Origin of the sequence: Pedobacter cryoconitis, from assembly GCF_014207135.1 — a bacterium.
Lineage (GTDB): Bacteria > Bacteroidota > Bacteroidia > Sphingobacteriales > Sphingobacteriaceae > Pedobacter > Pedobacter cryoconitis_D.
Window position 1 is genome coordinate 57672 of sequence record NZ_JACHCC010000012.1, and the last position, 57671, is coordinate 115342.

At 38.5% G+C, this 57671-nt stretch carries 57 protein-coding genes and 1 tRNA gene (2 of these 58 cut by a window edge); 24 read left to right on the forward strand and 34 right to left on the reverse strand.

Annotation, left to right across the window (positions count from 1 at the left end):
* The 3 genes from HDF25_RS20805 to HDF25_RS20815 form a co-directional block, all read left to right on the forward strand.
* Positions 1-599, forward strand: partial view of an HlyD family secretion protein gene (locus HDF25_RS20805; RefSeq protein ID WP_184628330.1) — the 3' portion only. It extends 460 nt beyond the left edge of the window; only the last 599 of its 1059 coding nucleotides appear in the window; the start codon falls outside the window, past its left edge; its stop codon occupies positions 597-599.
* The gene (locus tag HDF25_RS20810; protein WP_184628331.1) at positions 599-2194 is read left to right on the forward strand and encodes an MFS transporter; all 1596 of its coding nucleotides are present in this window, start codon (positions 599-601) and stop codon (positions 2192-2194) included. Before HDF25_RS20805 ends, HDF25_RS20810 begins: the two co-directional genes overlap by 1 nt.
* Positions 2195-2703: 509 nt before the next feature.
* Positions 2704-2883, forward strand: coding sequence for a hypothetical protein (locus tag HDF25_RS20815; protein ID WP_041886923.1), 180 nt, complete (start codon positions 2704-2706; stop codon positions 2881-2883).
* A gap of 75 nt (positions 2884-2958) precedes the next feature.
* Here HDF25_RS20815 and HDF25_RS20820 read toward each other — a convergent pair whose 3' ends face one another.
* The 3 genes from HDF25_RS20820 to HDF25_RS20830 form a co-directional block, all read right to left on the reverse strand.
* Positions 2959-4230, reverse strand: coding sequence for a cation:dicarboxylate symporter family transporter (locus tag HDF25_RS20820; RefSeq protein WP_184628332.1), 1272 nt, complete (start codon positions 4228-4230; stop codon positions 2959-2961).
* A 125-nt stretch (positions 4231-4355) separates the two neighbouring features.
* Positions 4356-4805, reverse strand: coding sequence for a DoxX family membrane protein (locus HDF25_RS20825; protein ID WP_184628333.1), 450 nt, complete (start codon positions 4803-4805; stop codon positions 4356-4358).
* A 117-nt stretch (positions 4806-4922) separates the two neighbouring features.
* Positions 4923-7052 carry an ATP-binding protein gene (locus tag HDF25_RS20830; protein WP_184628334.1) on the reverse strand — a complete coding sequence of 710 codons (2130 nt, stop codon included), beginning with the start codon at positions 7050-7052 and terminating at the stop codon, positions 4923-4925.
* A gap of 326 nt (positions 7053-7378) precedes the next feature.
* On the opposite strand from HDF25_RS20830, the gene HDF25_RS20835 reads away from it, so the two are divergent.
* From HDF25_RS20835 to HDF25_RS20845, 3 genes are all read left to right on the forward strand, one after another.
* Positions 7379-8275 carry a LysR family transcriptional regulator gene (locus tag HDF25_RS20835; protein ID WP_184628335.1) on the forward strand — a complete coding sequence of 299 codons (897 nt, stop codon included), beginning with the start codon at positions 7379-7381 and terminating at the stop codon, positions 8273-8275.
* A gap of 72 nt (positions 8276-8347) precedes the next feature.
* On the forward strand, positions 8348-9280 hold the full coding sequence (locus HDF25_RS20840) for a YeiH family protein (protein WP_184628336.1): 933 nt from the start codon (positions 8348-8350) through the stop codon (positions 9278-9280).
* Positions 9281-9562: 282 nt separating this feature from the next.
* Positions 9563-11152, forward strand: coding sequence for a discoidin domain-containing protein (locus HDF25_RS20845; RefSeq protein WP_184628337.1), 1590 nt, complete (start codon positions 9563-9565; stop codon positions 11150-11152).
* A gap of 255 nt (positions 11153-11407) precedes the next feature.
* On the opposite strand, the gene HDF25_RS20850 is transcribed toward HDF25_RS20845, so the two are convergent.
* The gene (locus HDF25_RS20850; RefSeq protein WP_184628338.1) at positions 11408-12583 is read right to left on the reverse strand and encodes a cupin domain-containing protein; all 1176 of its coding nucleotides are present in this window, start codon (positions 12581-12583) and stop codon (positions 11408-11410) included.
* A 226-nt stretch (positions 12584-12809) separates the two neighbouring features.
* Between HDF25_RS20850 and HDF25_RS20855 the strand changes: the two genes are divergently transcribed.
* The gene (locus HDF25_RS20855) at positions 12810-13463 is read left to right on the forward strand and encodes a FadR/GntR family transcriptional regulator (RefSeq protein WP_184628339.1); all 654 of its coding nucleotides are present in this window, start codon (positions 12810-12812) and stop codon (positions 13461-13463) included.
* A gap of 52 nt (positions 13464-13515) precedes the next feature.
* Here HDF25_RS20855 and HDF25_RS20860 read toward each other — a convergent pair whose 3' ends face one another.
* From HDF25_RS20860 to HDF25_RS20870, 3 genes are all read right to left on the reverse strand, one after another.
* Positions 13516-14292, reverse strand: coding sequence for a polysaccharide lyase (locus HDF25_RS20860; RefSeq protein WP_260409428.1), 777 nt, complete (start codon positions 14290-14292; stop codon positions 13516-13518).
* Positions 14293-14419: 127 nt separating this feature from the next.
* A complete protein-coding gene (locus HDF25_RS20865) occupies positions 14420-15682 on the reverse strand; it encodes a phosphatidylserine decarboxylase family protein (protein ID WP_184628340.1) in 1263 nt (420 codons plus the stop codon).
* Between the two features lie 88 nt (positions 15683-15770).
* The gene (locus HDF25_RS20870; protein ID WP_184628341.1) at positions 15771-17045 is read right to left on the reverse strand and encodes an Hsp70 family protein; all 1275 of its coding nucleotides are present in this window, start codon (positions 17043-17045) and stop codon (positions 15771-15773) included.
* A gap of 271 nt (positions 17046-17316) precedes the next feature.
* On the opposite strand from HDF25_RS20870, the gene HDF25_RS20875 reads away from it, so the two are divergent.
* Complete coding sequence (locus HDF25_RS20875) at positions 17317-18075, forward strand: GNAT family N-acetyltransferase (protein ID WP_184628342.1); 759 nt, start codon at positions 17317-17319, stop codon at positions 18073-18075.
* Here HDF25_RS20875 and HDF25_RS20880 read toward each other — a convergent pair.
* The 5 genes from HDF25_RS20880 to HDF25_RS20900 form a co-directional block, all read right to left on the reverse strand.
* Entirely contained in the window at positions 18057-18200 is a 144-nt protein-coding gene (locus HDF25_RS20880) for a hypothetical protein (RefSeq protein WP_184628343.1), read from the reverse strand. The genes HDF25_RS20875 and HDF25_RS20880 overlap by 19 nt on opposite strands.
* Positions 18190-18996 carry a phytanoyl-CoA dioxygenase family protein gene (locus HDF25_RS20885; RefSeq protein WP_184628344.1) on the reverse strand — a complete coding sequence of 269 codons (807 nt, stop codon included), beginning with the start codon at positions 18994-18996 and terminating at the stop codon, positions 18190-18192. The genes HDF25_RS20880 and HDF25_RS20885 overlap by 11 nt, the downstream gene beginning before the upstream one ends.
* Before the next feature lie 263 nt (positions 18997-19259).
* Entirely contained in the window at positions 19260-20036 is a 777-nt protein-coding gene (locus tag HDF25_RS20890) for an SDR family NAD(P)-dependent oxidoreductase (protein ID WP_184628345.1), read from the reverse strand.
* A gap of 59 nt (positions 20037-20095) precedes the next feature.
* The gene (locus tag HDF25_RS20895) at positions 20096-20542 is read right to left on the reverse strand and encodes a S24 family peptidase (protein ID WP_184628346.1); all 447 of its coding nucleotides are present in this window, start codon (positions 20540-20542) and stop codon (positions 20096-20098) included.
* 107 nt (positions 20543-20649) lie between these two features.
* Entirely contained in the window at positions 20650-21018 is a 369-nt protein-coding gene (locus HDF25_RS20900) for a YccF domain-containing protein (protein ID WP_184628347.1), read from the reverse strand.
* Positions 21019-21139: 121 nt separating this feature from the next.
* On the opposite strand from HDF25_RS20900, the gene HDF25_RS20905 reads away from it, so the two are divergent.
* The gene (locus HDF25_RS20905) at positions 21140-21832 is read left to right on the forward strand and encodes a DUF2461 domain-containing protein (RefSeq protein WP_184628348.1); all 693 of its coding nucleotides are present in this window, start codon (positions 21140-21142) and stop codon (positions 21830-21832) included.
* A 133-nt stretch (positions 21833-21965) separates the two neighbouring features.
* Entirely contained in the window at positions 21966-23825 is a 1860-nt protein-coding gene (locus HDF25_RS20910; protein ID WP_184628349.1) for a peptidase M61, read from the forward strand.
* Positions 23826-23894: 69 nt separating this feature from the next.
* Here HDF25_RS20910 and HDF25_RS20915 read toward each other — a convergent pair whose 3' ends face one another.
* Together HDF25_RS20915 and HDF25_RS20920 are read right to left on the reverse strand one after the other, a co-directional pair.
* Positions 23895-24764 carry a helix-turn-helix domain-containing protein gene (locus HDF25_RS20915; RefSeq protein ID WP_184628350.1) on the reverse strand — a complete coding sequence of 290 codons (870 nt, stop codon included), beginning with the start codon at positions 24762-24764 and terminating at the stop codon, positions 23895-23897.
* 33 nt (positions 24765-24797) lie between these two features.
* A complete protein-coding gene (locus HDF25_RS20920) occupies positions 24798-25784 on the reverse strand; it encodes an amidohydrolase family protein (protein WP_184628351.1) in 987 nt (328 codons plus the stop codon).
* Between the two features lie 158 nt (positions 25785-25942).
* Here HDF25_RS20920 and HDF25_RS20925 point away from each other — a divergent pair, with 158 nt between their 5' ends.
* Both HDF25_RS20925 and HDF25_RS20930 read left to right on the forward strand, forming a co-directional pair.
* Positions 25943-26512 carry a Crp/Fnr family transcriptional regulator gene (locus HDF25_RS20925; RefSeq protein WP_184628352.1) on the forward strand — a complete coding sequence of 190 codons (570 nt, stop codon included), beginning with the start codon at positions 25943-25945 and terminating at the stop codon, positions 26510-26512.
* Between the two features lie 124 nt (positions 26513-26636).
* Positions 26637-27026 carry a RidA family protein gene (locus HDF25_RS20930; RefSeq protein ID WP_184628353.1) on the forward strand — a complete coding sequence of 130 codons (390 nt, stop codon included), beginning with the start codon at positions 26637-26639 and terminating at the stop codon, positions 27024-27026.
* 41 nt (positions 27027-27067) lie between these two features.
* On the opposite strand, the gene HDF25_RS20935 is transcribed toward HDF25_RS20930, so the two are convergent.
* Together HDF25_RS20935 and HDF25_RS20940 are read right to left on the reverse strand one after the other, a co-directional pair.
* Positions 27068-27232, reverse strand: a complete 165-nt coding sequence (locus HDF25_RS20935; RefSeq protein ID WP_184628354.1) for a hypothetical protein — start codon at positions 27230-27232, stop codon at positions 27068-27070.
* Between the two features lie 89 nt (positions 27233-27321).
* Positions 27322-27675 carry a winged helix-turn-helix transcriptional regulator gene (locus HDF25_RS20940; protein WP_184628355.1) on the reverse strand — a complete coding sequence of 118 codons (354 nt, stop codon included), beginning with the start codon at positions 27673-27675 and terminating at the stop codon, positions 27322-27324.
* Between the two features lie 104 nt (positions 27676-27779).
* Here HDF25_RS20940 and HDF25_RS20945 point away from each other — a divergent pair, with 104 nt between their 5' ends.
* A complete protein-coding gene (locus tag HDF25_RS20945; protein ID WP_184628356.1) occupies positions 27780-28412 on the forward strand; it encodes a nitroreductase family protein in 633 nt (210 codons plus the stop codon).
* An 82-nt stretch (positions 28413-28494) separates the two neighbouring features.
* On the opposite strand, the gene HDF25_RS20950 is transcribed toward HDF25_RS20945, so the two are convergent.
* Positions 28495-28568 (reverse strand) — tRNA-Arg (locus HDF25_RS20950).
* A 75-nt stretch (positions 28569-28643) separates the two neighbouring features.
* Positions 28644-30029, reverse strand: a complete 1386-nt coding sequence (locus HDF25_RS20955) for an exonuclease domain-containing protein (protein ID WP_184628357.1) — start codon at positions 30027-30029, stop codon at positions 28644-28646.
* 115 nt (positions 30030-30144) lie between these two features.
* On the opposite strand from HDF25_RS20955, the gene HDF25_RS20960 reads away from it, so the two are divergent.
* Positions 30145-30513 carry a PleD family two-component system response regulator gene (locus tag HDF25_RS20960; protein ID WP_260409429.1) on the forward strand — a complete coding sequence of 123 codons (369 nt, stop codon included), beginning with the start codon at positions 30145-30147 and terminating at the stop codon, positions 30511-30513.
* A 48-nt stretch (positions 30514-30561) separates the two neighbouring features.
* On the opposite strand, the gene HDF25_RS20965 is transcribed toward HDF25_RS20960, so the two are convergent.
* On the reverse strand, positions 30562-30969 hold the full coding sequence (locus HDF25_RS20965) for an OsmC family protein (RefSeq protein WP_184628358.1): 408 nt from the start codon (positions 30967-30969) through the stop codon (positions 30562-30564).
* A gap of 47 nt (positions 30970-31016) precedes the next feature.
* Between HDF25_RS20965 and HDF25_RS20970 the strand changes: the two genes are divergently transcribed.
* Together HDF25_RS20970 and HDF25_RS20975 are read left to right on the forward strand one after the other, a co-directional pair.
* The gene (locus HDF25_RS20970) at positions 31017-31457 is read left to right on the forward strand and encodes a PaaI family thioesterase (RefSeq protein WP_184628359.1); all 441 of its coding nucleotides are present in this window, start codon (positions 31017-31019) and stop codon (positions 31455-31457) included.
* A 90-nt stretch (positions 31458-31547) separates the two neighbouring features.
* Positions 31548-31787: a hypothetical protein gene (locus HDF25_RS20975; protein WP_184628360.1), complete on the forward strand. Its 240-nt coding sequence runs from the start codon at positions 31548-31550 to the stop codon at positions 31785-31787.
* Between the two features lie 64 nt (positions 31788-31851).
* On the opposite strand, the gene HDF25_RS20980 is transcribed toward HDF25_RS20975, so the two are convergent.
* The 8 genes from HDF25_RS20980 to trpS form a co-directional block, all read right to left on the reverse strand.
* A complete protein-coding gene (locus HDF25_RS20980) occupies positions 31852-33090 on the reverse strand; it encodes a nucleoside recognition domain-containing protein (RefSeq protein WP_184628361.1) in 1239 nt (412 codons plus the stop codon).
* 92 nt (positions 33091-33182) lie between these two features.
* A complete protein-coding gene (locus tag HDF25_RS20985) occupies positions 33183-36020 on the reverse strand; it encodes an alpha/beta hydrolase family protein (RefSeq protein ID WP_184628362.1) in 2838 nt (945 codons plus the stop codon).
* A gap of 189 nt (positions 36021-36209) precedes the next feature.
* On the reverse strand, positions 36210-38012 hold the full coding sequence (yidC, locus tag HDF25_RS20990; protein ID WP_184628363.1) for a membrane protein insertase YidC: 1803 nt from the start codon (positions 38010-38012) through the stop codon (positions 36210-36212).
* A 20-nt stretch (positions 38013-38032) separates the two neighbouring features.
* Complete coding sequence (locus HDF25_RS20995; RefSeq protein ID WP_184628364.1) at positions 38033-39649, reverse strand: CTP synthase; 1617 nt, start codon at positions 39647-39649, stop codon at positions 38033-38035.
* A gap of 462 nt (positions 39650-40111) precedes the next feature.
* Complete coding sequence (locus tag HDF25_RS21000; protein WP_184628365.1) at positions 40112-40651, reverse strand: hypothetical protein; 540 nt, start codon at positions 40649-40651, stop codon at positions 40112-40114.
* Between the two features lie 29 nt (positions 40652-40680).
* Positions 40681-41421 carry a 3-deoxy-manno-octulosonate cytidylyltransferase gene (kdsB, locus tag HDF25_RS21005; protein ID WP_184628366.1) on the reverse strand — a complete coding sequence of 247 codons (741 nt, stop codon included), beginning with the start codon at positions 41419-41421 and terminating at the stop codon, positions 40681-40683.
* Position 41422: 1 nt separating this feature from the next.
* Complete coding sequence (locus tag HDF25_RS21010; RefSeq protein ID WP_184628367.1) at positions 41423-42037, reverse strand: deoxynucleoside kinase; 615 nt, start codon at positions 42035-42037, stop codon at positions 41423-41425.
* Positions 42038-42090: 53 nt separating this feature from the next.
* Positions 42091-43089, reverse strand: a complete 999-nt coding sequence (gene trpS / locus HDF25_RS21015; RefSeq protein ID WP_184628368.1) for a tryptophan--tRNA ligase — start codon at positions 43087-43089, stop codon at positions 42091-42093.
* A gap of 239 nt (positions 43090-43328) precedes the next feature.
* On the opposite strand from trpS, the gene gatC reads away from it, so the two are divergent.
* From gatC to HDF25_RS21040, 5 genes are all read left to right on the forward strand, one after another.
* Complete coding sequence (gatC, locus tag HDF25_RS21020) at positions 43329-43619, forward strand: Asp-tRNA(Asn)/Glu-tRNA(Gln) amidotransferase subunit GatC (RefSeq protein ID WP_184628369.1); 291 nt, start codon at positions 43329-43331, stop codon at positions 43617-43619.
* An 83-nt stretch (positions 43620-43702) separates the two neighbouring features.
* Positions 43703-44467 (forward strand): ABC transporter ATP-binding protein, encoded by a 765-nt coding sequence (locus tag HDF25_RS21025; RefSeq protein ID WP_184628370.1) that lies wholly within the window; start codon positions 43703-43705, stop codon positions 44465-44467.
* Positions 44467-45015, forward strand: coding sequence for a cob(I)yrinic acid a,c-diamide adenosyltransferase (locus HDF25_RS21030; protein ID WP_184628371.1), 549 nt, complete (start codon positions 44467-44469; stop codon positions 45013-45015). Before HDF25_RS21025 ends, HDF25_RS21030 begins: the two co-directional genes overlap by 1 nt.
* Before the next feature lie 84 nt (positions 45016-45099).
* Positions 45100-45321 carry a DUF2795 domain-containing protein gene (locus tag HDF25_RS21035; protein ID WP_008240955.1) on the forward strand — a complete coding sequence of 74 codons (222 nt, stop codon included), beginning with the start codon at positions 45100-45102 and terminating at the stop codon, positions 45319-45321.
* 124 nt (positions 45322-45445) lie between these two features.
* A complete protein-coding gene (locus tag HDF25_RS21040; RefSeq protein WP_184628372.1) occupies positions 45446-45604 on the forward strand; it encodes a lmo0937 family membrane protein in 159 nt (52 codons plus the stop codon).
* 38 nt (positions 45605-45642) lie between these two features.
* On the opposite strand, the gene HDF25_RS21045 is transcribed toward HDF25_RS21040, so the two are convergent.
* Positions 45643-46320 (reverse strand): 2-C-methyl-D-erythritol 4-phosphate cytidylyltransferase, encoded by a 678-nt coding sequence (locus HDF25_RS21045; protein WP_184628373.1) that lies wholly within the window; start codon positions 46318-46320, stop codon positions 45643-45645.
* 116 nt (positions 46321-46436) lie between these two features.
* Complete coding sequence (gene queA / locus HDF25_RS21050; protein ID WP_184628374.1) at positions 46437-47486, reverse strand: tRNA preQ1(34) S-adenosylmethionine ribosyltransferase-isomerase QueA; 1050 nt, start codon at positions 47484-47486, stop codon at positions 46437-46439.
* A gap of 186 nt (positions 47487-47672) precedes the next feature.
* Here queA and HDF25_RS21055 point away from each other — a divergent pair, with 186 nt between their 5' ends.
* Positions 47673-48914 (forward strand): ABC transporter permease, encoded by a 1242-nt coding sequence (locus tag HDF25_RS21055; protein ID WP_184628375.1) that lies wholly within the window; start codon positions 47673-47675, stop codon positions 48912-48914.
* A 244-nt stretch (positions 48915-49158) separates the two neighbouring features.
* Here HDF25_RS21055 and HDF25_RS21060 read toward each other — a convergent pair whose 3' ends face one another.
* Both HDF25_RS21060 and HDF25_RS21065 read right to left on the reverse strand, forming a co-directional pair.
* Positions 49159-50355, reverse strand: a complete 1197-nt coding sequence (locus HDF25_RS21060; RefSeq protein ID WP_184628376.1) for a hypothetical protein — start codon at positions 50353-50355, stop codon at positions 49159-49161.
* Between the two features lie 192 nt (positions 50356-50547).
* Positions 50548-51741, reverse strand: a complete 1194-nt coding sequence (locus HDF25_RS21065; RefSeq protein WP_184628377.1) for a pyridoxal phosphate-dependent aminotransferase — start codon at positions 51739-51741, stop codon at positions 50548-50550.
* Between the two features lie 114 nt (positions 51742-51855).
* On the opposite strand from HDF25_RS21065, the gene HDF25_RS21070 reads away from it, so the two are divergent.
* Positions 51856-52833 (forward strand): cation diffusion facilitator family transporter, encoded by a 978-nt coding sequence (locus tag HDF25_RS21070; RefSeq protein WP_184628473.1) that lies wholly within the window; start codon positions 51856-51858, stop codon positions 52831-52833.
* Complete coding sequence (locus tag HDF25_RS21075) at positions 52830-53279, forward strand: NUDIX domain-containing protein (protein WP_184628378.1); 450 nt, start codon at positions 52830-52832, stop codon at positions 53277-53279. The genes HDF25_RS21070 and HDF25_RS21075 overlap by 4 nt, the downstream gene beginning before the upstream one ends.
* Here the strand turns inward: HDF25_RS21075 and pdeM are convergent.
* The 3 genes in view from pdeM to HDF25_RS21090 are tightly spaced (each overlapping or abutting the next) and all read right to left on the reverse strand, a layout consistent with a single transcriptional unit that may run on beyond the window.
* Positions 53276-53911: a ligase-associated DNA damage response endonuclease PdeM gene (gene pdeM / locus HDF25_RS21080; RefSeq protein WP_184628379.1), complete on the reverse strand. Its 636-nt coding sequence runs from the start codon at positions 53909-53911 to the stop codon at positions 53276-53278. The two genes, HDF25_RS21075 and pdeM, sit on opposite strands and share 4 nt — an antisense overlap.
* Positions 53901-56435, reverse strand: a complete 2535-nt coding sequence (locus tag HDF25_RS21085) for a ligase-associated DNA damage response DEXH box helicase (RefSeq protein WP_184628380.1) — start codon at positions 56433-56435, stop codon at positions 53901-53903. Before HDF25_RS21085 ends, pdeM begins: the two co-directional genes overlap by 11 nt.
* Positions 56416-57671 carry the 3' portion of an ATP-dependent DNA ligase gene (locus HDF25_RS21090; protein WP_184628381.1) on the reverse strand. The gene runs 352 nt beyond the window's last position, so the window shows 1256 of its 1608 coding nt (coding positions 353-1608); its start codon lies beyond the right edge, outside the window — the gene reads right to left on this strand; the stop codon is at positions 56416-56418. The genes HDF25_RS21085 and HDF25_RS21090 overlap by 20 nt, the downstream gene beginning before the upstream one ends.

The window sequence follows — 57671 nt, forward strand, 5'->3', positions numbered from 1 at the left end:
AATCTGCAACACAGCAACAATTGGAAAATAGTAAGGCAGCTTTGGATGTAGCTACTTCTGAATACCGTTCGGCTGTAGAAAATTATCAGGCATCTTTATCAAAAGTAAATGATATCAAATCACAGAAAGGTGTTTATGAAGCAGAGATCAAACGTCGCAAGGCTTTGTTAAACAGAGGAAAACTGGATGTGAGTTATACTGTAATCCGTGCTCCTTACAACGGAAAAATGGGTAGGAGAACGATTCAGGAAGGACAACAGATCCAGGTTGGTCAGACATTAGCTTATATTGTTGATCAGGAAGCTGGTAAATGGGTGATTGCTAATTTTAAAGAAACACAGATCGGAAATATGAAGATTGACGGAGAAGCAGAAATTACAGCAGATGCTTTTCCTGGTAAAACTTTTAAGGGAAAGATTGTATCCCTGTCTCCGGCAACAGGAGCAAGGTTTTCTTTACTTCCTCCCGATAATTCAACAGGTAATTTTGTGAAAATTGTACAGCGTATACCCGTTAAAATCAAACTGACAGAAAGCAAGGAGATCGTAGATCAGTTGCGTGCCGGTATGAATGCAAACGTAAAAGTGAGAAAAAACTAATGAATTTAGCTTTGCCGGTATTTAGATCCTGGGTGCCTGTGTGGCTGATCAGGGCTACAATCTTCCTGGTTATCTTTCCTGGTTTGTTATTGTTTGGTCTGTCAACTGCAAGCGGGCCGGGCGCTGCAGGTTATTATGGAATTGAACCAGCTGATGTGCAATATTCGATGGTTATTTTTTATGCGGCAGTAGCTGGGTTTTTTGCACTGGAAAGGCGGTTTTTTATTTTTATAGCAACAAGAGAGTATTTTATACTCAGTATACTTATCCAGATGGGGACAGCTTATATCTGTTTTCATACCCGCAACCTGTCTGTTTTATTCCTTTTCAGGTTTATCCAGGGAATGTCTAACTGTATGTCAACGAGTATCTGTATTACCCTGATTTTTGGAAGTTTGCATAATGAAAGGGCCAGAGAAATCGGCTATTCCATTTTTTACTGTCTGTTACTTTGTATCACGCCAATTTCGACGATTATTACTGCCCCGATTTTAGATGCTTTTGATTACAATGTCCTTTATAAATTTATCATTTTCGCCTATATCCCAGGTGGGATATTATTACTGGTCATTATGAATAATGTAAGGCTTAATAAGAAAATGCCGCTTTATCAGCTGGATTTCTATAGTTTCATTATTTATTCTGCTATCCTTTGTTTATTAGGTTATACTTTGGTTTATGGCCAGCAATATTACTGGCTGCACGATCCCAGGATTGTCTGGAGTTTATCCGGAACATTGGTTTTAACCGGATTACATATTTTCAGACAACTTCATCTAAAAAGGCCTTACCTGAGCCTGGAAGTATTTAAGTACAGAAATTTTAGCGTGGGTATGGGGATGATTTTCATCCTCTATATCATCCGGGGTGCTTTAGGAATTACTTCTATTTATTTTGCTGTTATTTTAGGAATGGATCCTATACATATAGGTTATATTATGATAGCGAATATTGTGGGTATTGTACTCAGCGTACTGATATCTTCACGTTTGATTATTATGAAGAGGCCTATAAGACTGGTTTGGTTATATGGTTTTGTCTTATTGTTGATTTTTCATGCCTGGATGTGGTTTCTTTTCAGTACACAGGCAGATTCTTCGACATTTGTCATTCCATTGATTATACAGGGAATGGGGGCAGGGATGCTGATGACACCTATTATTGTTTTTGCGATCTCATCAGTACCTGAACGCCTGGGTAGTTCGGCCTCAGCAACTGGTGTCTTTTTCCGCTTCTCAGGTTTTTGTGCAAGTATTGCACTGATCAATTATTTCCAGCTTCAGCAAAAGAACAATCATATCAACAGATTTCAGGAACATTTAAGTGGATTGAATACGATGGTTTCAGAAAGGTTGAATCTATATGCCGGAGCGATGACTAATAAAGGTATGGCCCCCGACCAGGCAGCGAAAGCAGCCAGAGGTTTACTCAATAGGGCGGTGGATAATCAGGCACAATTAAGAGCAATGATGGATTATTATCTGTTGATCAGTATTGTCCTGATTATCGTGTTACTGGTGGTCGCTTTATTCCCTAAATTGAACAGGACAAAAATAGATTTGAAATCTAATCAGCCAGCTCCTGCTTCTTATTAGAGAGGGTGACAGACTGGGGGGGATCTGGTACGGATAATCTCCTCTTTTTTGTTCCTGTTACCCGGCTTCTGACCTCTGCTAAGGTCTGTTTTGGCGCTTAAGGCCTATAGCAATGTTTTGTTTTTTGTCATTGTATTGTCAGAATCTTTGTTTTTGGGCTTCTTTAGCAGATCTTTTAATTCCTCTTGCTGATTTAGATTTTCGATGGTATAGCGCTCATATCCTTCCCTGTGTGTTGTAGCGCTAATACGTGCTTGTGTGACTTGTTTTTGTGTGTTTTTTGGGTTATAGTTCTGTTAGTCAGTAGTTTAGTTGTTTGTGTGTTTGAGGCTGGTTTTCAAGACTTAATGTTTTGTTAACCAGGAACAATTCTGACAATACCTTGCAGAAATGGTTTTAAATAATGATTCGCTTATATTAAAACCCGATTGTCGTTCGTTAATGATTTGGAAGAAAACCAATAATTATTAACTTTAAGCCCAGAAATCAAATTTAATTAACAAAATATCATGGAAAAATTCGCAAAATTAAAAGAATTAATCGCCGGAGTTGAGGCAGATGCAGACAAGTTTTACAATGCAGGTAACGGTGCTGCCGGTACTAGAGTTCGTAAAGCAATGCAAGATTTAAAAACATTAGCTCAGGAAATTCGTACTGAAGTAACTGAAAAGAAAAACAGCGATAAATAATAATATTCAGGTCTGCCCTTAGCAGAAAGAGTATAAAAGAAGGCGTTTCATCATTTGATGAAACGCCTTCTTTTGTTAGCGGCCAATCTTCTTTTTGAGGGCAAGAATATTTGTTTCTCCTGGATGGAATTCGTTTTCTGTATTGGCGATGACGATAGTGGCCACTCCGTTCCCGATAATATTAGTAATGGCACGGGCCTCGCTCATAAACTTATCTACACCGAGCAGGAAAGCAAGCCCCTCTACCGGGATTTTATGAAGAGCGGTCAATGTAGAAGCCAGTACGATAAATCCACTTCCTGTCACACCTGCCGCCCCTTTAGAGGTCAGCATCAGTATCCCTATGATACTTAACATCTCTGGCAAGGATAAATGAATGTTATAGAGCTGTGCTAAAAAGATAACGGCCATAGAGAGGTAAATAGAAGTACCATCCAGATTAAAGGAATAGCCGGTCGGAACTACCAGACCTACAACGGATTTACTGCAACCTAGCTGCTCTAGTTTTTTCATCACTGAAGGTAATGCCGATTCGGATGAGGATGTTCCTAAAACCAGCAATAGTTCTTCTTCAATGTATTTAAGAAAACTAAGGATACTCAGGTTAAAATACCGCATAATTGATCCCAGGATAATAAAGACAAACAGGGCCATAGTCAGGTAGACAGTCCCCATCAATTTACCAAGGGGAATAAGTGTTTGTAAGCCAAACTTACCAATCGTATATGCCATTCCTCCAAAAGCCCCCAGGGGTGCCAGGTACATGACATATTTTAGTCCCCCGAAGACTAACTTTGAGGCTTTGCTCAGTACACCTATAACCTGCTGACGCCTGGAATAGAAGTTAAGTGCAATACCAGTCAGGATAGCAACGGCCAGTACCTGCAGGGTCAGATTGTCCATAAAGAACTTCCCCCAGTCAAAGGCCGCGCCGGATGCCGCTGCTTTTGTGTATTTGGAAGGGTCTTGTATGTTCAGACCAGTCCTGTCTATGTGACCTGGTCTGATCACATAAGCAGCCAGTATACCTATAGCGAGGGCAAAAGTTGTGACGATTTCAAAGTATAACAGAGATTTTATACCTATCCGTCCTACTTTTTTCAGATCACCCATGGTACTTATACCAAGGACGATCGTAAGAAATATAATCGGAGCAATGAAGAGTTTGATAATATCGACAAATGTCTTACCTACAATTTCCATTTTTATGGCCAGTGCGGGATTTACAGTTCCAAGTATTATACCTGCTACTATGGCAATCAGTACCCAAAAGGTAAGATTGGTAAATAGTCTTCTGATAAAGCTCTTCTTTTGTGGTTTAGGTGGTTGGGCTGAAGTAATTTCCATATATAAGCGTTAAAAATAGCAAATTTAGATGACTGATTTTTAACTCTTAAGGGGGAGAAAGACCAAACCCTTCATAATTACCAGGATGGTAATTATGAAGGGTTTGGTTTATGTTTGATCTGTTGTTATTTCGGACGGTGTGCTTTCATCCAGTTATCTACTGAAAATGGACCAGAACCAACTATCCAGAATAAAACGAGTAGCAGCAGTACAATAATAGACAGCCATAGCTCTGAATTAAGGAAGGAGAAACCTTTAGAGATATTGACAAAGAAAATCGCTCCTAAAAGGATTGGAATCTGGATCACTGAAGCAAAACGTGTAAGCAGTCCCATCAGGATGAGTAATCCGCCTACCAGGTGTGCGAATGCGACAATATGGAGGACAGCAATGGCCATTAACCCCGAAAATCCCAGGGTATTATGTTGTAAGATCCATTCCTGCTGTACGCCTGTGTCACTGATAAACGCAATTCCCTTGCTTAGAATGAGTAGTCCAAGAACAATGCGGATTACGTCGAGCCATTTGGTCTGATGTATATCTCCCCAATGCTCTATTTTTTGAACCATATTCATATAACCTCCTTTTTAAGATACTATTGATTTGGTTATATTAAGTTAAGCATAAATTATATTTAAAACACAAATAATTGGATATTAATTATTTGTGTTTTAAAGTTCTTTGCCTTGATTTTAAGGGAGATAGTCGATTATTTTTTCAATCAACTCGCTTTCTTTATAAGGTTTGATCAGGTAGTCGTTCAGACCTGAGGCTATGTAGTTCTGATGTGATTCCGGGGAGATCTGACCCGTTATCGCTATAATAGGTGTTCTGCATTTTTTAGCATCATGATGTGTGCGGATCTTTTGAGTTAGTTCAATCCCGTCCATACCTGGCATTTCTATGTCGGTCAGTACCAGGTCGTAATTGTTTTTTTCAAATGCTGCCAGGGCTTCTATTCCATTGGTAGCCGTATCGAAACTAATATCCAGTTTATTAAAGATCATTTTAATAACCAGCAGATTCATGTTTGCATCATCAACAACCAGTAGATGAACATTCCTGAAGACATCTGTTGGCAGTGCTGAATTTTCCTCAGCTGTTAAATTCTCTTGTTCTGCAATAGCATAAGGGATTTCCAGCTGGAAGGTTGTGCCTTTTCCCGGTTCACTGGTTACGGCTATTTTTCCATGATGAAGGTCTATCAGTTTTTTACAAATCGGCAGGCCTAATCCCGAACCTTTCTGCCAGTCCATCCGCTTGTTATTAATTACCTGTGAGAATTCATCAAAAATATAAGGTAACTCTTTCTCAGAGATTCCAATACCGGTATCGATAACCTGTATTAATAATTGAATGTGGCCTGGAGTATTTCTCCTGGTACTGACCTCAACAGTGATTTTTCCCCGATCCGTAAATTTAACGGCATTGGCAATGAGGTTAACCATAATCTGTTTAAGCCTGTAAGGATCACCTGTCAGCAACAGGTCAGGTGTGTCTTCCTGGTTCAGTATAAGTTCAAGGCCTTTCTGGCTGGCCAATACTTTTGTGGCTGCTACGATATCTGCCAAGGTACTTTTATAGTAAAAAGGGGTTTTGGAAAGGGACAATTTTCCAGTTTCCATCCTCGAAAAATCAAGAATTTCATTTACTGCAGCTAACAACATCGAGGAAGAGGTATCCAGCAGATTTGCCATGGCGGCCTGTTCCGTATTCAGAGGTGTAGATTTTAACTGCTCAGTGGTGCCCAGAATAGCATTCAGCGGGGTTCTCATCTCATGGCTTATACTGGTGAAAAACCTCGATTTAACGATGACCTGTTCGGCTGCGAGTTTATTTGCTTTGACTATTTTATGGTAAGCCCTGTATAATCTGATCATTAATAAGATGATAATGATCAGGGAGATTATATTAATCAGGAAATTAATCTTTCCGGAGGTACCGATTACTTGCAGCGAATGCCGCGCTCTGTCTTTCAGCGCTGTTTTACGGGCTTGCTGAAGCTGATATTCACGCGCAGAGAATTCGCGGAAAAGCAATTTAATGTTTTGCAGGATCTGTTCGTTCAGTTTGAGAATAGCGCGCTCGTTTTCATTCAGAAGTTTGTGGTTCCCACGTTGTTTTTCCAGGAGGTTTCTGTAGAAATTTTCGACATCGTCCAACTGCTTCTTAGTATAAAGGTGCTTGTCATCTGTGCCCCGTATATAAATAGTTTCTACATTATTAGTCCTGACTGTATCTTTTTTATCCTCCTTATTTAATATAGCACTCTTTAAACGTTGGAAAAACTTTGTTTTTTTTACTTCAGGAGCACTTTTAACAACCTCCGTTTTAACTGTTTTTTCGATAGTCACTTTTGGCCGTGGGACTACCAGGGCGGCAGGGGGGGTGATATGATCGGTATTGACCTTCAGACTAACTGACATCAATGAATCTGTCATTTTTTTAATACTGGCGTAAAGCAGAATTTGTTTATTTTTTTTGGCGATATCAGTAGAAATATCAGAGGTGACATTTTTGATGTCCTCTTTAGAAAATTTTTCCAGTAGAGAAGAGATGTGCTGTATGCCTTGACCATACTTTATATAGTATTCCTTTTCCCAAAGGGAGGTATACAGTCTGAAGTTGTTCTCTGTTTCCTGTATGGTCAGGTTAATATTATCCAGTTCGTGTATTTGTTCATTATTGACCTCACTCTGGAGGCTTGTATCCTGAAGTGCTTTTTGCTCAGTATATTGATTAAAGGATACTCTTAACAGGATAATGATAAATAAGACAATAATAATCAGAATGACTATAAAGGAGAACTGCTTGTTTTTCATTAGTATAATTTTTTGGTGTGTATGTTATCCATACTTAGAGAGCTTGCTAAAGCTCTGCCTGATCTGGTTTAGCAGATCTGGCAATACGGAATTTGATTTGGTTCAGGTTTATTTAATATTCTTCTTCGCAGGTGATGAAGCTGCTGATGAGACGAAAAATATTATCATTTATTGTATTTGAGCGTAATTTGTAACTGTAGGGGGAATTCATTTTTTTTATGATTTTATAGGGAATAATCAGATTTGAAAAACAGGATATTTCATTTATTGCTGTTTTATTGAGATCTTGGCAGGATTATCCTTTATGTTTTAATTTACACATTCAGATGTCAGATTTTCGTTTAGAAGTTTTTTATACCGTGGCCAAACGATTAAGTTTCACCAAAGCAGCATCTGCCTTGTTCATTACACAGCCGGCTGTGACTAAACATATCCATGAACTTGAGCAGCAGTATGATAATAAATTATTTGAACGTAAAGGTAATAAAATCCAGCTAACAGGTGCCGGAGAACTTTTATTAAAACATACTGAGCTTTTATTTGATATCTACCGGAATATTGATTTCGATATGAACGCATTGGTGCAGAAAAAGGAAGGTATTTTGCATTTAGGTGCAAGTACAACAGTTTCCCAATATGTAATAGCGCCAATGCTGGCTGGATTCAGAAATAAATTCCGCGGTATAGAGCTCAATCTGATTACTGGTAATACTGAACAGGTTGAAAAGGCATTACTGGATAAGGAAATACAGTTGGGTATCATAGAAGGTAGGTCCAGACATCAGGAAATCAGTTATATTGAATTTATCAGGGATGAGATTGTATTGGTTTGTGGCAAAGATCATCCAATGGCTAAAAAATCTGAACTGAGTAGAGAAATGTTGCTGGAAAACTCTTTCGTGATGCGGGAACAGGGATCGGGTACGCTTGAAGTTATTGATTATGCACTCAAAGAAATAGGGGTGAGGGCTGCCGATCTCAAAGTTGAAATCCAGCTGGGGAGTACCGAGAGCATCAAGTCTTATCTGATGCACTCTGATAGTCTGGCATTTATCTCTGTGCACGCTTTGACAAGCGAACTGCAAAGTGGATTGCTGAGGATCGTTGATGTTTCAGGATTGACTATAGAACGTAATTTTTACTTCATTCATCTCCATGGAAAACTGGATGGCTTGTCTGAGGTTTTTCTCCGTTATGCGAGACTATTCCATAACCTGAAGTAATGGGAGATTAATTTTATCAATTTGACCAGCCTGCTCAGTGAAGGCATCTTTGTATGAAAAATAACAAAGATTATGGAACTGAGCCTGAGTACACGCAAAATTATATTTATTGCAGCAGCATTATGTTGTCTGCTGCCTTTTATGTCTCCACCCTTAGCTTTATTACTTGGATTAATAATTGCACAATTAATGGAACACCCTTTTCTTCATCTTAACCATCAAGCGACCAGCTGGTTGCTGAAACTGGCGGTTATCGGACTGGGATTTGGAATGAACCTGGCTTCAGCACTGAAAGCGGGAAAAGAAGGATTTTTATTTACTGTAGTATCCATCTTTGGTGTCCTTATACTTGGGTTTATATTGGGTAAAGTATTTAAAACAGAGCGTAAAACATCATTTCTGATTTCTTCCGGGACAGCAATCTGTGGAGGAAGCGCGATTGCAGCATTATCTCCGGTAATGAAAGCCGGTGAAAAAGAGATATCAGCAGCCTTAGGTATAGTGTTTATTCTTAATTCTGTAGCCCTATTTGTCTTTCCAGGTATCGGCCATGCCTTTAATTTATCTCAAAGCCAGTTCGGACTTTGGTGCGCCATTGCTATTCATGATACCAGTTCGGTAGTGGGCGCAGCAAGTAAATATGGGGAACAGGCGTTACAAATTGCAACAACGGTCAAACTTGCACGTGCTTTATGGATCGTTCCGGTTGCTTTTTTTACAGCTTTTCTTTTCAAAAGTGACCAGAATAAAATTAAGGTTCCTTATTTCATAGGCTTGTTTATACTGGCCATACTAGCCAACACTTATTTACCTTTTATAAAAACTGTATCTCCTTATCTGGTTGACCTGGCAAAAACAGGGCTTACACTGACGCTGTTCCTGATCGGAAGCGGATTATCTTTTAAAGTAATCAAATCAGTCGGAATCAAACCATTTTTTCAGGGCGTATTGTTATGGATTGCGATCTGTTCAGCATCCCTTTGGGCCATTATGATATTTGCTTAAGTAATTATTGCGCAAACGTTTTAAAATATGTTTCAAAGCGGATATCGCAAAATTTTGTGAACAAAATAATTCCGTGTCGACTATTTTTTATTGATGTTTAACTGGAATTACAATGTAACTTCTTGATTTTAAACGAAAAAACATTTAATATTTAATAATTATTGTGTAATCATATCAAACGTTTGCGTATACTTTATAGTTAATATATAATCTGGCTATTTATAGATTGCTTAGTATAATGTGTTGTGTTTTAACATGATATCCTAACCTAATCAAAACCTTATGAAAACAAAATTATTATTATTGATTCCAGTACTGGTCAGTTTTATGGCTTGTAAGAAAATTGCCGGCACCGATGTTGGTGGCGGAGGTACAACAACGACGACAACTGCAGATGGCTATAGCAGTGATCATATCCATAATCTAAACCTCATCTATTTTGTCCCTAACGATCTTGATACCCTGCCAGGATATCAGAAACGTTTAAGTGACCTGATGCTTTGGGGACAGAAATTTTATAAAGACGAAATGACACGTAATGGTTATCCTGATAAAACCTTTGGGATGTTTGTGAATAGTGCAAACCGTGTGAAAATTATTGTAATCAGAGGTACAAAGCCTAAAAGTTCTTATCCATATTCTGGTGGATCAGGAGCTGTTTCTCAGGAAATTAATGCCTATTTTGCTGCGCATCCTGCCGATAATACCAGCGAGCATACGCTGGTAATTATGCCGCGTTATGAATTTAAACCAGATGGAACGCCTAGCGGAGGTCCGTTTTACGGAACTGGAAAATGGTGCTATGCACTGGATTACGAGGGACTGGATATCAAGAACCTGGGTAAAACAGACGCGGATGGTAAACGTTTCAGTGTTTGGTTTGGCGGAATGATGCATGAGCTTGGACATGGTTTGAATTTGCCGCATAACTGTCAGAAGGTATCTGAGAATGAGACCCTGGGTATGGCATTGATGTGGGCTGGTAATGGTACATTGGGAATCTCGAAGACCTTTCTAACAGCTACTGATTGTGCCATATTAAATGTGAATCAAATCTTTAATAAAGATAACAAAACATATTATGGGCCTGTTAAAGCATCAATCACAAAAATCCATGCTGATTATGTGGCTGCAAAATCAGCAATTGTAGTGTCTGGTAAATTTAATTCGGATACTAAGGTGAATAGTGTTGTTTATTATAATGATCCTAATGTAAATAATGAAGGTACTGGTGTTAATCACGATTATAATGCAGTTACCTGGGAATCAAAAGCAATAGGAGTGGACAGTTTTTATGTAGAAATGCCAATCTCCGAATTTAAATATAAAGATGGCAGTCCTTATGAACTGAAAGTAAAGCTGGTTCATGACAATGGAAATGTCACAGAGACAATTTATAATTATGAATTTGTAAATGGTATTCCTGTGTTAAAATTTAGCAGCAGAGATGAATTTAGTAAACAGGGCTGGAATGTGATTAATGTGAGTTCACAGGAGACTGCTGCTGAAAATGGAAATGCCGCTAATCTGATTGATGGCATGGGAAATACTTACTGGCATTCGCAATATTCAGGTACGGTAGCAGTTTACCCTCACTCTTTTACTGTTGATATGGGGACTGCTAAACTGGTCAGTGGTTTCAGTATCTCACAGCGAAGTGGTTTACAAAGAGCTGTAAAAGATTTTGAGATCCAATACAGTACTGATGGCCAGAATTTTGTTTCGGCCGGATCTTTGGTGCTGGCGAATGCAAATGGAGCACAATACTTTAGCTTGCCATCTAAACAGAGTCTGCGTTATATTAAACTGATTGCAAAATCTTCTTATGATGGACAGTCATTTGCCGCGTTGGCCGAGGTCGGTGCCTATTAATATTTATTTCATAACATTATAAATTGAAAAAGAGGATGTCCAGGTTTGGGCTCCTCTTTTTTGGTATTGAACGCTTGGTTTGGATGTGCTTTGGTTCGGGTTTCGTTCGGGTTTTGTTCGGACTTTGTTCGAAGATCCTTCGAACGGGGCTGAAGAAAGTCCGAATATAAACCGAACCATTTACCCGTCAGGGCAAACCCTGAATTCAGGTTAACCAGTTACTGGTGCAAGCCTATGAATAATAGCTGTCTTTAATTAATAAATACCTGTTTTATGTTTTGCGAGTGAAGATGTCTGTGCCGGAGTAAGATCAAAATGATCTGCCACAAGCTGGATAGGGTTGGCATTCAGCCAGGTATTGAGTGAGATTTCCTGGTACTCACCAGCATTGAAAAGTATAATCAATTTTAATGTTTCTGTGCCTGTATTCTCAATATAATGACCATAACCTTGTTTAATGAACGAAACCATTCCTTTTTTGTAAGCCATGGTCTTCACACGGCCGTGTGATCCGAAAATACTTACATTTCCTTTACCACTGATTACATATTGCCATTCGTCTGCATTTGGATGCCAGTGCAGCTCACGGATAGCTCCAGGTTCTATATCCATGCGTAATGCTGTTAAAGTGGTCTGGATAGGGAATTCTTTGGAGGACACTTTTTTAGTAAAACCTCCGTTGAATTTCTGGTAAACTCCATCAGTTTCCATGCGGAATTTGTGGGCAGAATCACTGGTTGGAATATTGGGATCTAAGTTTTGCGGTTTTGGTCCAGTTGCGATTTTTCCAGTCCCTATATAAAGTTCTTTACGTGGGAAAGAAGCAAAAGTACTGGCTGGTAAAGCCGAATTCCGTGCAAGTATTTCCGGAGAAACATGGCTTATCCAGTCTGTTGAGCTGAAGGTTCCGAATTCGGAAAAATGACCGTTGTCAAAGCCAAGCAGGAATTTGCAGGATTGATCACCCAGACACTGCAGACAATGACCATGACCTTTAGGAAAATACCAGATATCACCCTTTTCAAAATCATCAGTTGATGTCGTTCCGTCTGGAGAAACGACTGTTGTACGTACTTTTCCTTCTAAAACGTAAGCCCATTCTGCAGCAATGGAGTGCCAGTGTAATTCACGGAAGCTACCTGGGGTTAAACGCATAATTACACCTGCAATGCTTTGTGACACCGGAAATTCTTCAACAGTTGCCTCTTTAGCTGTTCCTCCGGTTCCGGTCCAGCCTTTACTTCCATTTTCAATGTCATAGACGAAATCTTCTAATTCTTCCTGTGGGTTTTGCATAGTCTTTTCCTTTAATGATTTTGTGGATGCACCGGCTTTTTCCGGAACTAATAAATTTAAACTTGTTGCTGCTGTTACCAGGCCAAGCGTTGACAGTGATGCTGCGGAAATGAATCCGCGTCTAGTAGTTGCCATAATTTTAAGATTAATGTTAGACAAATATAGAATTGAATTATCACAATTCTAAATAAAACATCATATGTTTGTGTTAACATCATATGTTTGTGACAAATGTCTTGTGGTTGTTTAAGTGACTATGTCGACTGGAAAATATCGGGTTTAAGATCATTTTAGTCGAAATTAATGTCTGTATTTATGATGTTTGAAATAAACATCGTATGTTTGTCGGAAAGCATATATTTTGAATAACTCCACAAAACTTTACGAAAGAGTAATCAGCCTGATCAAGGAAGATATAGCTCAGGGGAAATATAAAACAGGGGAGAAAATACCCTCAGAACCTGAATTAATGAAATTATACGGGGTAGGCAGGTCAAGCATCAGAGAAGCCATCAAAATTTTGTCTATTTCCGGTGTTTTAAAAGTGCAGCAGGGCTCTGGTACATTTGTAAATAATAGTTTCCAGGAAGTAAGTGTTGAACAAAAATTACGAAGAGCTGATTTTGATGACGTCAATGCAGTGCGGAGTATGCTGGAAAAAGAAATCGTCAAACTGGCGACACAAAATCGTACGGAAGAACATCTTAAAGAGATCGAATGTTGTCTGGAAAAACGTAAAATAGCTATCCAGGCAGAGAATCATGAAGCGTGTGCCGATGCTGATATTGCTTTCCACATGGCAATTGCGGGAGCTTCTTTAAACCCGGTACTGTCCGATCTGTATTATAGTTTTACCCAGGTGATGCGTAATTTCTTTTTAGCAAGGGAGAAACAGGGGATCAGTCGTTTTGCCATGAACCATCATCTTCACGAGGAGTTGTTTAAGGCAATTAAAAGTAAAAAGCTTAATCAATCCCAGCTGGTATTGCAAAAGATCCTGGATAACAATTATTAAAAGGTAAAGGTTCTTTTGGATGAAGACCCTTTACCTTTTTTTTCGTATTTGATTACTGTGCTGCATCTATATAAGCAGACGCAATTCTGATTTTCTTTACAATTTGTGTTACCTGAGAAGAATCTCCACCATAAACTCCCCATTTAGGATCGCACAAATCACTGTCCAATGTTCTGCAATTTAATCTTTGTTTACCATTGGAAAGGGTTTGCTGAGTTCCGTTATACCAGAATTCTATGAATCCAACAGACGCATCTTTAGATAATTTCATCCGGAGTACGAACTTCTGCCAGGTTCCTGTTGCCAATGGAATAGACCATGGTACTGTAGCCACATGATTTTCATCAAAATGCTGTAATTCGAGTTTTCCATTCACTGTATGGAGCATGATCGGATGATTAGCACTTGCTGTGGCTGTTGGATAAGCTTTCCACTGAAATATGGCTTCTGTTTTTAAAGTAACGGGCATATATACTTTACTGGTCCAGCCAATATAAATATCATCCCCTTCAACTCCCTGGAAATTCTTTGCACCATGTCCTTCAGCACGATGGCTTCCAACGGGTTTCAAAAAATTCCAGCATAATGTTCCGGTTTCATCCTTAACGGTAGACACGGCTCCGTTTTGTTCGACGTTAATGTCTTTCCATACATTATTGGCGCCATTGCTGGCATCTCCATTAAATAGTATACTGGAGGCCGCATTAGGAATAATCTGGCTGCTGTTTGCTGACTGTACAGCATTGTCATTTTGTTTTTTGCAATTGGTCAGTGTGAAAACGCAGCCCATTGCTAATGTAATTCCGATAAGATCAATTTTATTCATCATAGAGTAGTTAAATTACCGTCAATGTAAATATATTCTGTGAATGAATTACTATTACGAAAAAAAGAGTCAGAACGGAAACCGGTCTGACTCTCCAGGAAGATGATCTTGAGTATTAATCTCTCTCTCTTTAATTGATAACTGTGGCGATTTTTGATTTTAAAGGAATATTGCTGGAATCTAAACCAGGTGTCTGTCCATGCATATCGAATTCTAGTTTCACCTGCGGACCAAAGAAGAGGCAATGTGTGGAGCCTCCAAAATGAAACATCCCCAGCTGTTCACCCTTTTTTACATGCTGTCCTTCATAAACTGTAATCTGACAAGATGAAACTTCTGCCATTCCTACTGGCATAATACACATCAGGCCTATGGCTGGATTATCAGCTTCAATAAATATCAAGGCTCTAGTTGCCAGTTCGGTGATATATCCTTGTGAGTCATTCGGGCCAGCCGGATCATACCCTTCTGACAGGGCCTCAGCATAGTAAGTACCGTCCTGCACATAAGCTTTGACTATTTTGCCGCTGACCGGGCTATGCCAGCGATGATAACTTAAAGCACTGAGAAAGGCCTGGTATACAGTCCCCCCAACAAAGCTGTCTAATAGTGGGTCATTAGCCATCATATGTTCGAGTGAATAAGGCTGAGCTTTGATCCAGAACTGATCATGTTGTTTTACATTTTTCGCAATTCTGTAGGGAGCCGATTCACACGCGTTTGTGATAACTGCATCATTATCAGGATCTGCTAATGGACGCTGACCTTCTCTGAACTCTCTTGTAAAGAAGTCATCCCATGATTTAAAGCCGTGATGTTGCTTGGCCGGATCACATATAAATTCCTGATCGAAATCTGGCATAGCTTTTTTTGCATCTGCACCAAACCAACCGGTTTTCGGATCTTTATTTAATACGTAGGTTGAATCTTTGGAAGATAAAAAGATTGCCCATTCGCTTAGAATTCTTTTGAGCTGCCAGTTAACTTTTTCATTCAGGAAAGCTGCATAACCTGCTGTAGTGCCCATAGACCAGTCAAGAATAGCATTGATAGGAAATCCAACAAGCCCTGTTTCATTGAACTCAGGTGCTTTTGTCATTATCCTGTTCATCAGCCTGAGCATGAGGTGATAGTTCCTGACCTGGGGGGCACCCGCAGGATTCTTTTTGAATTTCTTCGGAACCTCTTCGAACATAAGGTTGAACCACATAAAGACTTCTGCATCACTTTCGATGAACTCCTTGAATTCTTCTATAACCGGTAACAGTGGTCTTTTATCCTTTTCAACTTCTGCAATCAGATCCCGAAGCCAGTTTTGCAGGATAGTCTGATCAGAAGGAAGCCATTCGCCAACACGGAATGGGGCCAATTTTTCAATAGCTGTTGTTTCCATAGCATTTTTTTTTGAAGCACTATGAAATTAAGTAAAGCTGAAAGATTAAACCCGTTCTTTTATATTCATTTTCTGTTCATTTATTTTGTTAATTATCAGCATCAAACAAATAACCACTGTAAGCAAGACCCTTCGCTACACTGGTGAAGTTGTCTCCTGAATTTACCGGAATATGTGGAAACCTGGTCTTGAATAGATTTTGTATACCACCAACCAGGGAGCTTCCGCCAGTAAGGAACAAACTGTCAATTTCTTCGGCTCTGATATTGTTCTTCAGCATAAATTCGTCCAGATAAACACTGATCTTTCGGACATCTTTTTCAATAACAGCCGCATATTGTTCCGCAGAGATTTCTTCATTGATCTCTATGCCCATATTGGAATAGGTAAATGGTGAAACCGGCTGATCGGACAGTGTGATTTTTGTTTTTTCGATAGAGCGGAAGACAGAGTAACCCAGGTTATTATCGATTAGTGTAATCAGATTTTTGAATTTTCTGTCTTTCTTTGAATAGTGATAATAGTCCTGTAAGTCTTTTTGTATCCGGAGTCCGTTAAAAAAATTCATTTTATCCCAGGTACAGATATTGGCGAAAAGGGACATAGGAACAGTTAGTACTTTTCCAGGGGTAGCTTCATACAAAGTATTCTTTCCAAAATATGGAGTGCCTTTATCCCACATAAATGCAGAGTCAAAACTATCTCCACCAATGTATATACCACCAGAGGCAATCATATCATTTCTCCTGTCTTTGCTGCCTACGTTTTCGGGGTCAAGGATCAGGTAGGTGAAATCTGTTGTTCCTCCGCCTAAATCGGCAACCAGTACTTTCTCTTTTTTACTGATTGTTTTCTCGTAGGCAAATGCTGCACCAATCGGTTCGAATTGAAAACGCACTTCATTGAAACCGGCATTTTCTGCTGCCTTACTTAATCTTGTCTGGGCCAATGTATCTTTTGATGCACTGTCATCATCAAAAAATACGGGTCTTCCAATAATTGCCTTCTGGCAATCGTATCCAATGATTTTATCTGCTTTTGCTTTAAGGTCTTTAAGAATTAAGGCAACCAGGTCAGAAGCGTTATATCTTTTATTGTGAATCCTTGTTTCTATAAAACTGCTCCTGGATAAGATTTGCTTAATAGATTTAATAAACCGGCCCTTCATGTTGTCTTCAAGATAGGCAGTAATTGCATTTTCACCTACAACATAATTGGGTGACTCGGTTGTGCCTGGTTCTTGCTGGAAATATAAAAGGGAAGGGACTGTGATTGTGGTGATGATTTCTTTTTTTTCTTCATCATAAATAGAAAGTGCAGAATTGGTTGTTCCAAAATCAATTCCATATAGAAACTTACTCATTGCAAAAGGGAAATATTGATTGATAAAATGATCTTAATGAAGTATTTACAGCAGCCTGTGGACCAGAGTCTCTTTATTATACTGTGTTTACCGCCTGTAAAGGTAGATTTTTAGACTAATATCTATGTGTTAAATATGGAATTTAACTAGATTTAATGGTGTTTGAACTGGACTATCCCGATTATAGGATTGGTCTACCAGACGCTCTTCTGGCTTGTTTAAATTTGTATGACCTGCCGGAAATATCAGAAATCCGGCAGGATCAATCTGTATGATACAAGAAGAAAAAACTATAATTAATAACCTGTTCGAATTTTGGAACTTTGTTGGGAATAGTTCTCAGACCATTTTATTTAACCCTGACTTTAATGCTGTTATTCCCGGGGAATCAGACTGGCCGAAAAGGGTATTCAACCTGGGCAACGGAACGGATCCTGAAGGTTCAATATTTAAGGATTTATCTGTGCAGATCCGTGAGAATAAATTACCGGATATGCTGACACTCACAGCTTCTATGGGTTCACATTATAAGGAGGAATTAACAGAAGCGGGTTTTAAACCAAAACTTAAACAATTGGGGATGATCATTGATCTGGCAGAGATAAAGTTTCCTGAGGTGACAGCGGAAATTGATTTCAGAGCAGTGGAAAATGCCGGGGACGCGGATTGCTTTGCCTCAATTGCCTCCCAATCTTTTAAATATAAAGTTGATGGCCGTATTGTAGCATCACTATTGCATCAGGAAAATAGTCCTGGATTATTCATTGGTTATGAAACGGACAGACCTGTGGCTTGTGGATTAATCTTTTATGATCAATATGGATTTGCCGGCCTGCATATGATCGGGACCTTACCCGAATTCAGGGGGCGGGGCATGGCTGCCGGTGTAACTGTTCATTTGCTGAAAGAATGTATTAAAGCACACAGAAAATATTGTGTACTGCATGCTTCAGCAGCTGGAGAGCGGATTTACAGTAAATTAGGTTTTAGGCCTGTAGAAGAAATCAATACCTATTCTTTAGCAGTCTGAACCTGGTAAAGAAAGTCATTGAAGGTAGTCTGAGCTGGCTCAATGACTTTCTGTAGCTTACCAGTTTCCCTGATCTGACCAGGTAAGTTATCAATAGGGTAATCAGCATGATGATTATTTAACAAGATTTGCGAAACGCTGATAAAAAGCAGTTGGGCTTTTCTCATGCTTTGGTTCATATTTTCCGGCAATAATTGGTAAATAGATGACGCGCCTGCGGCTGGCTTCACCTGTTACGGTTGATTGTGCAACGCGGTGCCATAAGCGTCCGTCATGAATGGTCAGATCACCTGCTTCTGGTGCAATAGCAACTTCATTAACGTCGGCATTCGTATTCAGAAAGTATTTTTTCCGGAAAAGCATATGGTAAAGACTTTGGTTATGTGTACCAGGTAAAATTCTGAGGCCACCATTTTCCGGTTTTACATGACTCAGGTGTATACCGACATTCAGCATAGGATTTAATCTTGTACCCTGAAAAATGTCACGCAGACCATCAGTATGCCAGCCCATTTGTGTGAACTTACTTTCAGGGCCGTTTACATAGTGGTTTAATACCATGCCGTCTTTTTCTGAAGTGCCTAGTCTTGCTCCGGGGCCGATAAGTTCTAATAATGTTTTAAAACGGGGGTCAAGTGTAAGTTCAGTAAAGAGGGGGTGATGCTGATTGATAAAGGCAAACCGTTGTACTATTGTTGAGCCGTCTAAGTCTTTTCCATATTTTATGGGAATTCCATTTACTTTAATCTGTTGCTTCTCTATCCATTTTTGCTGTACCAGTGAGGATGCCTGTATAATGTCATTCACTGTTTCTGGTTTGATAAAGCGTTTAAAATGAATAAAGCCATTTTGATTGAAAAAGTCTTCTTGTTCGGCTGTAATGACAGCGCCCAGGGTAAATTTTGGATATGAAGAGTCCATAACAATAAGTTTTAAATTGTTTACAGTAGAGAATTAGCTTAAACCTTTTGAAGATTCAGGGGGGATTGGTTAATCAATAAGGATGGGAGAGATTAACAGCAACAACAATAATAGACGGCCCTTTGAGAAAAGGGCATTCGCATGGGGAATGCAGAATATATATGTTGTGAAGTTGTCATATCTAAAATATAGTCTACTTATTTAGTAGACTATAAAAGTAGAAGAAAATATTAGAAATATGAAATTTATTTTAATTCTTTTTTTTAGTGTCTGAATAAACTGGCACTAATCCTTTCTATCAATGATTTAGGTAAATGGTTTGCACCAAAAGCGGAGAGTTTATTTAAGAAACCAGGAATAATTTCTGATTTTTTGTTAAACATACCTTTGAGTCCGATCCGGGCAACTTCTTCGGGTGGAGTATTGAATTTGTTTGCCAGGTCAGTTAGCGCATCCATTCCCGCACGACTTGCAAATCCGGTATCAGTAGGGCCGGGGCAGAGGCAACTGACAGAAACCGGAGAGTTTTTTAATTCAAAACGCAGTGCCCGGCTGTAAGAAAGAATAAATGTTTTGGTGGCGGCGTAGACTGCCAGTGTAGGTAATGCCTGATAGGCTGCCGTACTGGCTATATTTAATATATAAGCCTGTTTCTGTTGTTTTAAAACAGGTAATAACAAATGAGACAGCTCTACAACTGCATTGATATTTAATTGAAGCATATTGAGCTGATCTGCAAGAACCAGATCTTCAAAATTGCCCCATAAACCGAAACCGGCGTTATTGATCAGAATGGAAAGTTGTGATGTCTGGTTTTTACACCAGCCGGCTACTTCTTTAGAGGCATTATTACCGGAAAGATCAATTGCAAGATAGGATACCCTGACCTGATACTTGTTTTGAATCTGGATCGATAATTCTTCAAGTTCTGTCCCGGAACGGGCAATAAGGAGTAAGTTATAACCTGTACTGGCAAGTAGCAGGGCCATGGATTTTCCAATGCCTTTGCTCGCCCCTGTGATTAATGCATATTCATTCATATTACCGGCTTCATTTGCCCTAAAGGTATTATCTTTTTAGTATACGGCCGGAAATATATTTATTCTACAGTGAGGTCAACGATTCCCATAGAACCTTCTCCTGCCAGAGGATTACAGCTCCAGGTAGCGACCCCGAAAATATTGAGACCATTTTCTTCTATTTTAATAGGTTTCTGATCCATTGGCCCGGTCATCAGGTATTCATTACTCACTAGCATACGGGCAATCCATTGTCCTTCATGACTGGTAATGACAATTGATCCGTTTTTAGGTTTCAGGGATTTATCGATAATTAACAATGCACCTTTCGAAATCCCACTTTGAAACATGTCACTATTGTGCATTTCAAAGTAATAGGTATTACCGGGGTCTTTAACCAGTCTCTGAATAATATGTAACCTGCTCTCTAAATACTCATCTACAGGTGAAATGAAGTTGGTCAACTGTCCCTGATTCTCTATAGATTCAAAGTCTTCGTTGTGATAAAGAAAGTTTTTCCTAAGCATAATTGATAAATAAAAACACTAACAAATTTAGTTTAAATATTTGTATTGGCTAAATATTTTACTAAAAAAATTAGTGTTTATTATGCTGGATATCGGATCAGCTCAAATTAACTGATTGATTTTCCAAATGGAGAGAAAGCCAGGTTCATGAGTTTAAAGTGTTGTCTTCCAAAAGGAATACCGACAATGGTAAGACATAATAGTATACCGAAAAACAGGTGAGTCAGCGCAATCCAAAAACCACCAAAGAGCAGCCATATGATATTCATGATGGTAGAAAGACAACCTGTATTGGATGATGTGTCCGTAATCCTGACCCCAAAAGGGGCAAGGCCGACAAAGGCAAATTTAAAACACTGTAATCCGAATGGAATACCTATGATGGTCAGGCATAAAATCAATCCGCCAATAATATATTCGAAAAAGATAAATATCCCTCCAAAAACAATCCATATAATGTTACCTATTAAATTCATTTTGTATTTTTATAATTAAGATGGAAAATGATAAGTTTAGTTACAGTAATTAAAATTTTCTTGTTTACTGAGAAGAACCATAGTCCAATAGAATCAAAATTAAATTTTATATCCGAAAGTTATGCCGAAGTCAACATCAGAAATCCCGGTTTCATGTCTGGATTTTTTGAAATCATTAGCAGAAAATAATAACCGTGACTGGTTTAATGCACATAAAGACGAATTTATTGAACAGCAGTCATTTATAGAGAATTTTGCAGATGAGCTGCTGCGGGAGTTGAATGTTCACGATGTCATAGAAACGCAATCAGGTAAGAAAAGTCTTCAGCGTATTTACAGGGATACGCGGTTCTCGAAGGACAAGACACCTTACAAAAATAATTGGAGTGGTGGTTTTGCAAGAGCTACCAAACAAAAAAGGGGAGGGTATTATTTCCATATAGAGCCGGGCAATAGCTTCATAAGTGGTGGGTTCTGGGGGCCTGATACACAAGACTTAAAACGTATCCGTGAAGAGATCAGCGCAGATCCTGCTCCACTTAGAAAGATATTAAATGATAAATCTTTCATATCAACATTCGGTGTTTTAAAGGGAGAACAGCTGAAGACAACCCCTAAAGGATTTGATGCGTCCGATGAAGCTATTGATCTGCTGCGTTACAAGCAGTTTTTATTGAGAAGGAAATTTACAGACGAGGAAGTAACAGATCCTTCTTTTGTAAAGGAGGCTGGTCAGACGTTTAAGAATATGCGGCCTTTCTTTGATTATATGAGCGAGGTGCTGACTACTGATATCAATGGACTGGCTATTTGAGAGGTGGTTTGGGAAGAGGCGTTAACACTAATTAACAGTAGATAACTTTGGTTTAACAAAAAGATATTTTTTGTACGCTATTCTTGTAACAGAATTAGTAATACTGAATCAAACAAAGATCAATTATATTAATATGATGAAAAAATATTTTATCCCTCTTTTGCTGCTGGCAATTTCCAGCACTGCTTTTGCGCAGAAAAGCTCTTCAAACTACAAGTATAGCATCAATTTAAATGATGTGGTGGAAGATAAGCTACAGGTTACTTTACTTACACCAAAACTAAAGAGTGGTGAAGCGGTATTTCATCTTCCTAAAATGGTTCCTGGTACTTATGCTATTTATGATTTCGGGCGTTATATTTCGGCCTTTAAAGCTTTTGATAAAAAAGGAAATCAGCTGAAGGTTAATCAGACAGATTTGAATTCCTGGAAAATATCTGATGCCGGAAATCTTTCAAAAATCACTTATATGGTGGATGATAGCTGGGATAGCCCTGAAATTAAAGGGCCCGAAATCTTTCAGCCGGCGGGAACTGATATAGAAAAGGATAAGGTATTTGTGATCAATAATTTTGGTTTCTTCGGTTATTTTGACGGAGAGAAAAGTATTCCGTTTGAGGTAACAGTTACCAAACCAGCAGCTTTCTTCGGTTCGACTTCTCTCCAGGCTAATCACCTGAATCCAACTACTGATCAGTATAACGTTCCTGATTATTACAGTCTGGCTGATGCACCCATCATGTATAATAAACCTGATACAACGGTTTTACATATTGGCGGAGCGGATATTTTAATCTCTCTGTATTCACCTAATCAAAAGGCTACTTCTGCGGATATTGCTAAAGGACTGAAAAATATGCTGGAAGCACAAAAAGAATATCTTGGAGGAACATTACCGGTAAATAAATATGCGTTTATTATAAGTTTAACAGACAATACACATATCAGGAGCTATGGTGCTTTAGAGCATTCTTATTCTTCTTTCTATTTCTTACCCGAGTCTTTTAATCCTGCACAGCTGGCTGAAACAGTTAAAAATACTGCTTCCCATGAATTTTTTCATATTGTAACTCCGCTGAGCATTCATAGTGAAGAAATTGGTGCATTTGATTACGATCATCCTAAAATGTCTGAACATTTATGGATGTATGAAGGGCTTACAGAATATGCTGCTCATCATATGCAATTGAAGTATGGGCTGGTTGATTTCAATAGTTATCTGAAGACTCAGGCCGAAAAGTTAAATGAAGCAATGCATTTTAACGATACACTGGCTTTCACCCGTATGTCTAAAGGTGTACTGGATACTTTTGCGAATCAGTATAATAATGTTTATGCAAAAGGAGCCCTGATCGGACTTTGTCTTGATATTAAACTTCGTCAGTTGTCGAATGGAAAATATGGAACCCAGAATTTGATGAAAGACCTGTCGAAGACTTATGGAAAAACAAAATCTTTTAAAGATGACGAGTTGTTTGCGACTATTACCAAACTGACCTATCCTGAAATCGGGGATTTCTTAAATAGCTATGTAGCTGGTACTAAAAAACTGCCTTATAAGGAGATTTTTGCCTCTATAGGAGTGGATTATGAACCCTTTATAAATGTTAAAAAAGCAAATTTCGGAAAAATGGGGCTGGGTTATAATAATCAAACCAATAGATTGTTTGTGGCAGATACAACAGGGATGAACAGTTACGGGAAGAAAATGGGTTATCAGAAAGGTGATGAACTGGTAAGTATTAACGGTCAGAGTATCCCTGAAATTTCAAAAGTGAGGCAATTTCTGGATAGTGTACGTACTAATCTAAAAGAAGGTATGCTTACTGTAGTGGTATCGAGAAAAGATAGTAATGGCAAGGCGGCTGAGGTTAAGTTGAGCCAGCCGGTTGAGGTTCAGGAAGATAAACAATACAATATTCTTAAAGAATATCCGGTATTGACTGATGAGCAGAAAAAGTTGAGAGCAGCCTGGTTAAACACTAAGGTTTAATCAGATTGTATTTGAGTTAAAATTACAACAGCAAAGCTGGGCATTGTCCGGCTTTGCTGTTGTATGGTATTAAGCAAGGCTATTCGGATCCTTGATTTTTTTGCGAAAAGTAAGGGCTGTCATTCCGGTCTCTTTGAGAAAAAACCGGGAAAAGTAAGAATGGTTCTCAAAACCAAGATCGTTGGATATTTGCCTTACATTCAGTTCACTAAAGTACAATAGTCGTTTAGCCTCTGTGATAATTTTATACTTTATCCAGAATGAAACTGTAGAGCCGGTAATCTTCTTTAAGGATTCATTAAGATAAGGCTCGGAAATGTGAAGCAGATCGGCATAATCCGAAGGACTTTTATAATTTCTAATGTTTTCATTCAATAGTTTCCTGAATTTCATAGAGAGTTCGACTGGTCTTGAACTACTCATATTGAAATCAGGAGAAACGCGGACGTTACTTGCAACCATTTCAAAGAATGCGCGGATTAACGAATGAAGTACATTTAAATTTACTCCCGCCTGAGGGCGATTTGCTATTTTACCATGTATGATATGAAGGAGGTTGTCATAGTCTTCCAGGTCATTTGACGTTAATGTAACTGGCTCCTGGAAACCTAACCAACTTTCCAAAGCATTCCTGCATTCTGTGCTTACTAACGAAGGATCTACAGCAACGAACCATCCGTTTGCCTTGAATGTTTTAATCCGATAGTGAACCTGCTCAGGTAGAATATAATAGAGTTGATTCGCTTGAACTGTTTTTTCTTCAAAATCTACAATCGTTGAGCCGGAACCTTTCAACATAATGAAAAATATATAATGATCGTCCCTGTGTGCATCTGAATACTCAGGCTGCCTGTAATCTATATCCTCTTGAGTAAACGGTTTAAGCTGAAATCCCAGATCAGTTCTGTCCTGTAATTTATGTACTGGAATAGTATTCATTAATTCAAAAATAGTGTTTTTATTCAGGTATTTTTAAGGCTGAAGCCCTAGTAATTTATCTGCATTTCCGTGTGCAATTTTTGCCACTTGTTCTGGTGGAAGCTGAATTCCGTTCAGAAAGTCTATGCCCATCTGATTGCTGCTGAATGGATAATCTACAGAGAGCATAATATTGTCTATACCGATAGTGTCCAGTGCAATCTGAAGTGGGGGCTGTGTAAAAAATCCACTTGTAGTGATATAAAGCTGTTGTCGGAAAGTGTCTATAAGCGTGCGCTGATTCTGTCCGCCATTGCCAGGTTGAAATGATTTGTTCGATCTGTCCCACATGATTGGCAACATTTCGCCCATATGACCTATAATAATCTTTAATTTGGGGTAAGTATCAAAGATTCCTGCAACCAAAAGACGTAATACATGAATGGCCGTTTCTGAATGCCATCCCCATCCCCAGCAAGCAATAGGATCAAAAGGACCAGTATTATTGCCTATGTTACTATAATAAGCATCCATTACTGCATCTGGCGGAACTCCCGGATGAATATAGATTGGGACACCCAGTTTTTCAGCTCTTTCAAAAATGGGAGCAAATTTGGGGGCATCAAGAAAATCGCCATTAGTTAGTCCCTTAACCATTGCACCGCGAAACCCATAAGTTTTCACTGTGCGTTCAAGTTCATCTGCTGCTGCTTCTGGGGCAGTCATCGGAAGATGTGCAAATGCGGTAAACCTCTCAGGATGGTCTTTAATCTTCTCAGCCAGCAGATTATTATATTTTGAAGCAAATTCAGGTGCCAGAGTACTGTCTAATAAGTTTACATCTGTATTTTCGACAGAGAGTACCTGCATAGATATGCCTGAATCATTCATAGAATTCAAACGTTCACCAGTTATATCAACCAGTTTTGGCATCATTAGGGTTGCGGCACCTGACGGCTTTTTATTCCCCAATATGTCGGCGGGTATAAGCTTTGTCATCTCTGGAAATGATACGTGTTCTTCTAATGTTACTATTCTCATTTTTAGTAATTTAAATTGAATGTAAAGGAACAATAACAAACTTAGGTAATCAATAATGAACTCGCGGTAACTATAGCACAATTCGCGGTAATAACTTTGCAGCCGATAATTATAGATTATACTATATTTTTGTGACTAATGAAGGTGATCCTAATACTATGTATGAAATACTAAAAGCACATATAGACAAAGTAATACCACTCAGTGATGATGAATTTACCTTTGTAAGTACTCATTTTACCATTAAAAAGTTTAAGAAAAATCAGTTTCTTATTCAGGAAGGGGAGGCTGTAAGGTATTCTTACTTTGTGATTTCAGGTCTGTTAAAGCTAGTACATACGGATGATATGGGTAGCCAGCATATTGTTTCTTTCGCTATGGAAGACTGGTGGGAAAGCGATTTTCAAGCTTATCACAAGCAAAGTAAAGCGACAATGTCTTTACAGTGCGTTGAAAATACTGAAGTGTTCTGCCTTTCACTCGAAGATTACCAAAAGGTATGTGCAGGCCTTCAAAAGATGGGACATTTTTTTCTTACGAAAGCGAATAACGGGCACATTGCATCGCAGCAGCGGATATTGTCTTTTCTTACCTCCAATGCGAAGGAACGTTACGCACGACTCGTTAAACAATATCCTTCATTAGTTCAAAGGGTACCTAAAACCCTGCTTGCTTCTTATCTGGGTGTTTCGCGCGAAACCCTGAGCAGACTTTGGCGTGCTTCTTAGTCTTATTTCGATTAGTTTATATTTGTGATGTTTGTCACGCAAAAATAGAGGGCTTGACCTCATCTTTGTCATGTACAATTTTTAACAACCGTCGTACCTGCAGGGAGACATCAAGAACAAAGAAATGGAAAAACAAGTAATTAATCCCTGGAAATGGCAGGACGAACGTAGTTATGCGCAGGCTGTTGAAGTGAAGAATGTAGAAGGTACGCTCTATTGTTCCGGGCAAACAGCGATAAGTGCCGATGGTATATCAAGTACGGAAGATATGCAAACCCAGTTAATTCTGGCACTGAAGAATTTGGAACAAGTCATTCATGAGGCCGGATACGAATGCAAAGGTATTGTGCGGTTGAATATTTATACTACCTCGACAGCAGAGCTTTGGCCTTATTTTGGTATTTTCCAGGAATGGATAGCTAAACATGGCATTAAGCAAGCGCTTACTTTATTGGAAGTGAAAAGTCTTTTTGAAACATTAAAAGTTGAGCTTGAGGCGACAGTGGTGAAATAAGCTGATTCCATAGACTGTGTTGTCTTTTTAAGATGCACAGTCTACTTGCTAATAAATGGTTTGTGAGATATGTAAGCTTTATTCATGGTTTGTTGCACTTTGTATAGCCGGGTAGCCATTTCAAATCTTTCTTTATAAGTGCGTTTTAAACCTTCTTTCAAAAGTTCTATTTCTGCCTGATCAAATGTCTGTTTGGTTTTTTCCATAATTTATTGATCTTTTGACTATACTCAAAATTACATAAAATTCTGTCAGTAGCAATACGTTTTATTACGGTAAGGAAATCGGGTAGTGCCTATCTGCCGGTAATCCTTTTTCTGTGATCCACGCCCCATTCTGATAGTGCTTTAAGAACTTTTTCCAATGTGAGGCCATATTCGGTAAGCTCATATTCAACACCTATAGGTTGGGTATTTAAAACAGTTCTTGTGATGAGCTGATTAATTTCTAAATCTTTTAATTCACGACTTAACATTTTGCCCGAAATCCCATTTATCTCACGCAGAAGATCTGTGAATCTCATTTTATTTAAAAAAAGTGCAGCTACAATTGTAATCTTCCATCGACCATTTAAAATATCCATGGCATCATGTACAGAAAGTATTTTCTTACCGCATTTTTCTGTTATTGTTGGGAGATTCTCATCCATGATATGTTAGTTAGTATACTTTTTGTCACTGTTACTTTTGGTAACTGTATGACAAAAATACATAATGCGTTCTTACTTTTGGTCCATTAATTAATTTTTTAAAAATGGTCTTACTAGAAGCGTTGAATTGGCGATATGCCACAAAAAAAATGAGTGGACAAGTTGTTCCACAAGACAAGCTTGATTACATTTTAGAAGCAGCCCGGCTTGCTCCATCTTCATCGGGTTTACAACCTTATCGTGTTTTTGTAATTTCTAATAAAGAATTATTAGAAAAAATAAAGCCTATAGCTTACAACCAAAGCCAGATTACTGATGCTTCACATTTATTGGTTTTTGCGGCCTGGGATGGTTATAGCTTAGCTAAAATTGAAGATATCTTTAATAAGATTATTGCTGAAAGAGGTTTACCTGCGGATGCAATGGATGATTATAAAAAGACACTTTGGGGAATGTATGAGCCTCTTGGGCAGGAATGGCATGCAAACCATGCTGCGAGACAAGCTTATATTTCATTTGGTCTGGCAATTGGTGCTGCGGCAGAGCAAAGGGTTGATGCTACTCCAATTGAAGGCTTTTTACCACCTGCTCTGGATGAATTATTAGGTTTGAAAGAATTGGGCTTGAAGAGTGCAGTGATATTAGCGCTGGGTTACAGAGATGAACCGAATGACTGGCTGGTGAATATGAAAAAGGTTAGAACTCCAAAAGAAACCTTTATAACAGAAATCATTTAGTTTACGGAGAAGGTTAAAAAGTCTTAAACAAAAAAAGGCGACGTCTGGAGCAACGTCGCCTTTAATTAAGAAATGAATCTCGTACACCCAATAGGATTCGAACCTATGACCTACGGTTTAGAAAACCGTTGCTCTATCCAGCTGAGCTATGGATGCGTTTTCCGTTGTTGGAGCGACAAATGTAGGGTTAAAGTACTGTAAACGCAAATTTTTTTTAAAAAAAATCGTGAATCAGGTAGATTTAGGGAGATCAATTCTCTGCAGGGGATGTGATTCAGCGTATGAGAGAATCATATTCAGAATATAATCATTTGATGTATAAGGAACTATGTTTGACTTCAAAGTTTCATGATCAGAGATGTCAGCATAAAAAGAAATATAGCCCATTCCATAAAATTTTCCATTTTCAACCCATAAACAACTCTTTTCTTCTTCATTTCGTCCAGAATCAAGTAGTGCAAAAGAGGGGAGAGCGGATTTTAAATGTTTAATTGCTGCATCTACCCGTTCATTATAGGTTACCGGATTTTCCAGACCCAGACAGGCACCATGGCAACCTCCATACTCATGTGCGGTACAAGACAATCTGTTTTTCTGTATAAAGCACAATTTTTCGCATAAGACATGTTCATTGATCATACCTCGTAACATACTTTGCCCCGATAATAAACTGTTAAAAGTATATAAGGCATTGCTATTCTTCTTATACTTATCAATACCCAGGCGGATATATCCATTCTGATCCTCGAAATCATACAAAGCATACTTTTGTTCAAAATGTTTGAGCGCCTTGTTATTCTCTGGCCAGTGTTTTTGTATCTCAGCTGCTTCCAGGATCAGTGCCATCAGTTCAGTACCACAGACTGTAAAATCTATATCGTAAATATTTTTAAGAAACTCTTGTCTCTGCCGGTTGATTTTGTTTCCCGAAAAATGAGAACAGACCCGTTTTCTTAAATTCACTGCTTTGCCAATATAAATGATCTTTCCTTTTTGATCCCTGAAATAATAAACACCTGGATTTGAAGGTAGTGCGTCAATTTTTGATTTGGATAAGTTTGGTGGTAATACCTGTTCTCCTGAAGATTTAAGTAAGGATTTTGGAATAATTCCCTCGTTATCTTTTTCCAAAAGGAGTGATAACAGTAACGCAGTAGCAGCGGCATCTCCTCCGGCCCGGTGACGATCGTGTAAAGGAATGTGCAATTCAGCGCATAATTTTCCCAGACTATAAGAAGAATGGCCCGGAATAATTTTTCTGCTCATTCTTACGGTACACAGTTTTTTGCAATTTAGAGCAAAACCAGAATTAGCCAGCTGATGTCTTACAAATGAATAGTCGAAATTTACATTGTGAGCCACAAATATCTTATCATTTAATAATTGATAGATCTTTTCTGCAACTTCATCAAATAAGGGTGCTTTACTGACCATTTCATTACTGATCCCAGTTAAAGCCTGTATATATTCGGGGATATCCTGTTCAGGGTTGATCAGTGTTTCAAAACTATCTATAACTGCCGAACCATCATGAATAAGAATTGAGATTTCTGTAATTCCATTACCGGAAGCGAAGCCCCCGGTAGTTTCAATATCGACAATTGCATATTTTGACATTTATAGCTAGATAAGTGGGTGTAAATATGCTAATAAAATTAGTAAAACAGATAATTATTCAAATTATTATCTCTGTGGCATGTAAATCGCATATTAGAAATAAAATAGGAGAGAAATGATGTTTGAAAAAATTTTGGCGGTTGATGATGACAGCGATATTTTGGACGTCATCAGAATTATTCTGGAACAAGAAGGGTATGAGGTGCTGACATTAGCTAACGGAAATGATGTGCTGGAAATGGTCAGACAAAACTCCCCGGATCTGATTCTTCTGGATGTAATGTTGGGTGGGATGGATGGAAGAGAAATTTGCAAGACATTAAAAGAGCACGAATTATTCAAGAAGATACCAGTTGTCATGATCTCTGCCAGTCATAATCTCCATAACTTACTTTTAAAACCTGGAGCACCAAACGATTTTTTAGCTAAACCGTTTGATATTAGTAACTTGATCAAAATTGTAAGAGCACAGCTTGCTGCATAGGGCAAACTGTACTAATTATAAGATGAGCCGTACTAAATTCTATATGATTTATAATGAGCTGGTTTCTATTACAATAGGATTGCTCAGTATTTTATGAATAGGACATTTATCTGCTATTTGCATTAGTCTGTTTAATTCTGTCTCTGATAAATCCCCGGTAAACTCAATCTGCCTGGTAATTCTTGTTGCAGCGTTCATCTCCTGCTCATCAACTATGGCCAAATGAATTTTAACGCTTTCTAAAGCCATATCTTTCCGGTCGGCATACATTCTGATGGTTATAGCGGTGCAGCTTCCCAGACTGGCCAGAAGAAGTGCTCCTGGATTCATTCCTTCATCAGTTCCTCCTACATCTTCGGGTTCATCTGCATAAATGAAATGACCTCCTGCATAAACTTTAGTCAGATAATGTGAGCGGTCCAGTTCAGTAACTGCAGTGATTTGCTTCTTAGCCATATGGTGTTTTTTGCTTAAATTTAAATTTAAAATTAAAAAAATCCTTGATGGAATCATCAGAAATACACGAACGATTACTTTTTTTACAATCCTTTACAGGAAAAGAACTAGCTGGTTCTCCATCAAATTATATGAACTGGCTTAAGCCGACAGTTATCAATGCGCAATCAGGGATGCTGGAATTCAGTTACGTCGTCAGGCACGAAATGACAAATCCATATGGGATTTTGCATGGAGGGGTTACAGCAGGGATTATTGATGATCTGATTGGTGCTACGGTTTATACGCTTGGCTTAAATGATGCTTATACTACAGTGAATAACTCAATTGATTATTTTGCACCTGCAAAGGAAGGGGACCTGATTATTGCCAGAACAGCTGTGGTTAAAAGAGGGTTGAGAATTATTAATTTACAATGTGAAGTCTTTCTCCCTAAGAAAGACAGACTGATTGCCAAAGGGTATTCTAATATGCTGAACATGAGCTAGAAAATTAACAGAAATATGTTGTCGATTTAAAATTAGCTAAACATTTCTTATCCATATTTGTTAAGACTGATGAACTAACCAGGTATGAATATGTTAAGTAATTATCTCAACTTCCAATTTGATGTACAGGGTAAACCTGTCAAAGGTTTTTGCATGAGAATTCAGGATGATTTTCATGAAACCTACGCTGTTATTGTGGATGGTTATCATTCATTTTGTGTCTGGCTCGATCAGCCTTCTTCTACCTGGAGGTCCTCAAAATATACCAACGTAGAACCTGGTGTATTGGAAAAAATTATCAGCCATCTGGATATTCATAAACTGGCTTAATCTTTATATACAAAAGGGCCCGCCTTGGATTCATCCAAGGCGGGCCCTTTTGTATATAAATGTTTTAGTGAAAAAACAAATAAGCTACAAACACAGCAGCGATTATTCCGGCAAGGTCAGCGATTAATCCAAATGGAATAGCATAACGGGTGCGTTTAATACCAACAGAACCAAAATATAAAGCGACAATATAAAATGTGGTATCAGCCGAGCCATTAAAAATACAGGAGAGACGACCGACAAATGAATCCGGACCAAAGGTTTTCATAGTATCTACCATCATGGCTTTGGCACCGCTTCCACTCAATGGTTTAATCATTGCAGTTGGCAGGGCAGGGGTAAAGTCTGTGTTAATTCCCGCATGTACAAAACACCAGGTAAAGCCATCTACAATGTATCCCAATACGCCTGAATTCCGTAGTACACCAATCGCTACCAGCATCCCTACCAAATAGGGGATAATTGTAATACAGGTTGTAAAGCCATTTTTTGCCCCTTCAATAAAGGCATCATAAACATTTACTTTTTTACGTACTGCACCTAAAATAAAAGCGATGATAATAGAAAAGAGAATGAAATTAGAGGCCACCCTGGAAACGATTTCGATTTGTTCCTTAGTTAGAAAATTAGTGAAATAGTAAATCATTCCGACTAAAAATAAAGTAATGCCACCCAGCCAGGAGATCACAACTGTATTAAACAGATTAATCTTTTGTTTGATCGCAACGGCAATTAATCCGACGACTGTTGCTACATAGGTAGCAATCATACAGGGAATAAATATATCAGATGGATCTGCAGCACCCAGAATTGACCTTTGAGCCATAATACTTAAAGGGATCAGTGTAAGTCCTGAGGTATGCAACACCAAAAACATAATCTGTGCATTGCTGGCAGTATCTTTATCTGGATTAATTTCCTGCAGGCTTTGCATTGCCTTTAAACCAAATGGTGTGGCTGCATTGTCCAGACCCAGCAGATTCGCAGAGAAATTCATAACCATGTGTCCGGTTGCAGGATGGTTTTTAGGTACCTCTGGAAAAATACGGCTGAAGAAAGGTCCTATAATGCGGGAAAGAAAATTGATTGCACCGGCTTTTTCCCCGATATTCATGATACCCAGCCATAAGGTCATAATACCTATAAGTGGTAAAGCGATATCCATCACACCGACTTTAGCAGATTCGAAGGTACCATCTACAATAAGTTTGAATATTTCTGTATCACCAAAAAAGATTAATCTGATCAGTGCAACAACAAATGCGACGACGAAAAACGCAATCCATAGATAATTTAATGCCATTTTTTTAGTTTGAAACCATGAATGTAAAAAAAAGGATCTGTATTCGTCAGAATACAGATCCTTTTTTATGTTTAAAACAAATTGTGTTTTGTTTAAGGCTTATCGTCAGTGAGTTCAAAACCCCAGGTCTTACCTTTTTCTGTTGCAGGTATTCCACCTGTCATCCATACCGGGGCTTTTGCACCTTTCAGATAATAATCGAAAAATTGTTGTTCACGAATCTGGATATCTTTCCTGTTCTGACGAAGCATCAGGTTATGTGCTTCATTGTTATAGTTCAGTAACCAGGCTGGTTTGCCCAATCTTTTCAAACCAGTGAACATTTCAATTCCCTGATACCATGGTACGGCACCATCAGCGTCATTAGCCATGATTACTACTGGTGTAGTCACCTTAGGTAAAGAGAAAAGAGGAGAGTTCTCGATATACAACTCTGGTTTTTCCCATAAAGTTGCCCCGATTCTGCTCTGTGTTTTTTCATATTGGAATTGTCTGTTCATACCAGATTCCCAACGGATTCCGCCATACGCAGAGGTCATGTTCACTACAGGAGCTCCAGCCCATGCAGCAGCATACATGTTTGTGCTGGTAATCAGGTGCGCAACCTGATAACCTCCCCAGCTTTGTCCCTGGATACCGATTTTTGTACCGTCAACCCAGCTGTTTTTTTTCAATGATTCAACTCCAGAGTTGATATACTCATCTGCAGATTTTCCAGGATGACCTTTCTCATAGCTGATGTCCGGAGCAAAGACCAGATATCCGTTACTTACGAAGAAAGAAATATTTAATCTTGAAGGCGTAGGAGCAGGGGCTTGGTAGCTATAAAGTCCATCTGAAAGCTTTTCGTAGAAATAAGCAATCATCGGGTATTTTTTATTCGGATCAAAATTCTCCGGTTTGTATAAAATACCTTCAGATTTATAGCCTTTCGGTGTAGTCCATTTTACGAGTTCTGCTGTGCCCCAGTTGTAGTTTTGCTGCTGCGGATTAGTATTGCTTAGTTTTACTTCTGTTTTTAAATCTGCAGATACATAAACATTTGGTGAAGTACTGTAATTTGCTTTGTCATAAATAAAGCGTTCCGCTGATTTTGCTTTAGCCAGGGATGAGTACTTAAATTTAGCCATCACAACCAGCTCCGGATTTTTACTGTCTCCAACGCGGGTTTTGTAAAAGCCGTTTTCTTTAGTCACATTATTAAAAGCACTCAGCCATACTTCGTCTTTTTTGCTAATAAACTGTGCTTCAGGATCTAGTTTCTCATAACGGAAAGTAATGCTGTTTTGTCTTCCGAAATTATTGGTGATATTTTTCGGTGCAGATTTACCATCAGGTGAAAAACTCCAGATATCGTATCTGTCATAGATTAAAACCTGTTTGTCTTCTTCAGTCCAGCCTGCAACACCATATACAGTAGGATCGTCAGGCACATCATTATCTTCATCAGCGAATTTTACAGTCATGTTCGCATTTAATACAGTAACTTTTCCTGTAGCGACAGTATAAGTAGACCACACGGAAGTTTTCTTATCGTAAAATAAGACATAGTTCCCACCTGGAGAGGCTATTGCATGGCCATTTAATGCTGATATGATTTTCTTCCTTGAACCTGTTTTAGTATCAACCAGATAGTAATCATAGATCCCAGAACCAGTCCATTGCGTTTGAGCACGGTTTCCATAATCAGTGGAAGCGAGTACGAAATTTGCATCTCCTTCTTTGACTATACTGGCTTCAGGAAGTTTGATGTCTGTCAGCGGTACAATTTTTGGATCGCTGCTAAAAATATCAATTACTGATAAATAACTTCTTTTAGCCTCTTTATCAGCATTTTTCAATTGCATAGGCTGCAAATAATCATCTTTATATCCCCATATGTCCAGTTTAGCATGTTCAAACTCAACCAGAGTAGTATCTTTTGCTTTTTTTACAGGTGCAATGCCAAAAAACAATTTGTTTCCTTCTTTGCTAAAAGTAAGTTTTCCATCTCCGCTAACTGCCCATTTGGCTGGCATACCATCAATCTCATGGTCAACCAGGGCCTGTGCGGTATCCAGAGTCATTGAATTGAAGTAAATGCTGTAATTTTTAATTTCCTCTTTTTCAGGTGAAGATTCTCCTAAAAAGGCGACCTGTTCGCTGGCATCATCAAAAATGAAGCTTTTGTAATTACCTTTTACATTAACCAGTGTTTTAATAGTTCCTTTTTCTGTATTCAGTAAGAAAACACCTGGTTTTGCAGTCTTATCTTTTTTTGATCCGGTACAGTTATAAATCAGCTGTTTACCGTTTTTACTGAAAGCATACTCAGTAACGTATTTAAAAGTTTGCTCTGCACCAGTCAGCAGGTTTCTTAAAATAAGATCAGAACCCGTCTTTTTATCTTTTTCCTTAGTTTCTTCTTCTGCAAAAAAATCATTTGCTGAATCTTCCTTTTCACGATCGGCTTTTGCTTTTTTAGCAGTGTCTAAAGGTACTTCCTTCTGATAGGCCAGGTAATTTCCAGCGCGTTCAGGTATTTTGAATGATTTTACTCTTGCTACCTTGAGGATTGCACTGGTTGTTAGATTGACAAAACCCAGAGAGTCTTTAGTCATCTCAGCAGGTTTCTTCTTTTTTATTTTTTCCTGACGGGTTGTAGCAAATAAAGGTTTAATCAGGAATGCTGCAAATTTGGAATCCGCGCTGAACTGAACAGATCCGCCTCTTGGAATATTAATTTTTGTGGTATTCAAAAGATTATTGAGGTGCAAATTCGCATCTCCTTCTTGCTGAAGGATAGAATAAGCTGCCCACTGACCATTGTCTGATAGCTGCTTAACGCCAACACTTTGCCAGGAATCATAAACCGTGTGATCCAGCGGTTTCTTTTGGGCGAAAGTGGCAGTCGCTAAAAATAAAAGAATAAGCGTAAAGTTTTTCTGCATAATTGAGTGGTTGGATTTAAATGATGATATTCTTTGGCCCTAAAAATTGTAATTTTTTGTCAATATACCGCCATTTGTATATTAAATTTTACATAATTAAGGCAGAATATCTATTGCTAAAAGGTGTTAAACAAGAAAAGGTCATCTTCCTGGTGGGGAGACGACCTTTTCTAATTATTGTCTGAATAATTACTTATTCTTTTTTTCTTGTGTTTTTACCTGTTGTTGCTGACGCATATAATCATCCAGACGAGTCTGGAATTTAGATTTTTTCTTTTGTTCTTCAGGTTTCTTTTTGTTTTCCTTAAGAATATTGTGAATTTTCTCGTCGTTAACCATTGATTTAATCAGGAACTGCTGACCAAAAGTTAGCATATTCGCCAGGAAATAATAGTAGTTTAATCCAGCAGGGTAGCTATTCAGCACACCAAGGAATACAACTGGCATGATATAACCGATATATTTCATTTGTCCTGTAGCACCTGACACCTGATTATTGAAATAAGTGTAAATCAATGTAGAGATAGTCATCAATACACACATTAAACTTAAGTGGTCACCAATAAACGGAAGTGTAAAACCAAATTTAATGAAGTCATCATAAGTAGAAAGGTCATGCATCCATAAAAAGCTATGTCCTCTTAATTCGAATAAATTCGGGAAGAAGAAGAAGAAGGCCATTACGATAGGTAACTGAAGCAGCATAGGTAAACATCCGCCCAATGGATTTACACCGACCTGTTTATATAGTTTAAGATATTCCTGTTGTAATAATGTAGCATTATCTTCACCCACTTTAGCTTTAATCTCATCCATTTCAGGTTTCAAAATTCTCATTTTGGCCATAGAGATATAAGACTTATAAGTTAATGGAGATAATACAACCTTTAACGCAATAGTTAAAACCAGGATAATTAATCCATAGTTCCAGCCAAAGCTCTCCAGGAAGTTAAATACTGGCAATACAACGAATCTGTTGATGTATTTCAATGGCCAGTAGCCCATTTCTACCAGTTTCTCAATTTCGTGTCCCTGAGCTTTTAAAACTTTAAACTGATTGGTCCCGAAATAGAACTTCATTTTATAGTTTTGAGCATCAAGCTGATTGAAAGGAAGGTTTACTTTAGCAGAATAGCCTTTTACCTGTCCTGGTGTTGTCAGTATTCTTACGCCCAGGTTAACTCTTGCAAAAGGATCAGCAGGAAGTAACACTGCTGAGAAGAAGTGTTGCTTGAAGGCAATCCACTCAATCTTGGCTTTAGCCAGATTTTCTGTCTCATCTTTAGCAATGCTCAGGTGGTCTGGGTTTTTATCTATGTATTTATAATAAGGCGCAGAATACTGCTGCTCGCTTTTCAACGACTTTTCCTGTTGAAGCAATACAGTTTCCCAGTCCAGGGTGACGCTGTCTCTCTGGATTACCTGATTCATTCCTTTTAAGTTGATATTAAAACCAACGTCATGAGAATTAGGCTGTAAATCATAAACAAACTCAACATATTTATCCGCGCTATAGTTAGCACGCATCACCATTGAATTATTTGTTTTTGTAGCAGTAAAATAAAGGTCATTTGTTTTTACCAGTTTACCACCGATGTTTAATACCAGTCCGAATACATTTTCGTCCCCATCAAACAATACTACCGGTTTTTTCAGGTAAGTTTCTTCGCCTTTAATTTCTACAGCTTTGATTTTACCGCCTTTATTAGTGAAGGTTAATTTTAAAGCTTCATTTTCCAGTACGCTTGTTGCAGCAGTACCAGCAATTGTTGCTCCGAAAGGACCTTTCAAAGCTGCTGAATCTAATTTCGGAGATGATGCGCTGTCAGCAATAGCCGCCGGAGAATGTTTAACACCAGCTTTACTAGCGGAATCCAGAGATATCCGCTCCCGTTCTTTCTTTATATCAGCCTCACTTGGCTTAAAGAAATAGAAAGAACCCGCCAAAACGATCATGATCAGGAACAATCCTGTGAATGTATTTTTATCCATTATTGTTATTTAAACGCGTATTAGTTTGTTTTTTTCTTCGCATACTCCATCGCAGCGGCGACAAATTTAACAAAAAGTGGGTGAGGATTAGCAACTGTTGATTTTAATTCCGGATGAAATTGTCCACCAACAAAAAACGGATGGTTTTTAAGCTCAATAATTTCCACTAAATGGCTGTCCGGATTAGTACCTGATGCAATCATTCCAGCTTCTTCATATCTGTCTAAATACGCACTGTTAAATTCATAACGATGTCTGTGACGTTCATTAATATGTGCTTTTCCATAAGCAGCAAAAGCTTTAGTTCCTTTTTTCAGATCACAAGGATAAGAGCCCAGACGCATAGTACCACCTTTATTAGTCACTGTTTTCTGATCTTCCATCATATTGATTACTGGATCAATAGTTTCTTCGTCAATTTCGGTTGTATTTGCAGTTGGTAATCCCAATACATTACGGCCAAACTCAATAACCGCACATTGCATACCTAAACAAATACCAAAGAAAGGAACATTATTTTCACGAACGTAACGGATCGCATCAATTTTTCCTTCAATACCTCTGCTACCAAATCCAGGAGCTACTAATACCGCATCAAGATGACCTAATTTTTCTTTAGCGTTATCAGGATAAAGTTCTTCTGAATGGATATATTCCACTCTGACTTTACACTCGTTTTTAGCACCCGCATGAATGAAAGCCTCTATGATTGATTTATAAGCATCTGGTAATTCAACATATTTACCAACCAGTCCAATTCTTACTTCAGCAGTAGGATTTTTAAGTCTTCCTAAGAAATCTTTCCAACTCTCCATGTCCGGCTCATTTTTCTGTGCCAGTTTAAGTTTGCTTAATACTGTTTTATCCAGTTGTTCCTTCATCATCAACAATGGAACTGAATAGATTGATGAAGCATCGATAGACTCAATTACTGCGTTTACGTTAACGTTACAGAACAGGGCAATCTTTTTACGGATGTCCATATTGATATGCTGTTCTGTACGGCAAACCAGAATATCCGGTTGAATACCATATTCCAGCAATGCTTTAACCGAGTGTTGTGTAGGTTTGGTTTTAAGCTCACCGGCGGCAGCAAGATAGGGGATCAGGGTTAAATGGATAACAATTGCATTATTTGCGCCAGCTTCCCATTTAAATTGTCTTACAGCCTCAATGAAAGGAAGTGATTCAATATCTCCGACAGTTCCGCCTAACTCAGTAATTACGATATCATAATCACCGGTTTCGCCCAGGATACGCATATTACGTTTAATTTCGTCAGTGATATGCGGAACAACCTGTACTGTTTTTCCAAGGTATTCTCCCTGACGTTCTTTATTAATTACATTCTGATAAATACGACCAGTAGTGATGTTGTTAGCCTGTGAGGTAGGAACATTTAAAAAACGTTCGTAATGACCTAAATCCAAATCGGTTTCAGCACCATCTTCTGTTACGTAGCATTCGCCATGCTCATATGGGTTTAAAGTTCCCGGATCAATATTGATATAAGGATCGAATTTCTGGATGGTTACTCTGTAACCTCTTGCTTGTAAAAGTTTGGCCAATGAAGCGGAGATGATGCCCTTACCTAAAGAGGAAGTAACACCGCCCGTAACAAAAATATACTTAGTCATGTTTGTGAGTTTGTGAAATAAAAGCCGCTTTTAAAGGCGTTTTTATTGTTTTTGTACGGGATACAAAGCTACGGAAATATTGTGGAATTGGGAAACTAATTATCATTTCTATTCAAATGCTGATAATCAGGAAGATCCCTTAAATAAAAAAAAGACCAGGTAAATTTACCTGGCCTTTTTCAATTTTATATTTGGTTAGAATATGCTTGGTTGATAAAAGTTAAAATGTTATGTCGTAACACTAAGGTAAATCTAATATTAATTTTAGAATTTAGTATATGCAATGCTGAATAAAGTTGATATTATTTGTAATTAACTGATTTTCAGTGTTATTATTTGTGATTGAGTCCTTGTTTTTATTTTTCAGATACCTGAAAAGCTATCAGACTGCTTGATTTTAAGCAAATGCCAGCACTGTAATAATGCTTAAACTAACTACTTTTAGGTACACTAAGCTTAGGTTTATTTACAGCATTCATAATAGTTTTTTACCTTTTTATCTGCTTCAGACCAGGCAATGTAAACTTTGCTTTCTTTACCCAGGCGATATTTAAAACCATTTAAACCTGTTTTTTTTAATTCTTCAAAAAAGACTTTATCCGGTGTATTATTATCTGGTTTTTCATTCTCCGTTACCGCAGGCTCAATGAAATTTTCTTCATCAAAAAACAGATTCAGTTCTTCTTTAATAAACTGGATCTGTTCTTTAGTTTTTCCCAGATCAACACTTTCTTTATAATTGTCCAGAAGTTCTTTGGCTTTCAATGTTTTTGTATAAATCTGATGACCATCCTGAGGAGTGATTGTGAAAACCAATTCCATATTTTTGGGATGATCTCCCTTTAATTCAATTTTGAAAGTGTCCAGTTTTGTGGTGTCTCTGAATGAGCGTAAAGCAATTTTGGAATTTGCAGTAACATCCTTTGTTTTGCCTGATTCTGCAGAATTACAAGCCGCTAAAAATAAGGATGAAATCAAAAGGCAGCTATAAATTCTCTTCATGTAGATTGTTTTATTCCTAAGATAAGAAATTAATCGCCCTTGAACCTAATAATTTTCTCCAGATCTTCAGGAGTATCTATGGCAATTGTCTCTAAATCGGTTACTTTTGTTTTAATCTTATAGCCGTTTTCCAGCCATCTGAGCTGTTCCAGGCTTTCGGCAAGTTCCAGTGCAGATGGTTTTAACCGGGTAATCTGTAAGAGTGTTTCGGTGGTATAACCATAAATTCCGATGTGTTTGTAATACTGAAAAGTACTCAGCCAGTCCTTTGGATCGGTGTTCCTTAAAAAGGGAATAGTTTGCCGGCTAAAGTAAAGTGCTTCCTGATCAGCATTAAGTACAACTTTAGGGATATTCTGATTGAATAACTCTTCAGTATTGTTTATCTTTTTGACCAGTGTGGCCAGTTTAACCTGTGGATCTTCAAAACAGGAAGCCAGCAGATCAATTTGAACCGGGTCAATATAGGGTTCATCTCCCTGGATATTAATAATGACATCAAAGCCCTTGAAATTCATAGCTACTTCAGCACAGCGGTCGGTGCCGCTCTGGTGATCTGCTCTGGTCAAAGCATATTCACCGCCAAAACGCTTGACTTCCTGGATAATCCGGTCGTCATCAGTAGCAATGACCACCTTATCCAGACTAGAAGAGCTACAGGCCTGTTCGTAAACCCGCTGAATCATACTTTTACCCGCTATATCTATCAGCGGTTTACCAGGAAACCGGGTCGATGCATACCGGGCAGGAATAATTCCAAGTTTAGCCATCTTAAAAAAGTCCGTGTATTTCTGCTTCTATCGATTGGATCACTGACCCAAGATCTTCCGGATTGTTTGTGAAATCCAGTTTGTCTTTATCCAGGATCAGTAATTTACCTAACTGATAATTTTTGATCCATGCTTCGTATTTTTCATTAAGCTTAGACAGGTAATCCAGGCGGATACTCGCTTCGTAATCACGGCCTCTGCGCTGAATGTTGTTGACTAATGTTGGTACAGAAGCTCTGAGATATACCAGTAAATCAGGCGGCTTAATGAAAGAAGTAATGTTTTCAAAGATATCCCTGTAATTCTGGTGATCTCTTGTGGTCATTAATCCCATCTCGTGAAGATTTTCTGCAAAGATATGTGCGTCCTCATAGATAGTCCTGTCCTGTATTACATTTCTTTGGTTAGTCTGGATATCTACGATTTGCTGGAAACGGTTATTCAGGAAATAGATCTGGAGATTAAAGCTCCATCTTTTCATATCACTGTAGAAATCTTCGAGGTAGGGGTTATTGTCTACCTCTTCATATAAAGCTTCCCAACCATAATTCTTAGCCAGCAGGCTTGTTAAAGTAGTCTTACCGGCACCTATATTGCCAACTATTGCTATATGCATACGATTTGTCTGATGAGCTTAAGGTATAATTTTAATTTGATTAATTTCAGGTGTTAAAAAGGTTTGAAACCAATGAGTTCCCTGACATCTTTTATAGTTTTTCTTGCACTTTCTCTGGCTTTTTCAGCTCCGTGATTAGCTACTTTACGGAGGTAATCATTATCCTTTGAAATTTCTTCAATCCGCTCGCGTATCGGAGAATTAAAGATGATCATGTCTTCTGCCAGTTGCTTTTTAAAATCGCCGTAACGGATCTGACATTTATTATATAGTTCATCGAAATGAGCCAGTGTATCTGTAGAAGAAACTATTTTCATCAGGTCAAACAGATTCTGGATAGCCTCTGGTTTAGGCTGGTTTTCTTCGGTCGGACCACCATCTGAAACTGCCTTTAATACCTTTTTGCGGATAATATCCGGTGAATCCGCCAGGTAAATACAGTTGGCATCACCTTCTGATTTCCCCATTTTCCCTTTTCCATCCAGTCCCGGAACTTTAACCAGGTTTTCAGAATAGCTGAAGGCAAATGGTTCAGGGAAATATTCGGAGTTATATAAACGGTTGAAACGGTTTCCAAAAGTACGTGTCATTTCCAGGTGTTGTTCCTGATCTTTACCTACAGGCACTTTAACTGCTTTGTGAATTAAGATATCAGCTGCCATTAAAGCAGGGTAGGTGAGTAAGCCCGCGTTAACGTTGTCTGGCTGGGAGCGGATTTTATCCTTAAAGGAAGTACTTCTTTCCAGTTCACCCATATAAGCATTCATATTCAGGTACAGATAGAGTTCAGTTACTTCAGGGACATCCGACTGGATATAAATTGTCGATTCTTCGGGATCAATTCCACAGGCCAGGTATTCTACTAAAACATGTTTTACATAACCATGAAGATCTCCAGGAGTTGGATGAGTTGTTAAAGAGTGTAAATCAGCAATAAAAAAATAACAATTATATTCATGCTGCATCTTTACAAAATTGGTTACTGCACCAAAATAATTGCCCAGATGTAATTTTCCCGTTGGACGTATACCGCTTACTACTATTTCTTTCATTTTCCTGGATTTGTTTTTTATGCTCGAATCCCTGTTGGGAATCACTGGTCGAAATTAATAAAAAACCCTTATTAGAACGGTCAATAATTAATTTTTATATGTGAACAGTCTGTGTTTGATGGATATAATGTTGTTTTCCGGGGGCGTGTCAGACAGAATTTTGAATACATGTCCTGTACAAACTGGTATATCTGAGTAAATTCAGTATTTTTGATTTAGAAACAATATTCTTTTAACAGATGAACATAGATAAAGAGACGATTTATAAAGTAGCAGACCTTGCCAGAATTGAGATTGTAGCTGATGAAGTAGGTGCTTTACAGGCTGATATGAATAAAATCCTCACTTTTATGGAGAAACTTAATGAATTGGATACTGAGCAGGTTGAACCTTTGGTTTACATGAATCCCGAGGTCAACGTCTGGAGAGAAGATGTGGTTAAACAAGACCTTACAGCTTTCGAGGGGCTGAAAAATGCTGCTTTACATAATGAAGAGTTTTTTCTTGTTCCGAAAATTCTCGATAAATAATTACGGCTGTAACAATCGGGAGCTGCATTTGTCTAAACTCAAAAGCTGCTTAAAGCTTTAACATTGTTAAAATATCTGCTTAAATGGAAAAACCACTAATCAATATCAAGGAAATAGGCCGGAAATACGTTATAGGAACTGAGGTTATCCATGCCTTAAAATCAGTTTCCCTGAATATTAATAAAGGAGAATTTGTGGCTTTAATGGGACCATCTGGTTCGGGTAAATCGACTTTGATGAATATTCTGGGTTGCCTGGATACACCTAGTAAAGGTGAATATATTCTCAATGGGATCAATGTAAGCCATATGTCCGATGATGCATTGGCAGAGGTTAGAAATCAGGAAATTGGATTTGTGTTTCAAACTTTTAACCTTTTACCAAGATCCACTTCTCTGGATAATGTGGCTTTGCCATTGATATATGCAGGTATTACTAAGAAGGAACGCGATAAGCGCGCACAACAAGCTTTGGAAAATGTCGGCTTGGGTAACCGGATTACACATAAGCCGAATGAACTTTCAGGAGGTCAGCGTCAACGTGTAGCAGTTGCAAGGGCATTAATTAATAATCCTTCTATTATCCTTGCAGATGAGCCAACAGGTAACCTGGATACTAAAACTTCTGTTGAAATCATGGGTTTGCTGGAAGAGATTCATAGTAAAGGAAATACCATTATCCTGGTAACTCACGAAGAGGATATTGCCTTACACGCGCATAGAATTGTGAGAATGCGTGATGGACTGATTGAGAATGATTATTTAAATACAGATATTAAAACCGTTTCCCCGAGACTTTCAAAGTTAATGGAGACTGGGGAAGACTTTGAAAAAATCGGACATCATTAATGAAGATATATACCAAAACCGGAGATAAGGGAGAAACCTCTCTGATCGGTGGGACACGTGTCCCAAAATTCCACCTCAGGATAGAATGTTATGGTACGGTTGATGAACTGAACTCTTATATCGGGCTTATCCAGTGTCAGGAAATCGATAACCATGCAAAAAATGTACTAAAGGAGATACAGGATCGTTTATTCACGATAGGCGCCTCTCTGGCTGCTGACCCTGAAAAATCACGTATGAAGATACCCGATCTTAACCTTGCAGACATTACGTTGCTTGAAGAAGAAATGGATCAGATGAATGAGATTCTTCCGGATCTGAAACACTTTGTACTTCCCGGTGGAAATACAGTTGTTTCTTACTGTCATATTGCAAGATGTATTTGCAGGAGAGCGGAGAGGTTAACGGTACATCTGGCTACAGAAAGTTTTGTTGATGACAAAGTCACGATATATCTGAACCGATTGAGTGATTACCTGTTTGTGTTGGGCAGGAAGTTAAGTTTCGATAGTAAAACGAATGAAAGTATCTGGTTACCAAGGTTGTAAATTAGTTGAAAAATAAATTTGTTTTCGTCAGGTTTTTTAATATACTTTTGCAAAATAAATAAGAACAATAAAATAGTATAGAATATGTATTGGACATTAGAATTGGCATCGCATTTGGAGGACGCTCCATGGCCTGCAACAAAGGACGAACTTATTGATTATGGTATCAGATCAGGTGCACCAGTAGAGGTGATTGAAAACCTGCAAGCCCTGGAAGATGATGGTGAACCATATGAAACTATCGAAGAGATTTGGCCGGATTATCCGACTAAAGATGATTTCTTCTTTAACGAAGACGAGTATTAAAACAGACATAATTCAGAGCCCCGGTGACGGGGCTTTTTTTTTGGAACGAAGATTGTTTAATTAATGTCAGGAATTGTTTGAATTCTGAAATCAATAAATTAACAATCAATCTAAAATTAGAGTTATGGGAAATTTACTTTATTTAGTTGCCGTTGTCCTGATTATATTGTGGGTAATTGGCTTTTTCTTTCATGGATTCGGAGATGTAGGTGGTCTGATCCATGTATTATTAGTGATTGCTGTTATAGCTATACTTCTTAAAGTAATAAACAGGGCAACATAAAAGGTACCGGATATGATATGTCAGAGGCTCCTGCGAAATCAGGAGCCTTTCTTTTGTAAAAGGAAGGAGGCCAGTTCGAGGTCCTGCGGATAAGTTATTTTAATATTATTTCTTTCTCCTGTAAGCAGGTTGATATTAAATCCTGCTCTTTCGACCACTGATGCGTCATCAGTAAATTCATTTCTATAAGGTTGAAGATATGCCTTTCTCAATTGCTCTATCTGGAAAGTCTGAGGTGTCTGGATCATAAACAACTCATTTCTGTTTAAAGCCTCAGAATTTTGACCCTCACGTTTTATTCTTACAGAGTCTACGGGTTGTATAGCAGTTATAGCATTTCCTTTTTCTTCAGCCATCAGATAGGATTGACTAATCAGTTCTGCACTGACAAGCGGACGAACGGCATCATGGATGGCTACGATCGCTTTACCTTTAATTGCTTTCAATCCATTGCGTACAGAATCAAAACGCTCCTGACCGCCTTTAACGACCTGGTGGGGGATTTTAAAATCATGAGTAGTGCAAAGTTTTTCCCAGAACAGATGCTGATGGATATTCAGGACCAGGATAAGCTCAGGATTTAATACACATTTGTGGAATGCTTCAAGTGTATGCATTAAGATGGGTTTGCCATCCAGTTCCAGAAATTGTTTGGCGACTTCCAGGTTCATCCTGTTGCCTTTGCCACCGGCAACAATTATAGCGTAATACTTCATGGCTATAGATTAAGTTTTATTTGTCAAAGATTTTCAAGAAAAATAAGTTTTTTCAGGCAAAAAAAATAGGAGAGACCTAAAAGGTCCTCCTATTTTATATCTTGGGTTTATCACAATTAGATGATCAACATGGCATCACCGTAGCTGTAGAAACGATATTTTTCTTTCAAAGCCACTTCATAGGCATTTCTTACATAATCATAACCTCCAAATGCACTTACCATCATCAGCAAAGTTGATTCCGGAGTATGGAAATTAGTAATCATGGAATTGGCAATGCTGAAATCATATGGAGGGAAAATGAACTTGCTGGTCCAGTCATTTGCAGGTTTAAGTGTTCTTGCAGATGAAACGGCAGATTCGATAGCACGCATTGATGTAGTACCAACAGCACAGATACGTCTTTTTTCCGCCAGGGCCTTGTTTACAATGTTTGCTTGTGACTCTTCAATAATGAATTGCTCTGAATCCATTTTGTGTTTTGTTAAATCTTCAACTTCAACAGACCTGAAAGTACCTAATCCTACGTGAAGTGTTACTTCTGCAAAATTTACTCCTTTTAGTTCCAGACGTTTCATTAATTCACGGCTAAAATGCATTCCTGCAGTAGGAGCAGCAACTGCACCTTCGTGTTTAGCGAAAATAGTCTGATAACGTTCTTTATCCTGAGCTGTAGCTTTACGTTTTATATATTTTGGAAGTGGAGTCTCTCCAAGAATTTCAATGTTTTTTCTGAATTCTTCATCTGTACCGTCAAATAAGAAACGGATGGTACGGCCACGTGAGGTTGTATTATCTACAACTTCAGCAACTAATAAATCATCATCACCAAAATAAAGTTTATTTCCAACGCGGATTTTACGTGCAGGATCTACTAAAACATCCCATAAACGTAATTCTTTATTTAGTTCACGTAGTAAAAACACTTCAATTGTAGCACCAGTTTTCTCTTTATTACCGTATAAACGTGCAGGGAAAACCTTAGTGTTATTCAGTATCATTACATCCTGATCATCAAAATATTCTAAGATATCCTTAAATATTTTATGTTCAATTTTACCGGTGTCTTTATGTAAAACCATTAAACGGGCTTCGTCCCTGTGTTCCGAAGGATTATTGGCAACTAATGATTCAGGTAGATTAAACTTAAATTGAGATAACTTCATGTTTTTTAATAAAATAATTAAGGCCGCAAATTTACGCAATATATTTGTATAAAAATATATTTATACAAATGTATATTTATATATCTGTCTGAGGCAAACCTACAATAAGCGCGCCGGTTATCTATTTTTATAATTATTTGAGTTAAACTGTAACCTTTTTGGTTAGTTTTGATCTAAACAGTAATTATGATGATATTCAGACTTATAGGCGAAAGTTTCAGGTTTGCTGCCGATGCACTCCGTCAGAATAAACTTCGGACCATGTTATCCTTATTGGGGATCACAATCGGTATATTCACAATTATTGCTGTTTTTTCGGGTGTAGATACGCTGCGGAACAAATTGCAGCAAAGTGTTGATAAACTGGGCTCCAATACTCTTTTTGTTCAAAAATGGCCATGGGGTTTTGGGGATTATCCATGGTGGAAATATATAAACAGACCTGATCCTAGCTTAAGAGATTACCAGGCGCTAAAAGAGCGTATGGGGAATGTCGATGGTATTTCTTATGAAGCGTCTGCAAGTAACAGGACTATTAAATACAGGAGCAGCTCAGTAACTGGAGCATCAGTGAATGCTTCAACACAGGATTATGATAAAACCTGGACACTAGCTTTCCAGGAGGGAAGATATTTTACGGAAACTGAAGGTAAAACAGGTGCGCCGGTAGTGATTATAGGAGCGCTGATCGCTGATGGATTGTTCAACGGTGAACCTGCAGTAGGTAAACAAATTAAAGCAATGGGACGCAGGCTTACTGTTATCGGAGTGTTTAAGAAGGAGGGGGAGGACATGTTGGGAATGTCTCAGGATAAAAATGTGCTGATTCCTTTAAACCTGGCGAAAAGCGTGTTTGATGTTCAGAATGGGAATTATGGTCCTCAGATCACAGTGAGAGGAAAAACGAGCATTCCACTGGAAGAAGTAGAAAGTGAACTGATGGGAACGATGCGCTCTATCCACCGGATCAAACCGGGTGCTGAAGAGGATTTTGCACTGAATAAAACTACAATGATTTCAAACCAGCTGGACCTGATGTTTAAAATGGTAAGAATAGCGGGATGGGTAATCGGTGGTTTCTCTATCCTGGTAGGAGGATTTGGTATCGCGAATATTATGTTTGTATCTGTAAAAGAACGAACAAATATTATCGGAATCCAAAAATCTCTGGGAGCCAAGAATTATTTTATTCTTCTTCAGTTTATGTTTGAAGCTATAGCATTGTGCATCTTAGGAGGGTTGCTGGGATTGTTATTGGTATATAGCCTGACGCTGGTGTTTACTTATGGGTTCAAGGTGGAAATTGTACTGTATATGAAAAACATCATCATGGGAATTGGTATTTCAGTAATCATTGGAACAATATCAGGTTTCTGGCCGGCTTATTCAGCTTCGAGGCTTGATCCGGTGGAGGCTATCCGGTCGTAAGTTTAAAAACCGGTTGTGTTATTTTTATGGCCGGTCTCCTCAAAATGGAGAATGCCATAAAAATAACACAACCGGTTTTTAAATTCTATAAGACCTGGACACCCTATACCGGAAAAACCCGGGAAACAATCTAATCCGGTAGAAAACAGATATACAATAATGCTTAAAGAAAAACTGCATAAACGGGAAAATAAAAAGCAGGGAGTATATATAGATAGGGTTAAATTAACGATTTAAGGCATCATTAATCCTCATACCTCTTTGCAATTTCAATTGCCTGAAGTGTAAACATTTTAGCATAATTCACTGTCAGACTATGAAACTTTATAGGTATGGTATGCGCTATCTCATTCCCTTCTAAATCTATAAGCCGTACATAATTGTTATGATCAATAACGGTGATACAGGTTTTGCCAAATATGTTTTTATCCTTGATGAGAGAATTGGAGGAATAAGCAAAGATCCAGGGATACTCATATTTTGTTCGGATCAAGTTGTTGTTTTCATCAAAAATAGACAGATGAGGATGGGATGTTTCTTCTTCTGGGAGAGACAGACATAAAAGTTTTTTATCCAGGTATTTAGGCTGCCGTGTGGAGGATTTTCCTATGTATCCTGGTGTTTGTCCTGCGATATGGTAAAAATCTCCGTAATCATGACCATGACGATCTATTAACACATTGCACACACTATAATTGCTGTCATAAGAACTGGATGCTATTTTAAAAGGTCTATCTAATATTTTGTAGGTAATTCCAAGACCTCTTTTAGAAGGCTCAAACCAGGTGATTTCACCATTTTGCCCGATTGTTGTTTCAAAGTTTACCAAACGTTTTCCTTCATGATTGTACAGCCAGAATAGCTGATGATCATAATCCTGTGCTTTATTTCTTACTTCTTTAATCAATACCGAAAACAAATAATCTGACCCAAAAACGCTATGGACCAAAAAAGGTTCTTGTCTATATTTCGCCTGATGAATAGCTATGAATTCGTTCTCTTTAATGTCATAGATACATATCCTTGATAAGGAAAAAGGGGCACCCTTGTCTGCTGCTATTTGGAGCAATAACCTTTCTGGGCTTAAAACAATGGCGTTTAATAGGAGTTCCTCCCTTAAAAGCTGGACTACCTGATTGTTCTTAAAAGTGAATACGGTGGCGGTCAAAGGCGGACTTTCCGAAGATGTATACTTAATTTGAATCCAGTAATTAATTCTCAGATTAAGTTCAGTATCCAATTTATGCCATTTGCCTGAAGAAAAATTAGTCGAATAAAATTCATCAGAAGTGCTTTCGGGTAATTTATAGACTATATCTCCATCTTTATTGATAAGGTATTCTTTTTCCCTGCTCTGAAAAGCGCGGTATAATCCCAATTGTTCAAGGTGGGATAAAACGAAGTCCGAATATTTTTCTTCAATAATCGTATGGTGTTGCATTGGTCAATTAATTTTAGAATAATTAACAATATAGTGGTATTTTTTTAATGCTTTTGCGATTTGAAGCATCAGTTTTTGTGTCCTATAGTTTGACCATTTGATACAGTACCCCTTCTTAATATACAAAGGAAGGCTGCCCTGAATTAATTCGGGACAGCCTTCCTTTGTATTGAACTATATTGAATTTATCTTTTAAGCTAATTTGGATAATGCTTCTTTGATTCTTGAGACAGCTTTAACTAATTGATCTTCCGCTGCGGCATAAGATATACGAATGCAGTTCTCATTACCAAATGCCTCGCCTGTAACTGTAGATACATGAGCCTCATTTAATAAATAAAGACACAACTCTTCTGCGTTATTGATTACCTGACCGTTTACGCTTTTACCAAAGTATTCTTTGACTTCAGGGAAGAAATAAAATGCACCATCAGGAAGGTTCACCTTAATACCAGGAACCTCTTTCAGTAAACCGTAAACAAGATCTCTGCGTTTTCTAAACTCATTCTTCATCTCAACTACACTTTCTAAACCGCTTTGGTAAGCAGCAAGGGCAGCACGCTGGGATATGGAAGAAGTTCCTGAAGTGATCTGTCCCTGTAGTTTATCACAGGCAGAAGCAATTATACTGTTAGAAGCCATATAACCAACTCTCCAGCCTGTCATTGCATAAGCTTTAGAGAAACCATTGATGATAATTACTCTGTCTTTAATCGAATCAAAAGAAGCGATAGAAGCGTGTTTGTCTACGAAGTTAATATGTTCGTAAATCTCATCAGAGATGATATAGATGTTCGGGTGTTTTTCAAATACAGCAGCAAGACTAGCCAGCTCCTCATGACTGTAAACAGATCCTGTAGGATTACAAGGAGATGAAAACATGAATACTTTCGTTTTTGGCGTAATCGCAGCCTCCAACTGACCGGCAGTAATCTTAAAATCATTTTCAACTGTCGCATTGATGAATACGGTCTCACCTTCAGCTAGTTTAATCATTTCCGAATAGGAAACCCAGTAAGGAGTAGGCACGATGACCTCTTCTCCCGGATTAACCAGACACATTACAGCATTTGCAAGTGATTGTTTTGCACCTGTTGAAACAACAATCTGATCAAAGGTATAAGTCAGTCCATTTTCATTCTTCAGCTTCTCAACAATTGCCTTCCGCAATTCAGGATATCCTGATACTGGAGTATAATAAGAATAGTTCTCATCAATTGCCTTTTTAGCGGCCTCCTTAACATGTTCTGGTGTAAAAAAGTCAGGTTCTCCAAAACTTAAATTAATTACATCGATTCCTTTAGCGGTGAGCTCTCTCCCCAGCTTTGCCATTTTAATGGTCTGTGATTCTGATAGGTTGTTGATTCTTTTCGATAAAAATGTCATGATTCGCTTATAAGAAAGCAAATATAAAAACCTAGAGCAATTTGCAACTAAAAAAAGTACTTTTTAATGTAATATGATTATGAAAACGTATTTTTGGGGGCTAAATCAATTCCTTTGCTGCCTAAAAAGAAAGCTATACTCATTTCACTCTGCATTAGTATTATCCTGATGCTGGCCAAATTCGGCGCTTACTTTCTCACCCATTCCAATGCTATTTTAACTGATGCAGCAGAAAGTATTGTGAACGTACTAGCCAGTAGCTTTGCCTTTTACAGCATTTATCTGGCTACACTGCCTAAAGATGAAAACCATCCTTACGGACACGGTAAAGTAGAGTTCTTCTCGGCTTTTGTAGAAGGGGTACTGATAGCCATAGCCGGCCTGATTATCATTTTTAAATCGAGTTATGATCTCGTTTTTCCAAGAGAAATCCAGCAGCTACTGGATGGTGCCCTGATTATTGGTGCCACAGGATTGATTAACCTCATCGTAGGATACTATCTTATCAATACGGGTAAAAAACATCGCTCTCTTACGCTGGAAGCAGATGGTAAACACCTTTTGACAGATGCTATAACCAGCGGTGGTTTAGTCATTGGTATTATATTGATCCAGGTCACCAAAATTTACTGGCTGGATAGTGTCATTTCTATTCTGCTCGGTTTCTATATCGTTTATAACGGCTACAAACTAACCCGGAAATCGGTAGGAGGGTTAATGGATGAGAGTAATGTCGAACTGGTTAAAACTATTGTTGATATTTTACAGCATAACAGACACGAAGCCTGGATAGATGTTCACAATCTCAGGGCACAGCAATACGGGGCAGATCTCCATATTGATTGCCATCTCACGCTTCCATATTATTATGATCTTAACCAGGTACATGCTGAAATCTCTTCTATTGATCATCTGATTAATGGAAATGCTGAACGGAGTACTGAACTATTTATACACGCAGATCCCTGTTTGCCAGAATGCTGCAACTATTGCAAACTAAAAAATTGTCACGTACGGCAGGAAGCTTTCACTGGAGAAATCGGATGGAATGTGGAGAATGCTACTAAAAATAAAAAACATTTCGACAGATGAATAATTTCAATGTAAGAGTTTACGGTTTATTAATCAATGCAGAGAATCAGATTTTGATCAGTGATGAACAATCTGGAGGGAGAAGTTTCAGTAAGTTCCCTGGTGGCGGACTGGAATATGGGGAAGGCCTTATTGATGCACTTAAACGTGAATTTATGGAAGAGTGTAATGCTGAAATAGAAATTCTAAGCCATTTCTATACGACAGATTTTTATGAAAAATCTTCCTTCAATGACAGCCAGATTATCAGTATTTATTACCTTGTCAGAGAGGTCAGTGAATTGAAACTGAATTTTAAAACCAAAGCCATGGATTTTGATCCGGGGATTTTACAGGCGTTCCGTTGGATTGATCTGGACGCACTGACTGAAAACGACGTTACCTTTAAAACGGATAAAACAGTAGTTAATATGTTATTATCACTGATTGCACAATCAGCAGACTAAACCAGAAATATTCTTTCCGGGGTTATCGCATAAAACTGATCACCCTGTTGTGATTTGATTTTGCTTAACCCCGTAAAGACACTAAATGCCGGTAGGATTGCGCATGTTTTTCCGAAATAAAAACAAGGTAACTTAATTTGCTGCCGGGCTTTCCCATAAATCGTTACGCCAGGATGAATATGCCCTGTAATATTGTAATATGCATCGGTGACTGAAGGTTGGTCATGTATAAATCTGAATGGTTTCATTAAGAATTCGATGGCATGGATTTCAATCATCATCTCTTCGTAATCGCTGGCCAGAAGTGAATCATGGTTGCCTTTAACCAGGATAATTTTCAGATCCGGATATTGAGATCTCCACTGACTAAACAGTGCTACTTCACTATTCATCTGATGATGAAACATATCTCCGGTAACAAGGAGACATTCCGGCTCAAATTGCCTGAGCAGATTGGTAAGACGATCCAGGTCGGCTGTATTTACCAGAGAAGGAATCTGTATGCCCGCCTTTCTGAAATGAGCACCTTTTCCTAAATGGAGGTCACTGATAATCAACATCTTTTTTGTTGCCCAGTAAATTGCCCTCTCTTCACTCAGTATAAGATTTTCTCCTCTACAATTAATGTTCATTCTTTTTTCTCCGGTGTGTCTTTAATTCTTTGCCATCTGCCTCAGCAGTCATTCTTGCGATTCTTTCTCCTAATTCTTCAGTACTCATATTTTCCCTTAAGCTATCTACTTTTATCGGGAAACACAATGGTGTATAACTGTCTGGCCTAACAATAATTATCTTGCTTTTCTGTATTCTGTGTAAGGCAGCTGCTAACCTGGGTTCTTCAATCTGCTGATAAAAAGCTTCATCATAAGCCTGCCGCAACAGTAAATTATGTTTATCATAATCGCTGAAAACGTTAAAGAATAAGGTAGACGAAGCCTGGAGGTGTCTATTGGCTACATATTTACCTGGATAGCCCTGAAATACTAAACCCGAAATGCAGGCAATATCCCTGAATTTACGTCTTGCCATTTCAGTTGCATTAATACTAGCTACAATATCTTCGCCCAAGTTGACCGGACTAAACAAGAGTTTGCAATTCTCTTCATCAAGTGGAATCGGCTGCTCACTTAGCAGCTCGAAACCATAATCATTCATGGCTATAGAAAAACTTATAGGTTTTACTTTACTCAGGCGGTAGGCAATGAGGGCCGCCATAATCTCATGTACTTGTCTGCCTTCAAAAGGATAGGCGAAAAAATGATAACCATCTCTGGTTTTAATTAATTCTATCAGGAACTCATCATCCTTTGGAACATGCGAAACTTTAGCCTGCCGCTCAAATAGCGGAAGGATTATGTCGAGCTCCTCATCTTCATGTGTCTTGTCCAGAGCCTGGTTATACTTGTGTCTCAGGATTGCCCCAAGATTGGCAGTTAAGGATAATCTTCCGCCAAGCCAGCTAGGACTAATGGCGGTCTTAAGTTTGCTTTTACGCACCAGAATGGTCATTTCTTTAATCATGATATATTCAAGGACTCTCCCTGCCAACGTAAAACTGTTACCTGGTTTCATTTTGGAAATAAACGATTCTTCGACCATTCCAACATAACCACCAGTCAGATATTTAACCTTCAGCATGGCATCACTCACAATGGTCCCGATATGAAGACGATGGCGCATTGCGAGCTGCCGGCTTTTAACCTTCCATAATCCATTCTCTTTTTCAACTTTACTGAATTCCGTGTAAGCGGTCAGGCTGTCTCCACCAGTTGTGATAAATTGCATCATCCAGGCCCACTCTGCTGGCTCCAGTTCTCTGAAGGCGTGAGTGCTTTTTATTTCCTTATAAAGTTTTTGATCATCAAATCCATCACCGGTAGCCAGGGTAATCATGTACTGAATCAGGACGTCAAAAGCCATTACCACTGGTTCCCTGCTTTCAATATTCTGAGTTTTGGCTGCTTCTTTGATAGCAGCAGCCTCTACCAGTTCAAGGGCGTGAGTTGGAAGGAAGTAGATCTTCGAAACTTCGTTGGGAGAGTGGCCGCTCCGTCCGGCACGCTGAAGAAATCTTGCAACTCCTTTGGGAGATCCAATCTGCACAACTGTGTCTACAGGTTTAAAATCTACCCCAAGGTCTAGTGAGGAAGTACTGATCACAGCTTTTAAAATCCCAGTATGGATGGCGTCTTCAATCCAGTTGCGTAATTCATAGTCTATCGATCCATGATGGATTGCGAGTTGTCCAGCCAGATTTTCGTCAAGTTTCAGTAAGTTCTGATACCAGAGTTCAGCCTGACCCCGGGTATTACAGAATATTAATGTAGTCTTGTTTTTCCAGATGATCGGAAGTAGTTTATGTGCAAGTTTATGTCCAAGATGACCCGCCCAGGGAAGCATATCTATATGATCAGGTAATATAGACCTGATCAAGATTTTTTTCTCTACATCGGCAACAACTATTGTTTTTAATAATTCAGGATAGGGGACTAATACGTCCAGTGCCTGCTCCAGATTTCCTATAGTGGCGGATATACCCCAGATTCTCAATAACTTTTCAGGATGTTTGCTGACTGCCAGCTCTCTGATCCTGGATATAGCCAGTTCGGCCATTACCCCGCGTTTACTACCCATTAATTCATGCCATTCATCAGCAACAATGCATTGTAATCCATCGAAATACGCTGAAGTGTCTTTCTGTGCCAGTAAAAGATGCATGCTTTCAGGGGTGATGATCAGCACCTCGGGCATCTGTTTTTTCTGTTTCAGTTTCTCATTTTGTGGGGTGTCGCCATTACGTACCCCAATATGCCAGTCCAGTTCCAGTTCTGTGCAGACCTCACGCATTGCCCTGGCCAGATCTTTAGCCAGAGAACGTAATGGGGTAATCCATAATAATTTCAACCCTGCATTTTTCTGTCTGCTGATTGTTTTGGAGTTAATGGTTTTGTCTGTTTCACGATGGTTCAGCTCTTCAATGACAACAGCCAGGAATAAGGAGAACGTTTTCCCGAAACCCGTAGGGGCGTTGACCAAACCACTATAACCTTCAGCATAGTATTGCCAGGCATCAGTTTGAAATTTAAAGGGCTTTTTTCTTTGCTCCTTTAACCAGCTGATCACTTGTTTATAACCTTTACTCTTTTTCAGCAGCATAAGTCGAAGCTAACAATTGTCTTAAATCATCCAGTGTATTAATCTCAGTCACTTTTTTATCTTTTCTCCAACGCATTATTCTCGGAAAACGCAAAGCCAGACCTGCTTTATGCCTCTTGCTTACCGCAATCCCTTCAAATGCGATTTCGAATACCAACTCTGGTTTTACTGTCCGCACAGGACCGAATTTTTCCAGCGCATTTTTTCTGACAAATGAATCTACTTCTTTAATCTCGTTATCAGTTAGTCCTGAGTAAGCTTTAGCAATCGTAATTAAATGTTCACCATCGCTGACCGCAAAAGTATAATCTGTAAAGTGATTGGCTCTGCGTCCACTTCCTTTTTGAGCGTAAATCATGACCGCGTCAACTGTATAAGGATTAATTTTCCACTTCCACCAGTCTCCACGTTTACGGCCACTATGGTAAAGGGAACTTAACTTCTTCAGCATGATGCCTTCACTGTTGTTTGTTCTTGACGTTTCCCGTAGTTCTGCAAGTTGTTCCCAGTTATCAAATTGAATAACTGGTGAAAGCAGGATTGTTTGCTGGTTACTCAATCTGGCTAAAACTTCTTCTAATTTTTTTCTTCTGGATGCCAGGTCTTCTTTTCGAATGTCATTGCCTTCATGTTCCAGAATATCATAAACATAAAAACCGACAGGTACATCTCTTAATTGTGATTTACTAATGGTTTTTCTGTTTAGTCTTTGTTGCAGTATACTAAATAATTGAACGTTTCCGTCTTTCACGGCGAGAATTTCACCATCAATTACTGTTCCGTCAGGAAGATCATCCTTCAGGAAATGTAATTCAGGAAACTGAGCTGTGATTAGTTCTTCACCTCTTGACCAGATAAATAATTCGCCATTACGTTTTACAATCTGTCCGCGAATACCATCCCATTTCCACTCAGCCTGCCAATCCCTGATTTCTCCAAGATCCGCGGGTGCAGCGTCCAGTGCATAAGCAAGACAAAATGGATAAGGCCAGGAATTGTCTGTATTGACGTGTTTGCCTTCCACCAGTTCCTGATAAGTAATTTCATCAGGTGACCATTTTCCCATGATACTGTGCATGATCTTACTGCTCTCCGTGTTACTTTGTCTGGCTATGGCATTGACGAGCATTTTACCTGATACACCTATCCTGAAGTTTCCAGAGATCAGTTTGTTAAATATGAAACGTTCGGGAGTACTTAGTCCGGCCCAGGCCTGATGTATGAATTCTTTTTTAA

Bases quoted from the DNA above. Each gene is read 5' to 3' on its own strand.
- HDF25_RS20820 (WP_184628332.1), bottom strand. From the start codon at position 4,230: ATGGAAATTACTTCAGCCCAACCACCTAAACCACAAAAGAAGAGCTTT.
- HDF25_RS20885 (WP_184628344.1), bottom strand. From the start codon at position 18,996: ATGGACTCTTCATATCCAAAATTTACCCTGGGCGCTGTCATTACAGCC.
- trpS (WP_184628368.1), bottom strand. From the start codon at position 43,089: ATGAAAGAAATAGTAGTAAGCGGTATACGTCCAACGGGAAAATTACAT.
- HDF25_RS20930 (WP_184628353.1), top strand. From the start codon at position 26,637: ATGGAAAAACAAGTAATTAATCCCTGGAAATGGCAGGACGAACGTAGT.
- HDF25_RS20865 (WP_184628340.1), bottom strand. From the start codon at position 15,682: ATGGAAACAACAGCTATTGAAAAATTGGCCCCATTCCGTGTTGGCGAA.
- HDF25_RS20925 (WP_184628352.1), top strand. From the start codon at position 25,943: ATGTATGAAATACTAAAAGCACATATAGACAAAGTAATACCACTCAGT.
- HDF25_RS20875 (WP_184628342.1), top strand. From the start codon at position 17,317: ATGATACAAGAAGAAAAAACTATAATTAATAACCTGTTCGAATTTTGG.
- HDF25_RS21045 (WP_184628373.1), bottom strand. From the start codon at position 46,320: ATGAAGTATTACGCTATAATTGTTGCCGGTGGCAAAGGCAACAGGATG.
- HDF25_RS20955 (WP_184628357.1), bottom strand. From the start codon at position 30,029: ATGTCAAAATATGCAATTGTCGATATTGAAACTACCGGGGGCTTCGCT.
- HDF25_RS20830 (WP_184628334.1), bottom strand. From the start codon at position 7,052: ATGAAAAACAAGCAGTTCTCCTTTATAGTCATTCTGATTATTATTGTC.
- HDF25_RS20940 (WP_184628355.1), bottom strand. From the start codon at position 27,675: ATGGATGAGAATCTCCCAACAATAACAGAAAAATGCGGTAAGAAAATA.
- HDF25_RS21030 (WP_184628371.1), top strand. From the start codon at position 44,467: ATGAAGATATATACCAAAACCGGAGATAAGGGAGAAACCTCTCTGATC.
- yidC (WP_184628363.1), bottom strand. From the start codon at position 38,012: ATGGATAAAAATACATTCACAGGATTGTTCCTGATCATGATCGTTTTG.
- pdeM (WP_184628379.1), bottom strand. From the start codon at position 53,911: ATGAACATTAATTGTAGAGGAGAAAATCTTATACTGAGTGAAGAGAGG.
- HDF25_RS21085 (WP_184628380.1), bottom strand. From the start codon at position 56,435: ATGCTGCTGAAAAAGAGTAAAGGTTATAAACAAGTGATCAGCTGGTTA.
- HDF25_RS20825 (WP_184628333.1), bottom strand. From the start codon at position 4,805: ATGAATATGGTTCAAAAAATAGAGCATTGGGGAGATATACATCAGACC.
- HDF25_RS21010 (WP_184628367.1), bottom strand. From the start codon at position 42,037: ATGCATATAGCAATAGTTGGCAATATAGGTGCCGGTAAGACTACTTTA.
- HDF25_RS20975 (WP_184628360.1), top strand. From the start codon at position 31,548: ATGTTAAGTAATTATCTCAACTTCCAATTTGATGTACAGGGTAAACCT.
- HDF25_RS21000 (WP_184628365.1), bottom strand. From the start codon at position 40,651: ATGAAGAGAATTTATAGCTGCCTTTTGATTTCATCCTTATTTTTAGCG.
- HDF25_RS20840 (WP_184628336.1), top strand. From the start codon at position 8,348: ATGGAACTGAGCCTGAGTACACGCAAAATTATATTTATTGCAGCAGCA.
- HDF25_RS21055 (WP_184628375.1), top strand. From the start codon at position 47,673: ATGATGATATTCAGACTTATAGGCGAAAGTTTCAGGTTTGCTGCCGAT.
- HDF25_RS20905 (WP_184628348.1), top strand. From the start codon at position 21,140: ATGCCGAAGTCAACATCAGAAATCCCGGTTTCATGTCTGGATTTTTTG.
- kdsB (WP_184628366.1), bottom strand. From the start codon at position 41,421: ATGGCTAAACTTGGAATTATTCCTGCCCGGTATGCATCGACCCGGTTT.
- HDF25_RS21035 (WP_008240955.1), top strand. From the start codon at position 45,100: ATGTATTGGACATTAGAATTGGCATCGCATTTGGAGGACGCTCCATGG.
- HDF25_RS20835 (WP_184628335.1), top strand. From the start codon at position 7,379: ATGTCAGATTTTCGTTTAGAAGTTTTTTATACCGTGGCCAAACGATTA.
- HDF25_RS21040 (WP_184628372.1), top strand. From the start codon at position 45,446: ATGGGAAATTTACTTTATTTAGTTGCCGTTGTCCTGATTATATTGTGG.
- HDF25_RS21060 (WP_184628376.1), bottom strand. From the start codon at position 50,355: ATGCAACACCATACGATTATTGAAGAAAAATATTCGGACTTCGTTTTA.
- HDF25_RS20980 (WP_184628361.1), bottom strand. From the start codon at position 33,090: ATGGCATTAAATTATCTATGGATTGCGTTTTTCGTCGTCGCATTTGTT.
- HDF25_RS20995 (WP_184628364.1), bottom strand. From the start codon at position 39,649: ATGACTAAGTATATTTTTGTTACGGGCGGTGTTACTTCCTCTTTAGGT.
- gatC (WP_184628369.1), top strand. From the start codon at position 43,329: ATGAACATAGATAAAGAGACGATTTATAAAGTAGCAGACCTTGCCAGA.
- HDF25_RS21065 (WP_184628377.1), bottom strand. From the start codon at position 51,741: ATGACATTTTTATCGAAAAGAATCAACAACCTATCAGAATCACAGACC.
- HDF25_RS20935 (WP_184628354.1), bottom strand. From the start codon at position 27,232: ATGGAAAAAACCAAACAGACATTTGATCAGGCAGAAATAGAACTTTTG.
- HDF25_RS20845 (WP_184628337.1), top strand. From the start codon at position 9,563: ATGAAAACAAAATTATTATTATTGATTCCAGTACTGGTCAGTTTTATG.
- HDF25_RS20960 (WP_260409429.1), top strand. From the start codon at position 30,145: ATGATGTTTGAAAAAATTTTGGCGGTTGATGATGACAGCGATATTTTG.
- queA (WP_184628374.1), bottom strand. From the start codon at position 47,486: ATGAAGTTATCTCAATTTAAGTTTAATCTACCTGAATCATTAGTTGCC.
- HDF25_RS20815 (WP_041886923.1), top strand. From the start codon at position 2,704: ATGGAAAAATTCGCAAAATTAAAAGAATTAATCGCCGGAGTTGAGGCA.
- HDF25_RS20890 (WP_184628345.1), bottom strand. From the start codon at position 20,036: ATGAATGAATATGCATTAATCACAGGGGCGAGCAAAGGCATTGGAAAA.
- HDF25_RS20945 (WP_184628356.1), top strand. From the start codon at position 27,780: ATGGTCTTACTAGAAGCGTTGAATTGGCGATATGCCACAAAAAAAATG.
- HDF25_RS20965 (WP_184628358.1), bottom strand. From the start codon at position 30,969: ATGGCTAAGAAGCAAATCACTGCAGTTACTGAACTGGACCGCTCACAT.
- HDF25_RS21075 (WP_184628378.1), top strand. From the start codon at position 52,830: ATGAATAATTTCAATGTAAGAGTTTACGGTTTATTAATCAATGCAGAG.
- HDF25_RS20915 (WP_184628350.1), bottom strand. From the start codon at position 24,764: ATGAATACTATTCCAGTACATAAATTACAGGACAGAACTGATCTGGGA.
- HDF25_RS21025 (WP_184628370.1), top strand. From the start codon at position 43,703: ATGGAAAAACCACTAATCAATATCAAGGAAATAGGCCGGAAATACGTT.
- HDF25_RS20985 (WP_184628362.1), bottom strand. From the start codon at position 36,020: ATGCAGAAAAACTTTACGCTTATTCTTTTATTTTTAGCGACTGCCACT.
- HDF25_RS20920 (WP_184628351.1), bottom strand. From the start codon at position 25,784: ATGAGAATAGTAACATTAGAAGAACACGTATCATTTCCAGAGATGACA.
- HDF25_RS20870 (WP_184628341.1), bottom strand. From the start codon at position 17,045: ATGAGTAAGTTTCTATATGGAATTGATTTTGGAACAACCAATTCTGCA.
- HDF25_RS20860 (WP_260409428.1), bottom strand. From the start codon at position 14,292: ATGATGAATAAAATTGATCTTATCGGAATTACATTAGCAATGGGCTGC.
- HDF25_RS20900 (WP_184628347.1), bottom strand. From the start codon at position 21,018: ATGAATTTAATAGGTAACATTATATGGATTGTTTTTGGAGGGATATTT.
- HDF25_RS20810 (WP_184628331.1), top strand. From the start codon at position 599: ATGAATTTAGCTTTGCCGGTATTTAGATCCTGGGTGCCTGTGTGGCTG.
- HDF25_RS20910 (WP_184628349.1), top strand. From the start codon at position 21,966: ATGATGAAAAAATATTTTATCCCTCTTTTGCTGCTGGCAATTTCCAGC.
- HDF25_RS20895 (WP_184628346.1), bottom strand. From the start codon at position 20,542: ATGCTTAGGAAAAACTTTCTTTATCACAACGAAGACTTTGAATCTATA.
- HDF25_RS20850 (WP_184628338.1), bottom strand. From the start codon at position 12,583: ATGGCAACTACTAGACGCGGATTCATTTCCGCAGCATCACTGTCAACG.
- HDF25_RS20970 (WP_184628359.1), top strand. From the start codon at position 31,017: ATGGAATCATCAGAAATACACGAACGATTACTTTTTTTACAATCCTTT.